This window comes from Spongiibacter sp., assembly GCF_984394615.1.
Window position 1 is genome coordinate 1 of sequence record NZ_CFHTQA010000018.1, and the last position, 57671, is coordinate 57671.

A 57671-nucleotide genomic window follows, 5' to 3' on the forward strand; every position below is an offset into this window, starting at 1 on the left:
ATATAACGCATCAGTATAGAAAAACCCGCCAGCGCTACAGCACAGTTTGCTAGCATCTGCGCATTTTTCGCTGCTCGTCAGTGTCTTACACGCCCAAGGTAGACTCGCTGTGACCCGTTTTATCTCTCGCGCCTGCGCTGCAGGCCTCGCTGCGGCTATTGCGCCCGGCCTCACTCACGCCGCTGATCGCGGCCTGAGCATTGAAGAAATTGTTGTCACCGCTCAGAAAAAGGAAGAGGGGGCCAACAGTATTCCTCTGGCCATCGCGACCTACACAGGCGAGGATCTCAGCGCATTGGGCATCACCGACACCCGCGACCTAGGGCGACTGCTGCCCGGCTTCTCCTACGCCGATGGCGGGTTCAACGTCCCCATTTACACCCTGCGCGGCGTCGGCTTCAACGAGAATAGCCAGACAGCCAGTGCCACCGTGGGCGTCTACGTCGACGAATTTAACCTGCCGTTTCCGGTAATGAGTAAGGGTAGCAACCTTGATCTGGCTCGGGTAGAGGTGCTCAAAGGGCCACAGGGCACGCTGTATGGCCGCAACACGACCGGCGGCGCCATTAACTACATCGCCAACAAGCCCGGCGAAGAATTGGAGTACGGCGCCGATATCAGCTACAGCCGCTTTGACACCACCTCGGTTGAGGGCTTTGTCTCCGGCTCGCTCACCGATACCCTGTTTGCCCGTCTGGCCTACACCACAACGCAATCCGGCGAAGGCTGGCAGCGCAGCCGCACCCGTTATGCGGGCAGCGATGCCTACAATGGCAAAACCGGTCGCGACCCCGGCAATGAGTACGAGCGCTTCGGCTACAGCCGTCTCGGCGAAGTCGACCGCGATGCCGCACGGCTGTTATTGCGCTGGGAAGGCGGCGAAGACTGGACGCTGAACCTGCATCTCAACGGCTGGCGCGACCGCTCCGAGCCTCAAGCCCTGCAGGTCATTGCCATCGAATCGCAGAATGCCATTCTCGGCGAATTCGCCCTGCACCCGGATGTGGCCAACTACCCGGTCAACGATCCCGACACGACCGACGCCCAAGCGGCCGACTGGCCCAATAATGGCCTTAATTTTCGGCTTAATGACCGCTTCGTCTCCGGAGGCATGCGCCTGGACTACCGGCTGGGTGAACGCAGTGACATGGTCCTGCTGCTATCAGCAGGTCAGTTTGAGTCCGATGGCAGCTTCATCCCACAGTCGGGCCTGGATACCGTTAATACCGAGCGCAATGTGTTTGCCACCACCGACTTCTATAATGCCGAACTGCGCTTTTCCGGCGATCTTGGCGACAGCGTTTTCTGGCAGCTCGGCCTGAACTACAGCGAGGATGAAGTCGAGGAATTTCAGCGCCTGCATCACGAGAATGTGAGCATCGTCTTTCCCGTTGGTCCGCTGGGCGGTCTGCTGGGCGATGGCTTTGCCCTGCTGGATAACCGCTCCGGTTTCGGGGGCACGCAAACGGCAGAGGTCGCTGCCATTTTCGCTCACACCGAATGGCGCTTCGCGGAAGCGTGGAAATTAACGCTGGGCGCTCGCTACACCGACGAGCTGCGCGACTTCAATGGCTGCTCAAGGGATGTGGATGTAGGCGACGATCCCGGCGCAGACCAGGAAGCACCCGGGGCTCAGGACCGCGGTATCGGCCTGGCCAACGCCATCAGCCTGATCAGCCTGTTGCAGGCACCCATGGCCGGCTACGCCCCCGGCACCGCCGAGCGCGGCGGCTGCTTTACGCTGGACAGCGAAACCCGCCGTCCCGGCCGCTTCTTCGGTGAATTGCACGAAGACAATATCTCCGGTCGCATCGCACTGGACTGGGAATTTGCCGCCGACAAGCTGTTGTTTGTGGGCCTGAGCCGGGGTTACAAATCTGGCAGTTTCCCGCTGATTAATATTTCCGACTCCGCCCAATACGCGCCCGCCACTCAGGAGCGTCTGGATGCCATCGAAGTCGGCGCCAAGCTCCGCCTGCTGGAACGTATCCAGTTCAACGCCTCGGTGTTTGATTACCGCTACCGAGACAAACAGCTTGTCACTAATTTCCGCGATCCGATTTTTGGTGCGCTGCCGGTACTGCGCAATGCGCCCAAATCCTCGGTACGCGGCGCTGAACTCGACCTGAAGATGAACCCAGTCACCGGTCTGTTTGTGGCGCTGCAAGCCTCCTACCTGGACACCGAGGTGGAAGAGTTTATCAGCGGCGACCGCAATGGCGACGAGTTCGACTTCAGCGGCAAACCCTTTAACTACAGCCCCCAGTGGGAATACTCGCTGATTGTCGATTACAGCCTGCCGCTGACTGATCGCTATCAGCTCAGTCTGGGCGGCGACCTCAGCTATCGCGGCGAAACCAATGCCTCGCTGCAAAAAGACCCGCGTTTCTTCATGGACGACTACACCATTATCAATGCCCGCATCGGCGTCTCGCCACTTGCCGGACCGTGGTCACTGCAGCTCTGGGGACGCAACATCACCGACGAGTATTACTACAACAACGTCACCAACCAGCTCGATACGATTGGCCGCTATACCGGCATGCCCGTGGTGTGGGGCGCGACATTCAGCTGGCGTTCCTGAGCACAGGCATTACCTCAACCGCACACTTCTTGTGATCTGACCCTGTGCAAAGCAGGGTCAGAAAGCATAGGCTGGTAGGCACAACTGATCTCTGCCCCTACCAATGCCGTAGAGCCCCAAAAAGGAGTGCGTCATGGACACGATTATTGCCGTTCTATGTATAGCGGTTTCCCTGCTGGCTGTTTTCAGCCTGCGTTTACCCCGGCGCCGCGGTGCCATCATTTTTGCCCTGAGCTGGCTGCTGGCAGGCAGCATCGAGGATGCGCTGCTGCATCCCGTCTGGTTGATCCTGCTGTTTGCCGCCCTCGCCGTTGTCCTGCACGATGGTTTGCGGCTGCGACTGGTCAGCGAACCGGTGCGGCGCACCCTCGCGAAAATGATGCCCGAAATGAGCGACACCGAGCGCGAGGCGCTGGAGGCCGGCACCACCTGGTGGGAGAAAGAGCTGTTTTCCGGTCGTCCGGACTGGCAGCAATTTGAGGATATTGAGCTGTCGACGCTCAGCCAGCGCGAGCAGGCCTTTATCGACAATGAAACCGAGCAGCTCTGCGCCATGCTTGATGAGTGGCAGATTCAGCACGAATTGAGAGACCTGCCGGAAGAGGTCTGGCAGTTCATTAAAGAAAAACGCTTCTTCAGTCTTATCATCCCCGAGGAATTCGGCGGTCTGCACTTCAGTCCCTACGCCCAGAGCCGGGTTGTCAGCAAAATTGCCAGCCGCTCCAGTGTGGCGGCTGTAACCGTGATGGTGCCCAACTCACTGGGGCCCGGCGAATTGCTGGCGAAGTACGGCACCCCGGAACAGCAGCAGTACTGGCTGCCGCGCCTGGCCAGCGGCGAGGAAATCCCCTGCTTCGGCCTGACCGGTCCCGACGCCGGTTCTGATGCCGGGGCGATTCCCGATTACGGCGAAGTCTGTAAGGGCGAGTATCGCGGAGAAGAGACCCTGGGTATCAAACTCAGCTTTTCCAAACGCTGGATCACCCTCGCCCCCATTGCCACGGTGATTGGCCTGGCGTTTCGCCTGCACGACCCCGACGGTCTGCTGGAAGGCGACAGCGACCTGGGTATCTGCTGCGCGCTGGTGCCGGCAGATTTACCGGGCATCGATATCGGCCGCCGCCACAACCCTGGCGCCGCCTTTATGAACGGCCCGCTTACCGGCCGCGATGTATTCATTCCTTTTGAGCTGCTGATCGGTGGCAAAGACTACATCGGCAAAGGCTGGCAAATGCTGGTGGAATGCCTGGGTGCCGGGCGGGGCATTTCCTTACCCGCGCTGTCGACTGCGGCTGGCGAAATGGCCTATCTCAGTGTCGGCGCGTATGTGCGCCTGCGCCGCCAGTTCGGCATCCCGGTGGGTAAATTCGAGGGCGTCCAGGAGGCCACTGCCGAAATCGCGGCCTCGGCGTACACCCTCGAAGCCTTCCGCGCCTTTGTCACCCGAGCATTGGCCGACGGCGCACCCTCCGTGCTGACTGCCATGGCGAAGTGTCACGCCACCGAAATGATGCGCACACTGGTCAACCACAGCATGGATGTCCTCGGCGGACGCGGCATTCAAATGGGGCCGCGCAATTTTATGGCCCTCACTTACCAGACCGTGCCCATCGCCATTACCGTCGAGGGAGCCAATATTCTCACGCGGTCGCTGATGATTTTCGGACAGGGCGCCATCCGCTGTCACCCTTTCCTTGCCGATGAAATGCTGTTGCTCAACGACGACAGTGCCGAGGCGCCCCAGCGCTTCGATGCCCTGTTCAGCGCTCACCTCGGCCACACCGCGAGCAATGTCAGTCGCGCTATGCTGCTGGGCTTCTCCGGCGGACGACTCAGTACAGCCGGGCAGGGAAAAACACTGCGCAGACACTATCGACAGATGGAGCGCTTCGCCGCGGCCTTTGCCGCCACTGCTGACGTGGTATTGGTCAGTCTGGGGGGCGATCTCAAGCGCCGGGAGATGCTGTCAGCACGGCTGGGCGACGTTCACAGCCAATTGGTGATCGCATCTGCATTGCTGAAGTTCCATCACAGCCAGCCCCACAGCGATGCGGCCATTGCACACGCCGACTACGCGCTGCAGCGTTGTTTTTCCGCAGCCCAGCAAGCCTTGAACGCCCTGTATGCCAACTTCCCGGTGCCGGGCCTCGGCCCCGTGCTGAAACGCCTGTTCTTCCCCTTTGGCGACGCCGCCAAAGCACCTGACGATCAGCAGATTCGCCAATTGGGCGAGCTGATCATGCAACCTCAGGCCGTACGCGAGCTGCTGGCAGACAAGGTTTACGTCAGCCACAACGCCGACGAATCGGTGGGACGAGTACTGGAAACCTATCGGCACCTGCTCGACATTGAGCCGCTCTACGAGCGCTTCCTGAAAGCGGAAAGCCGTCTGAGCGGCACCAACCGTGACGCCCGGGTCACCGCCGCAGTGGCTGAAGGTCTTATCACTGAGGAAGAAGCCGCGGTTCTCCGCGATTACGAGGCCATGCGCTACGACTGCATGCTGACCGATGCCTTCGACCACTCTCTGCAAAACCTCGATCTGCGCCCCTTGCGCCCCTGACTCTAGCGTGGCGGGCCGATACGCGGCCCGCCACAACATCTCCCATTGACCGAAATATCTGCTATAAGCCCTACAGCAGCCAATGCACGAGCCTTGGCCGCGCGCGACAATACATAGTTAAGTCGTTATTTGGGTCGCTCCCGAGTAAAGACCTCGTTGTATTTACGTCTTGCATCCATAACAAAAAGCGCACCCCTGGCCAGTAGCGGGTAGCGCAAGCGGTTCAGAGGGTCATCAATGAAAATTCGTATCCGCGCAGCTTCATCGCTGCTTCCCCTGCTTGTTTCCGGCGCAGCCGTTGCCGGCCCCGTTCTGGAAGAAGTCGTTGTTACGGCACAACTGCGCCAGCAAAGTCTGCAAGATGTGCCGGTCTCGGTGAGTGCCATCGGCGGTGAAAAGATGATGGAGGCGGGCATCGCCAAAATCGAAGACCTGCAAGCCTATGTGCCCAACTTCACCATGTCGGAGTCGGGCATTGGCACCGACATCTACATCCGCGGTATCGGCTCCGGTGAAAACCAGGGCTTTGAGCAATCCGTTGGTATGTATGTCGACGGCATCTACTACGGCCGCGCCCAGCTCGCCCGCGCGCCGTTTCTTGACCTGTCCCGAGTAGAGGTGCTGCGCGGTCCACAGAATATTCTGCTGGGCAAAAACAGTATTGCCGGAGCCATCAATATCAAGACCGCCGATCCCACCGAGGACTTCGAAGGCAATGTTCAGCTGACCTACGAGCCCGAGCTGAATGAGCGCATTGTCGACCTGGTATTAAGCGGCCCGATCAGCGACCGCTTCGGCTACCGTTTCGCCGCGCGTAAACGCGAAATGGATGGCTACATGGAGAACCTCGTACTGGACCGCGACGAAGCCCAGCGCGACGAGGAAACCCTGCGCTTTAAACTTTTGTGGGATGTCAGCGACGACGTTGTCGCCAATTTCAAAATTGAATCCGGCTCCTTCGATGTCATCGGCCGCACCTCTGAAATCATCACCAACGAGCCCTCCACCGACGACGTCTTCCTGTTTAATGGCCGCACCTACGGTGAGATTATGGACCGCACCGTCTTCCCCGATCTCGGCGGACTGGGCGGGCTGGTCGGTATCCTTCCGCAATTTCTGCTGGACGCCCTGCAGTTACAAGGCAGCGGCGCGCTGGTCGATATCGACTCCGACTCCGGCGTACTGAATAACACTGCCGATCGCAAACGCCACAGCAACGGCGACTTCAGTTACAACGACACCTACAATTTTACCGCCAACGTCGACTGGTACCGCGATGGCCACCAGTTCACCTCGATCACCGGCATCATGGGCTACGAATACGACGAGGACTGCGACTGCGACTTCACGGGCGCTCCGCTGTTCCAGGTCGAGTTCGAGGAAGAATACAAACAGTTCAGTCAGGAATTCCGCTGGATTTCGCCCGCTGGCGAAGAGTTTGAATTTATCGGCGGCCTGTACCTGCAGTACAGCGAGCTGGACTTCTTCGATTCACTGTACCTCCCCTCTGATATCGTGCCGCAACTGGTTAATGCTGCCGACCTGATCGAAGGCGGCGCTCGCGGCGACTATGATCCGCTGGCAGGTGCATCCAGCGCCTTCGAAATCGCCGGTATCGGCGACGCCGGCAACGCGCTGCGCGGCATCCGCACCCCCCGCACCTTCTACAGCGAGTCGAAAATTGCCTCAACCTTCCTGCAATCTACCTGGAATGTCAGCAGCGAGTTCCGCCTGACGCTGGGTGGCCGCCTGACATGGGAAAATAAGGAGGGCTCACGCGACTTCAACTTCACCTTCGAAGACGGCACCGTGCAGCCCGCCGGAGAAGTGGATACCGCCGCGGCCGTCAGCTTCGGCGCCGAGCGCCACAGCCTGAAAGGCGAGCGCGAAGAAGTGCAGTTTGCGCCGCTGATCAATATTCAGTGGGACGCCACCGACACGCTGATGGCCTACTTCTCAGCCAGCCGAGGCTACAAGTCTGGCGGCTTCGATGCGCGCTCCAACGCCTCCCCCAGCGCCGACCCCACGCCGGTCAACCCCAACGCCCTCACCACCAACCAACAGGTGCTGATCGGCAGCTTCGAATTTGAAGAAGAGGAAGCGCTGAGCTACGAGCTGGGCTTTAAAACGTCACTACTGGACGGCGCCGCCGAGCTGAACGCGGCCCTGTTCCGCACCGAATTCGACAATCTGCAAGTCAGCGTCTTCGATGGCACCCTCGGCTTTAACGTGGGCAACGCCGCCAGCGCGATCTCACAAGGTCTCGAGCTGGATGGCCGCCTGGCATTGACCGAGAACCTGATACTCGCCGGGGGCCTGGCCTTCCTCGACTTCGAGTTTCTCGACCATGCCTTCGGCACCTGTATTCAAGACCAGGTACCGGACAACCCCAATGGCGTGAACTGCGACTTCAGTGGCAAGACCAACCAGTACGTCGCCGACTATTCCGGCAATCTGCTGCTGTCTTACGAGCGTCCTCTGAGCGACTGGCTGATGTTCCGCGCCAATATCGATGCCATCTTCACCGACGAATACCACCCCTCGCCGAACATGGATAATCGCATCAAGCAGGAGGCCTATATCCAGTACAACGGCCGAGTCGCCGTATCAGCCATCGACGGCAGTTGGGAACTGGCCCTGCTCGGCAAGAACCTCAGTGATGAACTGGTGGTTCTGTACGGCGTAGACGCTCCCACCGCCAAAACGGTTACCGGCGCCACCACGCACCACGCGCTGATCAATGCGCCACGCACGGTTGCACTGCAAGCCAGCTACCGCTGGTAAGCCCGTCCCCGCTCTGGCGAAGTCGCTTGCCGCTTCGCCAGAGGCATGTAACAATCTTCTGCGGAGACTGCGGCATCTGCGTATACCAAAATTCTCGCGTTCGGATAACGTAATCACATTGGACAACTGTGGTTGATTTACCGAGCAGATTTTCAAGGTATACCGATATGACTCCCGGACTATTTTTACTCGCGTTCGCGGTAGTGCTGGTCGCCTGGCACTCACTGGTTCCCGCCCTCGGCACCAAACCTGCTGGCGGCGCAGAGAAACCAAGCCAACCGCACGATACGGAGTAACGCAATTCAGATGGATGCGTGATCGCACCGTTGCGTTTTTGGGACGGGTGACATCACTTTACGGGAAACTGCCGAAATGGGCGGCAGTGGACTAACACGATGACACCGATTTTATGGGGCCTTTCAGGCCCCTTTTTTATGTCTGCGACACGCCTCCAGAGATCATGACATCTGCCGCTGCAACCGCGACAATGGCTTTTTTTGACAAACAGCAGACTATGGCAGACACAGCATATCTCGGCGTCGACACCGGCGGCACTTTCACCGACTTTATTCTCGTCGATGGCAAGCACATTGCCTTGCACAAATGCCTGTCCACCCCGGCGCAGCCAGAGCAGGCCATACTGCAGGGCATTGCCGCCCTCGGGCTGAATGCCCGCGTGGCCGACGGCAGCCTGACCGTGGTCCACGGTTCCACCGTCGCCACCAACGCCGCGCTGGAAGGTAAAGGTGTGCGTACCGCGTATATTGGCAACCGCGGCTTCGCCGATCTCTTGAGCATAGGCCGCCAGACCCGGGAAAAGCTCTACGCACTTCGCCCCGCCGCAAAGGCTACACCTGTTCCGGCCGAGCTTTGCCTTGAAGCCGACTGCCGTGTCGATGCGCAGGGCCAGGTATTACAGCAAATCAGCGCGGAACAGCTGGCCGAGCTGCGCGCCGCCGTCGACGCGCTGGAGGTCGACGCTGTCGCCATTAATTTACTGTTCTCCTTTCTCAACGACGAGGACGAAAAGGCCATCGAAGCGGCCATGCCTGACGGTGTATTTTGTGCCCGTTCGTCGGCCATCCTGCCCGAGTACAAGGAGTACGAGCGCGGCATGGCAACCTGGCTGAACGCCTGGCTGGGCCCCAAAGTGCAGAGCTACCTTCAACGTCTGCAAGTGGCGCTGCGCAGTACGCCGCTGTCGATCATGCAATCCTCCGGCGGCACAACCGATGCCCACAATGCCGGTAACCGCGCGGTGAATCTGCTGCTATCCGGCCCCGCCGGGGGCTTGGCCGCCGCCCGACAACTTGGGCATAACATCGGCAAAAAACAGCTTATCACCTTCGATATGGGCGGAACGTCCAGCGATGTCGCGCTGATCAATGGCGATATTGCACTGACCAGCGAGGGCCGAATCGGGCCCTATCCCGTCGCCGTGCCCATGGTCGATATGCACACCATTGGCGCCGGTGGCGGCTCCATTGCCAGTCTCGATGACGGTGGACTGCTCAAGGTCGGCCCCGAATCCGCCGGGGCCGACCCCGGTCCCGCCGCCTATGGCAACGGCGGCACACAGGCAACGGTGACCGACGCCAATGTCGTACTCGGTCGCCTGCCTGCCAACGCGAAACTGGGCGGCAGCATGAGCTTGCGTTACGACGACGCCCACCGCGCTGTATCGGCGCTGGCCGGAGAGCTGGGTATGGCGACGGAAGAGGCCGCCGCCGGGATTATTGCGATTGCCAACGAGCACATGGTGCGCGCGCTGCGGCTGATATCCGTTCAGCGCGGCTTCGATCCGGAAGCCTTCAGCCTGTGCTGCTTCGGCGGCGCCGGCGGCCTGCACATTTGCGAGCTGGCGGAAGCCCTGGGCAGCAGGGAGGTGATCGTCCCCAACCACGGCGGCGTATTCTCGGCGCTGGGGATGTTGCTGGCCCCGCGAGAACGCCAGCTCTCGCGCACCCTCAGTCAACCGCTGGCAGCATTGACTTCAGCAGCACTGCAACGTCCCCTCGACGAGATGCTCAACGAAGGGCAAACCGCGCTGTTGGCCGAGGGCGTGACCGCGGAGCAAATCCACACACAATTATCGCTGGACCTGTGCTACCAAGGCCAATCCTACACGCTGAATATTCCCTATCAGGGCGACCTGAACGACTGCGCCGCCCAGTTTCACCGAGCCCACCAGCAGCGCTATGGCCACGACCTTGCCCTGCCGGTACAACTGGTCAATTTACGCATGGCACTGCGTGCCCCCGCCGCTGTCACAGCACTGCCGACACCTGAACCGCAGCCGACCGAACCACCCCGGTATCAGTCAGTGGCCTTTATCGATACGCCCGTACCCTGTTACAGCCGCCCGGCACTGGCGGTGGGGCAACAGATCGACGGTCCGGCACTGATCACCGAGGCCGTCGCCACAACCTGGCTGGCGCCGGGCTGGCGGGGCCGCGTCGATACGCAGGGCCACCTGCTCTTGCACCGCTCATGACAGCGAGCACGTGGCAGGCTACAGTGTAGACCTCAGGCTCAAGGTCAACAGTGATGCCAGGACGCGAGGCACTTTCCAAACTCTTCGACCGCGGAATCAATCCACACCGCATTGCCGAGCTGCGCGCCCGCTTCATGCAACTTAATACCGCCCGCCTGCAGCGCAATCGCACCGCACTGCAGGAACATCAACGCCTGCTCTTCGATCTGGTGCCGCTGCTGCTGCACGTCAACCATCCCGCACTGCCAGGCTACGTGAGCCGCCACACTCCCTGTGGTATCGACGGCTACCAGCCCAGTGAGCAGCTGCTCGGCCGCGCCCGACAATCATTGTCCAGCGGCTTCAGCTACCGCCCCCATGACGGCACGACCCACATCCACAGCCTGTTTGTGATGGGTTCCTGCGGCAGCATCGCTCAGGCCGAGGACTCCGATCTCGATATCTGGCTCTGCCACCGCAGCGACCTCGACCATAGCGCCCTGCAACAATTGCAGGACAAAGCCGATGCGCTGTCGGCATGGGCTGCGGGCCTCGGTCTGGACCTGCACTTCTTTCTGATGGACAGCGAGCAATTCCGCCGGGGAGAACGCGAGCGCCTGAGCGCTGACGGCACCGGCACCAGTCAGCATTATTTGCTGTTGGATGAGTTCTACCGCAGCGCCATTTTGCTGGCTGGCCGCTACCCGATCTGGTGGCTAGTGCCCCCCGATGAGGAGGCCAACTACCCGGAATATACCGCGCTGCTGCACGTGCAGAACTTTGTCGGTCCGGACGAAAGTATCGACTTCGGCGGGGTAGCGGCGATTCCCGCCGGGGAGTTTATCGGCGCAGGTGTCTGGCAGCTCTACAAGGCGATCGCCTCGCCGTACAAGGCCCTGCTGAAACTGCTGCTGACCGAAGCCTATGCCAGCGACTACCCCAATGTGCAGGCCATCTGCCTGACAATGAAAGCGCGAGTGCACGAGGGCGATACCAACCTCGACGAGTTGGACCCCTACATTATGGTTTACCGTCGCCTGGAGCAGCATCTCCGTCAGCGCGGTGAAAAGGATCGACTGGAGCTGGTACGCCGCGCTTTTTACTTCAAAACCGGCCTGCACCTCTCCCGCCCCGGGCTCAGTAAACAGGCAGACCGGCGAACACGACTGGAAGCGCTGGTAAAAGAGTGGCAATGGCCGTCTGAAACGCTGCTCAACCTCGACACCCGACACCGCTGGAAGCTGCGCCGAGTCCGCGACGAACACCGTTTTCTGGTGGCCGAGCTTACCCACAGCTACCGATTTCTGCAGGACTTTGCCGCGCGCAGTCAGCAGTCAGCGCTGATCAACTCTGAAGAAATGACCCTGCTGGGGCGAAAGCTCTATGCGGCCTTTGAACGCAAGCGCAACAAAATTGAATGGCTCAACCCCGGCATCTCTCCCGACCTTTCTGAGCAACAGTTGTACTTCTACACGATCGGCTTCGGCGATCGTCGGCGCTGGGTGGTTAGCAGCAGCCCCCGCAACGACTTCCACAGCGAAACAACGCTCAAGGAAGACGATCAGCTCTGCCGACTGCTCTGCTGGTGTCTGTGCAACGGACTGGTTCAGGAGAACAGCCGCTTGCGACTGGGCAGCCACAAGCTCGGTGTTACCGAATCCGACCTCAATCGCCTGGCCTGCTGGCTACAAAAAGCGCTGCCCGCCCGCCTGCCCGCCGCCGACCCCGACAAACACGAGGTTTTCAGCCGCCCCAAAGCACCGGAATACGTCCTGCTGTGTATCAACCTAGGACAGGACAGTCTGTCGCAGCTCAGCAGCCAGGGCGTCGGACAGCACCGCAGTTGTTACCCCGTCGCCAACGCCGAACTGGTCGTCGTCAACAGCTGGGGCGAAGTCTCCGCTACCGCAATCAGTGGCAGCGACACTCTGCTCAACAGTCTTCGCGCTTACCACCAGATCCGCATCGCGGCCGACCACGTCGGGGTTAGCCCCACTATCCAGATGCTCTGTTTCAACGATCCCGACGATCAACTCGTCAACCGCCTGCAACAGCTCACCACAAGCCTCGACAACTGCTTTCAACAGAATGCCAACAGTCGCTACATTCTCAAACTGGCCGACGGATTTCATATTGTCCGGCAGCGCAACAATGAACTGGATGTGGCAACACTCAGCAGCTACCCGGAATTGATCCAATGTCTGGAGCGGGGACAGGAGCAATTCAGTCCACTGCACCTGGATCCGTTTTGCGTACCTGATTCCGCACTCGCCGCCATCGTCGCCCACAGCCACAGCGACGACTGCCATCTTTTTCTTCACCAGCGTGAAGCCCTGGTCGACATTTTTGTCCGCGATGAACGTGGCTCACTGTGCTACCTCGCCAACGAAAGCCGCGACCCCGAAGGCCTGGTGCAGCAATTGCTGGGCTTTCTCCAACACTGCCGGCAGGAGCAGAACCGTCAGCACCGCGTACAGCTTCATTCTCTGCGGCGACAGGACGGCCGCTGGCAGGCTGTGGACTGTCCGCCACCACCCAGTCGCGCCCGCTCCGGACTCTATCTGGAAGCCATCGCCCACCCCAAGCCCGGCGCTAAACCGGTCTTCGACCTGCGCTGGAATAATCAGTTGCTGTGTCATGCCGATGAGGGCGACAGCGTCTTTCGACGACTCGCCAGCCAATTACGGGAACGCTTCCCCAACCAGCGGCGCTTCTATCTCGACCGGCTCAGTCTGGCAGATTCCCAGCCACAGCAGACCTCGGTCTATCTTCGCTACAAGCGCTATGTAGAAGAATTATTGCTTCAAGCGATCAACGAGACTTAAAGAAAACAACAAACTACTGCGGAGGCACGACCTCAACGATCACCTATACAGCAACAACAGGAAACACTGAGTTATGGAAGACAAAACATTAACTTACGGAAAATACTGGGCTGCTATTAAAGATGGAAAAGTCGTCAACTATCTTTCCATGCGCACGTCCAATGACATTGATTTCGAAGAGTTTCGCAGCCAAGCAATACGCACTCTCGAGCTTCTAGGGGAAGTGAAGTCCGGAGAGATTATTTCTCGTGGTGGCAAAAGGCTGTTCCTGCAACGACTTCCCCACACCAATCGCGGCAAATCACCAAGAGCGCCACGAGAATATCCACTACCTGCGCCAATCGTGTTGGAATAAATCAAATGAGACGCTGCCCGTCATCAACCCCGGTTTGGGGGCAGCGTCTTTATTCCCAAAAACGACGCGCCCACCAATAATCCACACTCAAATATCGTCCCGCGCCAGTAAAGAACAGCGACAGCAGCATGATGAAGTAGGTGGCCGCAAATTCGATACCGTTGTTAAGCACCACAAAGGGACCTGTTTCCGTCAGCCAGTTGTAGTGGCCATGCTCCTGCAGCAGGCCACGCGCGGCGTCCAGCCGTTTGCTGACTTCTTCGCTGTTTTGCAAACTGGCCTCGGCACCGGGAACGCCGATAGCGGCCAGCGGCTGCGACATGCTGGTGGCAGGGTCAGAGGGGGCGATCGCATACCAGCCGTTGTCCCAATGCACCGCGAACGCCGCCACCAGCATGGTCACCATCAACGGTACGGCGATATAGCGGGTAGCCAGACCCAGTAGCAGGAGGACACCCCCCAACAGCTCGGTGGCAACGGCGAGAAAGGCCATCAGCCAGGGCAGGGGCAGGCCCAGTCCCCAGTCGGCATTGCCAAACCATTCCACCGTGCTGTCGAAAGCCAGCAGCTTGTTCAAGCCCGCAGAAATAAACACCGGTGCGAGAAACAGGCGAAGCAGCAGCGGGGCGATAAAGTCGAGCTGACGACTGCCGTCAAGCCAGCCATGCACACGCTGCGGCAGGGATCGAATCATGATGAGTCTCCCGAAAGATTGGGGCGTTGAGAATTCAATAAACCGGATTCACGGCCTTTGCATCGTCCCGAGAATCAGGCCACGCGCCTGAAAATCGGTCAGCATATCGGCGCCAAAATGCAAAACCTGCTCCACCGGAATCTGCGGCAACTGCGTCGCAAGTCGTTGCAAATGCTCTCGGCCTGACAACTCGGGCATGCTGTTGAGCTGCTCAACGAACGCGGCGGTGATGCCGTTGATCTCCATAAACCGCACGACGTCACCGGCATCGCGGTACAGCAGCACCAGCATTGGCGTGCTCAATGGCGCATCGGGCTCACAGTTCACCGCAATCTGGCTGACCGGCCAGTGGTATTGCGCCAGTTGATAAACGGGGTTCAGTACCGGCACGTCATCTAACAAATCGCCCTGTGTAGCGGGCGGTACAAGCTTGGTGTCTTCGGCAATTTCCAGCACCAGTTCCAGCCACTCGTAGTGCGCCAGCTCAGGCAGATAGGGTGGCAGGGGGAGCGCCACCTCGTCAGCCAGATAGGCCACAAAGCGCTCGGGCAATTCCGTAAAATAGGGGCTGTCGCAGCGGGCATTGGTGTAAAAATCGCGGACCAATACATGCCACTGATCCCGGTCATCAAGTATCTCCCGAATCACCGGAAAGCTTTTGGCAAGCAGGCCCTCCACCGTGTTGTAGAACAGCTCGCGATAGACCTTGAGTCGCCGTTCTTCGATATTTGCTGGCGGCATCGTATTCTCGGGGTCGCGCATATAGGCGCTGAACTGCCGCTGCACATCACGGAAAGATTCGCTCATCGCAGTGCCCTCGCCGGTATCTCAACACCGGCCTGTAACTGGCGAATCTGTTCCACTTCCACCATCAAGTCCGCCAGCGGCGGAAAGTTGAAATCCCGCTCCAACAAGGTAGGCAGGGCACCGACACGCTGATAGGTCTGCGACAGTAAGCCCCATACCGGGTCGATGACATCCGCGCCATGGGTGTCGATTTTCAAGTCGTCCGCTTCATCGTAATGCCCGGCCACATGGATGTAGCAGACGCGTTCCAGCGGCAGTGCCTGCAAATAGGCAAGCGGATCGTAGCCATGGTTGATGCTGTTCACGTAAATGTTGTTCACATCGAGCAGCAGCTCGCAGTCAGCTTCATTCAGCACGGCGTTAACAAAGTCGATTTCCGACATATCGGCGCCAGGCGCCGCGTAGTAACTGACGTTTTCAATGCCGATACGCTCGCCGAGAAAATCCTGCACGGCTGCGATACGTCCGGCAACATGGCGCACGGCTTCCTCGGTAAACGGGATCGGCGCCAGGTCGTACAAGTGGCCATTGTCACTGCAATAGCTCAGGTGTTCGGTGTATTTCTGTACACGGTGCTTGCGAAGGAAGTCGCGCACTTCGCCAAGAAACGCCCAGTCGACGGGGTCGGTGCTGCCCAGCGACAGCGACAGGCCGTGACAAAGCAGCGGCCGTCGCTCAGCAAGTGCAGCGAAGCGGCGGCCAAAACGACCGCCCACCCGTATCCAGTTTTCCGGTGCAACCTCCAGAAAGTCCGGCCACGCTGCTTCCTCGTTCTCCAGCGGGTCCATCAGTGCCCGGCGCAGGCCGAGACCAGCGCCGGACACCTTGCCAAAGTCAGTGGAAAACATGGCCTTACTTCCTATCAGTTGTGCGTCAAATTAACCGCCGCACTTACCTTCGCCACATTTACCTTCCTGGCTTTTCATCGATTTCTTCTCTCCGCACTTGGCTTCCCCACACTTGCCTTCATGCTGTTTGGCAGCTTTCTGCTCGCCACATTTCGCCTCGCCACATTTACCTTCCATGTCCTTGGCGGGCTTGCGTTCGCCACACTTGGCTTCGCCGCATTTGCCTTCCATATCCTTGCTCGCCAGCTGGTAACCGCTGCCCAGATCTTTCGCGAGAAAGGGGTTTTCGCCCGCTGACGCCTGCGCTGAAACTGCCAGCCCCGTGGACATCAGCGCCAGACCGACCGCACTTTTTACCGCATTGATGGATTTGCTACGCATGGTGAACTCCTGATTATTAACAATGTGTTGGTGCTACGTAGATGCGACAGACCGTCAGCTTGTTACAGTCTTTCGCAAAAAACTATTCGCCACCGTCCCGATGCTCATCTGCCGACCTGAGACCCCGCATCACCCGCTCGACTTCCTCGTCACTGGCCGGTTTGTGCATAAAGGGGATCGCGCCGAGCAATGCCCGCAACTGACTGAGATAACGGCGGCAATGCTTACAGATAAACCAGTGCAGGCGCATCGACAGACGCTGACGAACCGTCAGTTCGCCCTCTACCAGCGCATCAGCGGTATCGACAAACTCCCGACATTTCAGCATTCCCCGGTCTCCTCGTAGTGATCCACCAGTTTCACTAACTGGCTGCGGGCACGGTGCAAAATCACCCGGGCATTGGATGCAGAAATCGACAGTTCGTTACAGATTTCCTCGAAGGCAATGCCAGCCGTATCGCGCAGCTCAAGCACCGCGCGCTGTGTTGTGGGCATTGCTTCCAGTATCCGATCGAGACAATCGGACAGGTCATCGCGCATCAGCAGACTGTCGGGGCTCTCCAGATCCCACTGCACCAATGGCGACTGCCAGTGACCGCGACGATCGAAGCGGCCCTCCAGAACGTCCGCTGCCAGCGCATCCGGGAACATATCCGTCAGGCAAGCTTCGCGGCCGCCCTTGCGGAGCAGCATCTTGGCTTCATTGAGGGCGATACGACCCAGCCAGGTGCGAAGACTGGAGCGCCCCTCAAAACCCGGCAGCGCACGATGGGCCTTAATCCAGGCATTCTGCACCGCCTCCTCCGCGTCGCTGTGGCCGACCAGCGGCACCACCAACGCGAGCAAGGCGCGATGATGCTCTCGCACTACGTCAGCAAACAGCGCCTCGTCTCCGGCCTTGAGTTTCTCCAGCTTTGTCTCGTCCACCACACTTTCCGTTATCACCAGCCGATGCCTACAACGCTACACCGATTTCACAACGGAAAACATCTCGCTGGCGACAACTCAATCACGATTGCCGCAGATCAACCCGCCGTCTGTCCGCCATCAATCGCAAACGCTACGCCGGTAACGAAACGCGCCTCGGGAGAAGACAGGTAGGCAACGGCTGCCGCAACTTCGTCGGGCTTACTCATCTCCAGCAGCGGAAACATACGTCCCAGCAGCGCCGGATCCGCCCCTTCCGGCATTTCAAACGCCGAGCTGAGCGGCGTCTCCACCGCACCGGGACAAATCGCATTCACCCTCACGCCCTTGCCGGAAAACTCCAGCGCCAGCGATTTGCTGAACATCACCACCGCCGCTTTGGTCGCGCAGTAGGCCGCATTGTAGGCCAGGCCTTCCAGCCCAGCGGTAGACGCCATATTGACAACATTTCCCCGAGTCTCGACCAGTCGTGGCATGGCAGCCTGACACATGAAAAACACGCCATTGAGATTGATGGCCACAATGCGCTGCCACTCGTCAGCCGTGATATCCGCCAAGTGCCGACAGAGGGATATGCCGGCAATATTGCACAGCACATCCAGCCGCCCGAAATCCCGAATACACTGTTCAACTGCCTGCTGGCAGCTATCCTGTTGCGTCACGTCAAGTTCAACGCACTGCGCTGCTGTCGACGCAGGCAGCAAGGCGCGAGTCGCCTCCAGCCCCTCCCGATTGACATCCGCCAACATGACGCTGGCGCCCTCTTCGGCCAGCCTGACCGCGGTGGCGCGCCCAATACCTGAAGCCGCGCCGGTAATCAGCGCGACATGTCCCCTGTGCCTTTGCATAGTCATCCTCCCATCAATGACTCGCATTTTTGCAGCAGCACAGGCTGGACGCCCTCATCAGAATGGGCGACAGACAGGCACTCAGAAACACGGCACTTGGCAAAAGAGAAAGAGAGGGCTGAGGGAGTACGGAGGGGAAGCAAGGAGTCAGCGGAAGAGACAAGGCCCTTCCGCTGACTGGGGTTTACAGCTGATTAACGTCTCGTACCGCGCCCTTGTCGGCACTGGTCGCCATTTTGGCGTAGGCCTTCAACGCCGCAGAGACTTTGCGAGGGCGCTGTTTGACCGGCTGCCAGGCGCTGTCACCTTTGGCATCCATGGCCTTGCGGCGCTTGGCCAGTTCGGCGTCGTCGATCAGCACGTTGATGGTCCGTGCAGGAATATCGATGCGGATGATATCGCCCTTTTCCACCAGACCAATCGCGCCACCTGATGCCGCTTCCGGCGATACGTGACCGATAGACAGCCCCGAAGTCCCCCCGGAGAAACGCCCGTCAGTCAGCAGTGCACAGGCTTTTCCAAGCCCCTTGGATTTGATGTAACTGGTGGGGTAAAGCATTTCCTGCATGCCGGGGCCACCTTTCGGGCCCTCGTAACGCACAATTACCACATCGCCCGCTTTCACGCGGTCGTTGAGAATATCGTCAACGGCATCTTCCTGGCTCTCGCAAATGTGCGCCGGGCCTTCGAAGACCAGAATGCTTTCATCCACGCCCGAGGTTTTCACCACACAGCCATCTTCCGCAATATTGCCGTGCAGCACCGCCAGACCACCTTCCAGAGAAAAGGCATTTTCCAGCGAACGGATACAGCCATTCTCGCGATCGGCGTCCAGCGACGGCCAACGCGTATCCTGACTGAAGGCCGTCTGGGTAGGAATACCCGCCGGGCCGGCTTTATAAAAGGTTTTCACCGCATCGTTGTCGGTGACCATGATGTCCCAGGTCTGCAGCGCAGAGGCCAGGCTGCTGGCGTGTACCGTCGGCAAACCGGTGTTGAGGAGATCGGCGCGAGCCAGTTCGGCAAGAATGCCCATCACCCCACCCGCGCGATGCACGTCTTCCATATGGTACAGCGGCGTATTCGGAGCCACCTTGCACAACTGGGGAACACGGCGCGACAGCTCGTCGATATCCTTCATGCCGAAGTCCAGCTCCGCTTCCTGTGCCGCGGCCAGCAGGTGAAGAATGGTGTTGGTAGAGCCGCCCATGGCGATATCCAACGCCATCGCGTTGTTAAAGGCATCGCGATTGGCAATATTGCGCGGCAGGACACTGTCGTCGTCCTCTTCGTAATAGCGCTTGGCCAGCTCGACAATGCGACGACCCGCTTCCAAAAACAGCTTTTCACGATCGGCATGCGTCGCCAGCAAGGAGCCGTTACCCGGCAGTGACAGACCCAGCGCCTCGGTCAGGCAGTTCATGGAGTTGGCAGTAAACATCCCCGAGCAGCTGCCGCACGTTGGGCAGGCTGAGCGCTCATATTCGGCAACAGTTTCATCATCGGCGCTGTCATCCACGGCGATCACCATGGCATCGACGAGATCGAGCTTGTTTTCAGACAGCTTGGTTTTACCGGCTTCCATCGGGCCACCGGAAACAAAAATGACCGGCACGTTCAGCCGCATCGCCGCCATCAACATTCCCGGTGTGATCTTGTCACAGTTGGAAATACACACGATGGCATCGGCGCAGTGCGCATTCACCATGTACTCAACGGAATCGGCAATAATGTCGCGGCTGGGCAGGCTGTAGAGCATGCCGTCGTGGCCCATGGCGATGCCGTCGTCCACGGCGATGGTGTTGAATTCTTTGGCAACGCCACCCGCTTTTTCAATTTCACGCGCAACCAGCTGCCCCATGTCCTTCAGGTGGACGTGACCGGGTACAAACTGGGTAAACGAGTTAGCGACCGCAATGATCGGCTTGTTGAAATCGTCGTCTTTCATGCCCGTGGCGCGCCACAGGGCACGAGCACCCGCCATATTGCGGCCGGCGGTGGAAGTTTTGGAACGGTATGCAGGCATGTGGACCTCTGTAGTTCAGCTCTCCGTTTGTAGCCGCACAGTCTACCACAGGGCCGTCGCGTCACTGAATGCGTTTGGTGGTCAACCGCCTGCGCCGCTACACTGAGCAAAAACGCATTTGGAGCGGGAATGGAAGAGACACTGACATCGCTGCCGTCGACCCTGGCCAGCGCCCTGTTGCCCTGGTTGCCGACCGCGATCGTAATGGGCGCACTGGTGATTGTCTGGCTGGTGGTTCGCCGGGTGTTCGCCGCGCAGAAAGCCCACGGGGCCGATATTCGCTACCGCGAGCAGGGCAGCCGTCTGGCAATGCGCCTGCTGGGCATTGTGCTGATTGTCGCGACAATCCCGGTGGACAATGATCTGCGCGGCCAGTTGTTCTCACTCATCGGCTTGCTGGCCAGTGCCGCTATCGCACTGTCTTCCACCTCGGTGATGGGCAACCTGATGGCGGGGTTTATGCTCAGAACGGTGAACAGCTTTCGCGCCGGGGACTATATTGAGTTTCGCAACGAGCTCGGTCGGGTCAGCCAGCGCGGCCTGCTCCATGTGGAAATTCAGAACGAAACCAGCGAACTGGTCACCGTGCCGAACCTGCTGCTGGTTCAGGAACCCTACAACGTCGTGCGCGCATCGGGCACGGTGGTCTCTGCCGAGGTCTCGCTGGGTTACGACGTCGACCGACGCGATGCCGAAGCCGCGCTGCTGCGCGCCATTGAAAATACCGAGCTGGGCAACGGCTTTGTGCAGATTCGCGAACTGGGTGATTTCTCTGTGCTTTATCGGGCCAGCGGCTGGCTGGAGGAAGCCGGACTGCTGGTCAGCACCCGCTCCAAGCTGCGCGGTAAAATGCTCGACGCCCTGCACGACGCGGGCATTGAGATCGTATCGCCCAACTTCATGAACCAGCGTGTGCTCGATCCTGCCGAAGCCATCATTCCGCTGAAGCGGCGCTTTGTACCAGAACGGGACGAAACCGGCCACGCCGAGGAGGTGTTGTTCAACAAGGCGGAAATGACCAGCGCTGTAGAAGCGCTGGAGAGCAAAATCAAAAGTCTGAAAGCCCAACTGAATGCCGAACCGGAGGAGGGCGCCGAGGAAGTCGACCGCGACGCGGTGAAAGCCGAGCTGTCCAAACTCACCGAGGAGCTGGAAGCCGCCCGCCTGCTGGCCAAAAACGAGGCGGAGAAAGACCGTCTTGCCAGCAAGGAAGAGGAGTAGGCGCCCTCAGGGCGCCGAATTTAACAGGGCCTCATCTGTTCTGCGGTGCCGCTGGCGCCGGTTGCGGCCGTCCTGCACCACCAGCAAAATTTTGGGGTAGCCCGCCAACGCTGAGGTGCGATATCCAGACCTTCCACATCGGCCATCAGGTGGCTCTGCTCGCCGCGTTCCTGATCACGGTCCGCGCGAGCCGGCCCTAAATAAGGGGCATTATTTATCAGGACGTGCTGGTCGAGCTGCTGAATAATGCCTCGGTGAAGGCTATTTCAGAACGGCCGCATTTTCACGACAGCAGCAACTTCCACCGCGCCTTCAAGCGCTGGAACAGCATCGCGGCTCAAGCCGGACTTCCGCTAGTTTCATACTTAAGCCAGCCTTAAGAATTCCACTCTATGCTCCTGATGTAACTTTACGGCTGAAGGCAGGTGTGCCGCTTCTCAGTCCTATTACATTTACCGGCGGACACGGCGTTAATGACCCTCTTTTCCCTGAACAGGCCCTGGCAGCGACTGTTACTGGCGGCGGTATTTATTACCGCCACCATGAATATCCATTTCTTTTCCGCCAGCATGGCACTGTATCCACCCTCGGCATACCCGGTATTTTTCGGCTCGCTGCTGCTGTTCAGCTTTGCGGTGCAACTGTTTACCGTAGCACTGCTGGCGCTGTTGTTGCCGCTGTCAGCGGCACTAATATTGGCGCTGCTGGTTGGCGCCACCAGCAGTTATTTTTCCGACACTTACGGCACGGTGATCGACACCGAGATGCTGCGCAATGTGCTGGAATCCAACGCCGCCGAAAGCCTGGACCTGCTGTCACCGGCGCTGCTGATGCGCCTCGCTTTGCTCTCAGCACTCCCCATACTGCTGGTACTACGCTATCCAGCAAAAAATGTCAGCGCCTGGACATCACGTCGCGACGCGCTGCTCTGCGGTAGTGGCGCGCTGTTATTGCTACTGGGCGTCATTCTCAGCCAAAGCGATCAATACGCCAGCTTTCTGCGCGAACATAAACAGGTCCGCTACTACCTGAATCCCGGCTATCCGGTATATTCCGCGCTGCGCTTTGGCGGCTCGCTGATCAGCTCCTCCGAGCCTCATATGTTCAATCAACTCAACGCCGGAGCCGCCCTGCCGGAGGGAGACGACGACCGGGAGCTGGTCATTATGGTGGTGGGAGAAACCGCCCGCGCCGACCACTTCGCACTCAACGGGTACAGCCGAGACACCACACCGCTGCTTTCGCAACAACGGCGACTAATCAGCTACCGGAATATTGAATCCTGTGGCACCTCAACGGCGATTTCCGTGCCCTGTATGTTTTCCTATCTCACCCATGAAGATATGGACGTGGAGGAGGCTCGCGCCTCGGAAAACATCCTCGATGTCCTCTCACAGGCAGGCGTGACGGTGCTTTGGCGGGATAATAACTCCGATTCCAAGGGCGTTGCGGCGCGCCTTCCTTTTGAGGATTTCCGCAAGCCCGACAACAATCCCGCCTGCGACGAGGAGTGCCGCGACATCGGCTTGCTCAGCGGTCTTCAGGACTATATCGACAGCCACGATGGCGACTTGCTGATCGTGCTTCACCAGATGGGCAGTCACGGCCCGGCCTATGCCAAGCGCTATCCATCGGCGTTCGAGCACTTCACCCCGGCTTGTCATTCACCGGAGCTGTCTACCTGTACCCAACAGGCGGTCATCAACGCCTACGACAACAGCATTCGCTACACCGATTATTTTTTGAACGCGGTGATTACCCTGCTTCAGCAGAATACTCCCCGCTTCGAGACCGCCATGCTCTACGTCAGTGATCACGGCGAATCGCTGGGCGAAAATCACCTGTACCTGCACGGCATGCCCTACGCACTGGCGCCAGAAGCGCAGACCCACGTGCCGGTGCTCGTGTGGGCGGGAGAGAGCTCCGATATCGATCTGCGCCAGAGCCAGGCGCTGTCGGCAGCGACCAATTCCCACGACGTGGTCTTCGACACCCTGCTGAAACTGTTTGAAGTGGAATCGCAGCTCAAGCCTAAGGCAGACATGCCCTTACTGATTTTGCAGGACAGCCATTAATGCGACATGAAAGCCGCCAGCTTGTTCTGAGTGCGCTGACGCTAGGCGCCGTACTGCTGGTTTTTGAAATCTGGCCGCTGGACCTGTGGTTGCAGGACGCTCTGTTCAATACCCAGCAGCAAACATGGTTGCTGGATCGCCACGACGCACGGCTGAGAGCCTTGTTTTACACCGGCCCCAAAATCCTGCTCTGGCTGATTTTTTTCGGCTTCGTAGTCGCGCTGCTACGCGGTCGGCGCAGCACGGCCTTGTGTGTGCAACGGCGGGGACAGTGGATTGTAGTGATGTCGCTGCTGCTGGTGCCGGGCATCATCACAGGAATGAAAAGCCTGACGAATGTGGCCTGCCCCGCCGACCTGCAGCGCTACGGCGGCGACCTGCCCGTGGTCGGCTTGTTCGACGCCTACCCCATCACACAGCGCCCCGCCAAACGCCAGCGCTGTTTTCCCGCCGGTCACGCCAGCGGCGGCTACGCCTTGCTGTCATTGTATTATCTGGGAAGCGACCGCCGTCGGCGCCGCCAGTATTTACTGTTGGGTCTGACAGCGGGAACGGCAATGGGGGCGTACAAGATGCTAATCGGTCATCACTTTCTTAGCCACACACTGAGCAGCGCCCTGCTGAGCTGGCTGATCATCAACCTTATTGCCCGGACAGTGACGGACACGACACCACTCAGCAGACCCGAGATTTCAGCCAGTCGTTAATCGCCAGCCCGGTGCCCATATCCCAGCCCTTTAGCTGGTCCACCGGAACGATTTTGTAGTCATCCAGCTCGTCGTTAAGCTTGATATCCCCCGCCGCTTTTACGTGGTAGGCGATAATGACCTGATTCTGATGCGGGAAAGGGTAGGCACCGACCAACTCGGTCTCCAGTGCATGGAGGTTCAGCTCTTCCATGGTCTCGCGGCGGGCACACTCCACGGGGTCCTCTCCCTCTTCCAAAAAGCCCGTGATAATGGAGTAGAACTTTTTCGGCCAGCTCACATTGTGCGCCAGCACCACGCCACCCTCGACTTCAACAATCATCGCCACCACCGGCACCGGATTGTTGAAGTGGATAAAACCGCAGGCGCGATCCGGGCAGCCGCTGCGAATTTCATCGTCGACCAGCACCTCGGCAAGCGGACTGGCACACTGGGGGCAGTAGTTCATTATTGTTTCCTTGTCATAAATTGGCACGGATGCCGCCGGTCTGAATCGGGCATACTAAACAAACGCCCGCAGCAAACTCGTCGGAGAGTGCTGCAGATTTTGCTATAAATGACTTTTTCTCGCCACGAAAAAACCGCTGCGGAGACCCAACTCATGGACCTGCAACTCAGTGACAAAACTGCCTTAATCAGCGGCAGCCACCGCGGAACCGGTGCCGTGATAGCACGCGCACTGAGCGCCGAGGGGGCAAGCGTCATTCTGCACAGCGATATTGAGGGCGCCTGTGACGCACTCGCCGAGGAACTGGATGCTGACGCGGTGTGGGGCAATCTGAGCAGCGACGAGGGCTGCGATCTGGTGCTGCAACAGCTGCACCGCATCGGCGAGGTGGATATCCTCATCAACAATCGCGGCGGCAGCGATGGCGGCGATTGGTCGGATGATACCGAACAGTGGCTGGCGGCCTATCAACACAATGTTTTGTCGGCGGTGCGGCTCTGCCAAGCGCTGGCGCCAGACATGCAAACCCGGGGCTGGGGCCGCATTGTGCAACTGGGCACGATCGGCAGCCGCCAGCCCCGCGCCGCCATGCCACACTATTACGCCGCCAAGGCGGCTCTGGCCAACACCACGGTAAGCCTGTGCCGGGAGCTGGCGGGCAGCGGCGTCACGGTGAATACCGTGTCGCCGGGCTATGTGCGCACCCCTGAGGTAGAAGCGTGGGTGCGGCGCTGGGCGCGCAAGCGCGGACTGGAGGGCGACTGGGGCGATATCGTCGCCGCCTTCTGCGAAGCGGAATATCCCAACCCCTGCGGACGCATTGGCGAGTGCGAGGAAATTGCCGATCTGGTCTGCTTTTTATGCAGCGAGCGGGCGGGGTTTATCAACGGCCAAAACCTGATGATTGATGGCGGCGCGCTGGCCAGTTGCTGAGCCAACCGCACTCTTGCCGCCCTCAAGCGGGTAATTTATATCGGCAAACGCCCTGGCTGAACGGTGTTAGTCGAGGAACGTCGAGGGTCCCCAGCTCTTGATAATATCCTTGGCATAGCCACCCAGAACATCACTGCCCAAGCCTGTGCGATCCCCCAGAAACACTTCTGCGGCGCTCTGATCAAAATCCACTTTGGTCAACAGCTCTAGCGCTTTGTCTTCCGCTTCGGCGCGGCCCGCGCCAAAAAACGGATGCTGAAATTCAGCATAGACCACACGATGCTCGTAGTCCGGTTCACGCAACAGCCACTGGAAAAACTGCTTCGGCGTCCATAGCTGACGGGGCTGGTGAAAGCCCATTACCACGACCCGCAGCTTCTGCCAGTCCTGATCCGGGAAGTCAGCTTTGTAACGCTGCATCTGCGCACGGAACTGCCGCAACTGTTCCAGTGCCGCGAGCTGGAAATTGGCGCTGAACAGTGGGCGAAGCGGTGTCACAAAGGCAAGGAATTCCGCCTCGGAGACCGTTCCTGCCGCACTAATGGTATCGATAAAGTCGCGAGAGCGTTCGAGTATGGTCAGCAAGCGTTGTTCAACCACAGCGCTCAGCCCGATATCACTCAGACCTTCCAGCGACGCAAGGATGGCCGCGCGGTAATCGGCCAATTGCGCCTGTTGCGCTGCAGACAGCTCCCCATACCCCTGCATGGCAATAATGGAATAGATGCCATAGGGCGGATGGCTGTTATTGGCCAAGGCGAAATAGACCGTTTTATCTATTTCATAGCGCAGCCGCTGGCCGTCGCTGGTGATCAGCGTCATACCCAGAAAGTCCTGAATCACCACAGGACTGGCGAGGATAACAGCTGCGCGGTGCTGTTCTATGGCACCATCGTAAGCGCGGCGAAATTCATTGCGCAGACTGGGACTGGGCGCCGCTGGTGCCGCGATATCGCTGGCAGGCAGCGCCGCACAGCCACTGAGCAGCGCCAACAGCAAAACGGTATTGAGACGGCAAAGTCCCGAGCGCGACAAGAAAAAAGTAGAGAAAAGTAAAAACATGATTTACCTAAAAGTCAGTGTGAAAACACAATAGTTATGATGAGGCAGGCCAAGGATAGGGCTCCGCACCTTCGTCCAACGGCAGCTCACCCAGGCGCTGCATATCGTCTACCTGACTGTCGGTATACTCCTTCAGCACTATGATTCTGCCGTCGCGCAACTCACCCACCGCCGTGGTCCCCATCGCGGTGCGTTTGCCCGAGGCCTTGCTGGTGGTGGCAAACTGGTACTCCACCGCGAAACGGTTGCCATCTACCAGAATCTGATGCACATACACTTTGGTGTTTTTGAACTTGTCTTTCCACATACGGAACACAGCCAGCGCGCCAGCGTTGTCGGTGCGCTTGCCCGGATAGGCAAAGATCAGTTGAGGATGGGCTGTTTCTGTAAAATCGGCCTCGTTGAGCGTTTCCCATGACATGAGAGATCGCATCACAACAGCGCGCACTTCATCGGCACTCGGCGCGGCCGCCAGCCCTGTTTTCGAAAGCAGAGCGGCGGCCAGTAACAACCACAAGTATCGGGACATTGGGTAGCTCCAAATAAAAACGGCGGCGATCGCCGCCACAGGCTTAGAAGCGGTAGCTGACATTCACGCCATACCAACTGGGCTTGCCGTAAACATCCGTGGAGAATCCCAGGAAGGCCAAGTCGAAGGAGAAGGTCCGGTATTCCTCATCAGTGATGTTTTCGCCAAACATCATCACCCGCCATTTTTCGTCGTCGCTGAGCCAGCTTAGATTGGCGTTAACCAATGTGTAGCTGTCTTCGTAGTGACTGGGGCTGTTGAAGCTGTCGAAGTACTGATCGTCGAACCAACTTACATCAGCCTGCGCAACCAGCATACCGCCCCAGGGCGCTGCCCATTGGTAGCGGGAAATCACATTGGCCTGCCATTCCGGCGTCAGTGGCATCTGGGTATCCACCACTTGTAGGCCATACAGGGTGACATCCTTCAGGGTAGCGTCGGTATAGGCGACGTTGGCCATCAGATCCAGTCCTGCGATTGGCGAGAAGGCAACTTCCAGCTCCGCGCCCTGAACCTCGGCATCGGAGTTGAAGGCCTGTGAACTCAGCGTGGTGCCGTCAAACTGGAAGGCCTGTGAGTCCTGGTAGTCGTAGTAATAGAACGAGCCATTCACACGTGTTGCGCCGCCCATCAGGGTTTGCTTGAAACCCACTTCGTAGGAGGTCAGCGTCTCACCACCTACCGGAATGCCATCTTGACCGCTGGCACCTGTAGTGAAGCCGAGGTTGAACAGTCCGGCCTTGTGAGCGCGCGCAACACCACCGTAGATCAGCGTGTCTTCAGCGGGCGTCCAGTTCAGGCGCGCATTGAAGTCCACGTCGTTGTCATCAATCTCGGCCTTATCACCAACAGTGCTGGTATTGAACACCAAACCATTGTCTGTGTTGTTCAGATCAAACTCTTTCTTCTCGTTGCTGAAACGCACCCCAAGTGTGGTGCTCAGGGTCTCCGTCAGCCGGTAATCCAGATTGCCGAACACAGCATAGGACTGAGTATCCAGCGAATACAGTACCGGCGGGCGATTACTGTCGCAGCCCGACGGAGCACAACGGGACTGGGAGCCATCAATATCGTAGTCGAGGTAGAACAGGCCCAACATCCAGTCGCTGCGCTCAGTACTGCCCGACAGCCTGAATTCCTGTGAAAACTGCTTGCCGTCCGGATGCACTTCGGTGCCGCGCTCAAAGGGTGTGCCATCACTATCGAAAGTGGCGTCCTTAGAACTGGTTTCAGCACCGGTAATCGACACCACATCCAGATCATTAACGCGCCAGTCCACCCGTGCGATAGCGGTGGTTTGCTGGGTTTCGAGGTAAATATCCCGGTCAGAATGGGTATCACGCGGATTGTTAGGGGTTTCTTCTATGTAGCCGTTGTAGCCCGGTTGACCTGGGTTAGGCTGAGCAAGATAGGTCGGTGCCGGGTCGTCGGCACTGACATGCTGAAACATGTTGCCCGCGTCATTGTCGTTCCAGCTGTGCTGCAACATCAGGCTGATATGCAGATCATCATCGGGCGTAAACAGCAGCTGGCCTCGCAGCGAGTTGGCGTCCAACGCATTGCCATCCTCGGCTCCAGGGTAGGTGTTTTCAACCCAGCCATCGTACTCGTGGTGCAGCACAGAAATCCGGCCGCTGAGGGTATTGGTAAGCGCGCCGCCAACCGCCCCCTCCAGCTTGAATTTGTTGTACTCGCCGTAGGTGGCGTCCACATAACCTTCCGTTTCACTCGACGGTTTCACCGTAATGTAGTGGATCAACCCGCCGGTGGCATTTCGGCCATAAAGTGTACCCTGCGGCCCGCGAAGAACCTCAACACGCTCGATATCGAAGACCTGCTGGTCCAGCCCCACGAGATTGGCCTTGTAGAACTCATCGATGTAGACCGCGGAAGGGCTTTCATTAATATCTGAGAAGTCCCGCTGGGATACCCCTCGAATCGAAATAAACGGAAAGTCGCCATCGCCGGAGTTTTGCCCTATGGTCAGGCCCGGGGTATAGAGGGCCAGGTCAAGGGTACTCTCAATACCCAGTTCCTTGATCTGGTCGCCCGAGAAGGCGCTGACGCTGATGGGAACATCTTGTAAAGACTGCTGACGCTTTTGCGCGGTAACCAGAATTTCTTCGGTCACCTGAGCATGCACCGTGTATGCGGCAAGCAAGCTGCCACACAGCAGTGCTTTCGAAAGTGTGTCGTTGCGTTTCATTGTGTTTCTCCAGAAAGCTTAAAGGCACGAACCAACCCACTCTCAATTCCTTCAACCTTATGGGTGGTGTTGCGACTGAACACGTCCCACACCCGTCTGGCGCCGGTGCGGTAGTACTCAGTGTTGGTATGCCCACCACGCCGATGACGAGTGTGCATTGGAATGTTGTGTTGCGACGCCCGCCCAAGGGCAAAATATGAACAAATGGTCGCTATACGAACCACAAAGCAAGTTCGATGCCAACGGGTGGGGCAGGATTTCCTGCAGATGGGAGGGGATAGTTGGGCAAATTTAATGCAAAGCGCACAATAGCGCCCCAAAATAACGCAAACGCGTTAAGCCGCTATTCCGGCAGGAATGTGGTCAACACACTGTCCAACAGTTCGGCACCTCTAGCCGTACAGCGGTAATCTTCACCACACTGCTCAATCAAACCCGTTGACTGCAGTTTCTGGACTTGGGAAGAAATGCTCGACCAACTCAGGCCGCTGCGCTCACAGAACAGGGCTTCGCTAAAACCTTCCTGCAGGCGCAGGGCGTTCATCAGAAACTCAAAGGGACGGTCACTCACATCAATGCTGCCGAGCCTGGCGGTACGGGAAGGCTGTCTGGCGAGATAATCGTCAGGTTTACGGGTTTTCTGATAACGAAAAATATCGCTGTCAGAGCAGGTAATTTTGCCGTGAGCACCAGCGCCCAGTGCCAGATAGTCGCCGAACTGCCAGTAGTTCAGGTTGTGGCGTGCCTGCCGACCGGGACGCGCAAAGGCCGAGACTTCATAGCGCTGAAAACCCGCCGCGCTCAGCCGCGCAAAGCCCGCCTCCTGAATTGCTGCCAGCTCGCCCTCGGGAGGCAAGGTCGGCGGCCGCCGATAGAACTCAGTATTGGGTTCGATAGTGAGCTGATACCAGCTGATATGACTGGCACCGCTCTCTATCGCCGCGTCGAGGTCGCGCAGGGCGTCAATGCGGTGCTGGCCGCTGAGGCCGTGCATCAGGTCCACGTTGAAGTTGTCGAAACCGGCTTCCTGGGCACTGGCAATCGCCCGGCGGGCGTCGTCGCCGCTGTGAATCCGACCGAGCTGCTGCAACTGCAGCGGGTCAAAACTCTGCACACCAATCGACAGGCGGTTGATGCCCAGCTCGCGGTAGGCGGCAAACCGCCCCTGCTCCAGCGTACCGGGGTTGGCTTCAAGGGTTATTTCCACATCTTCGGCAAAACGCAGCCGCTGGCGCAGGCCGCCGAAGAGCTGGCGATAGGCATCGGCGGAAAACAGACTGGGGGTGCCGCCACCGATAAATACGCTCTGGATTGCCCGGTCAGAAACGTAGCCGATGTCCTGATCCAGGTCTTCCAACATGGCTGCGACATAGTCGGCTTCGGGCAGCTCACCCTGCTGAGCGTGAGAGTTAAAGTCGCAGTAGGGGCACTTGCGGACGCACCAGGGAATATGGATGTACAGCGCCAGCGGCGGCAGCACGGCGGTCGTCATCAGAGGCCGAGATCCGACCAGATCTCATCCACGCGGCGCACGACGTCCGGGTCTTTCTCAATAGGGCGGCCCCATTCACGCTCGGTTTCACCCGGCCACTTGTTGGTGGCGTCCATTCCCATCTTCGAGCCGAGGCCCGACACCGGCGAGGCAAAGTCGAGGTAGTCGATAGGGGTGTTCTCCACCAGCACGGTGTCGCGCTGCGGGTCCATGCGGGTGGTGATCGCCCAGATCACATCGTTCCAGTCGCGCGCGTTGACGTCGTCGTCGCAGACAATCACAAACTTGGTGTACATGAACTGGCGCAGGAAGGACCAGACACCAAACATGACCCGTTTGGCGTGACCGGGGTACTGTTTCTTGATCGTCACCACTGCCATGCGATAGGAACAGCCCTCGGGCGGCAGATAGAAGTCGATAATTTCCGGAAACTGACGGCGCAGCAGCGGTACCAGCACTTCATTCAGGGCCACCCCGAGCACGGCGGGTTCATCGGGCGGACGGCCGGTGTAGGTGCTGTGGTAGATCGGCTGCTTGCGGTGGCTGATATGCGTCACCGTAAACACCGGAAAGCGGTCCACCTCATTGTAATAGCCGGTGTGATCGCCGTAAGGGCCTTCGTCGGCCATTTCCTCGGGGTCGATATACCCCTCAAGAATATATTCGCTGTTGGCGGGCACCTGTAAGTCATTGCTCAGGCTGGTGACCAACTCCGTTTTTTCACCCCGCAGCAGCCCGGCAAAGGCATATTCACTGAGAGTGTCCGGCACGGGCGTGACCGCGCCCAGCGTAGTCGCCGGGTCAGCACCCAATGCCACCGAGACGGGGAATTTTTCGCCGGGGTGGGCGGCTTTGAATTCCTGAAAATCCAGTGCGCCACCACGGTGGGACAACCAGCGCATAATCAGCTTGTTTTTGCCGATCAACTGCATCCGGTAAATGCCGAGATTCTGGCGTTCTTTATTCGGCCCGCGGGTAATGACCAGCGGCCAGGTAATCAGCGGCGCGGCGTCGCCGGGCCAGCAGGTTTGAATGGGAAGGCGGTGCAGATCGACGGCCTCGCCCTCAATCACGCATTCCTGACATACCGCCTTGTTGACCAGCTTGGGCCCCATATTGAGCACCTGCTTGAACACCGGCAGTTTGCTCCAGGCATCGCGCAGGCCCTTGGGCGGATCGGGCTGACGCAGAAAGGCGAGCAATTCGCCCACCTCGTGCAGCGCGTCGATATCTTTCTGCCCCATCCCCATCGCCACACGCTTTTCGGTGCCAAACAGGTTGGCCAGTACCGGCACGTCGTAGCCTGTGGGGTTTTCAAACAGCAGCGCAGGACCGCCCGCGCGCAGCACGCGGTCGCAGATTTCAGTCATTTCCAGATGGGGATCAACAGGGTGCTTGATGCGTTTCAGCTCACCCTGTTTTTCCAGATAGCGAAGAAAATCGCGCAGGTCTTTGTGCTTCATAGTCCGAGGTCTGCTGTCCGTATCCGGCGCCGCACCCGACTCCCGGATACCGGATTACTTGCGTTTCATCGAATCGAAGAATTCGGCGTTGGTCTTGGTGTCCTTGAGCTTGTCGATCAGGAACTCAATCGCCGGGGTGTCTTCCATGCCGTGCAGCAGCTTACGCAGAATCCACATGCGTTGCAGCTCTTCTTCACCGGTCAGCAATTCTTCGCGACGGGTGCCGGAGCGGCGGATATTGATCGCCGGGTAAACGCGCTTCTCAGCGATCTTGCGATCCAGGTGCAGCTCGTTGTTACCCGTCCCTTTGAATTCTTCGTAAATGACTTCGTCCATTTTCGAGCCGGTGTCGATCAGCGCGGTAGCAATAATCGACAGGCTGCCGCCTTCTTCCACGTTACGCGCGGCACCAAAGAAACGCTTGGGGCGTTCCAGGGCGTGGGCATCCACACCACCGGTCAGCACCTTGCCGGAACTGGGCACGATGGTGTTGTAGGCACGGGCCAGACGGGTAATGGAGTCGAGCAGCACCACCACGTCGCGCTTATGCTCTACGAGGCGCTTGGCCTTCTCGATGACCATTTCCGCCACCTGTACGTGACGCGCCGGGGGTTCGTCGAAGGTCGAAGCCACCACTTCCGCACCGCGTGCCCCCACCGAGCGCTGCATCTCCGTCACCTCTTCGGGACGTTCGTCAATCAGCAGGACGATGACATAACACTCGGGGTTGTTGCGGATGATGCTCTGCGCGATGTTCTGCAGCATCAGGGTTTTACCGGCTTTCGGCGGCGCAACAATCAGGCCGCGTTGGCCTTTGCCGATGGGCGCCACCAGATCGATGATACGGCCGGTGAGGTCTTCGGTAGAGCCGTTACCCAATTCCAGCGTCAGGCGCTCGTTGGGGAACAGCGGCGTGAGGTTTTCAAACAGGACCTTGTTCTTGGACTGCTCAGGTTTGGTGAAGTTGACCTGATCGACCTTGAGCAGCGCGAAGTAGCGCTCGCCTTCTTTGGGCGGGCGAATCTTACCGGCAATGCTGTCACCGGTGCGCAGATTGAAGCGGCGGATCTGGCTGGGCGACACATAGATGTCATCGGGGCCAGCGAGGTATGAGCAGTCTGCGCTGCGCAGGAAGCCAAAGCCATCCTGCAGGATTTCCAGTACGCCATCGCCGTGAATATCTTCGCCGCTTTTGGCGTGGCGCTTCAGGATGGAAAAGATGATGTCTTGTTTGCGCGAGCGGGCGATGTTGTCGAGGCCAATTTCTTTGGCGATGTCCAGCAGTTCCTGGGCAGACTTGGTTTTCAGATCAGTAAGATTCATAGGTTCAGGGTTGTTGGTTTATATGAGATGCGGCTAGAACGAGACGCAGAAACGGCAGGGACGCGGCCGAAACGTACTCGACGTATTAGCGGAAGCGAAAATAAAAAGGTGTTATTTGAATAGTTTTGGGATTGATTGACCGAACTCTATCACCGAATGGTGATGCCGTAAAGCCTTTAAAAACAGGCCCCAAGCGGGCGCGCAGGGCCTTGGTATTACAGTGCGCTGTCGATGAAATCGCAGAGTTGCGTTTTGGACAGGGCGCCGACCTTGGTCGCTTCGGCATTGCCGCCTTTGAAGATCATCAGCGTGGGAATGCCACGTACGCTGAACTTCGCCGGGGTTTCTGAGTTGGCGTCAACGTCGATCTTGCAGATCTTGATCTTGCCGGCGTAGTCGCCAGAGATCTCGTCGAGCACCGGGGCGATCATCTTACAGGGGCCACACCACTCCGCCCAGAAATCTACCAGTACCGGCAGCTCGGACTTCAGCACTTCTTCTTCGAAGCTGCTGTCAGTGACGTGAACGATGTTGTCACTCATCTTGGGTCTCCAAGTTGAAATCGTGAAAGTCGGAAAGCGCGATCATAGCACAGCTGACTCGCGGATGTGCAAGGCGTCCACATGGCCTGCGCTGGTCAGCATCGCCCCCGACCGCTATGCTAGCCGCCGAACTGTTATCTGCCGAATCGCCATGCCGCGCCTTTTTTACAGCCTGCTCCTCTACTTACTTGTGCCGCTGATTCTGCTGCGCCTGCTTTATCGTGCCATGCGGGCGCCGGATTACCGACGCCGCGTTGCCGAGCGCTTTGGTTTTTTCAAACCACCGGCCGCCACCGGCGGCCTGTGGGTGCACGCGGTGTCGGTAGGCGAGAGCATTGCCGCTGCGCCGCTGATCCGCCACTTTCTGGAAAAGCACCCCGAATTGCCGGTCGTGGTCAGCTGCATGACCCCCACCGGCTCCGAGCGCATTCGCGAGCTGTTTGGCGACCGCGTATTCCACGTTTATGCCCCCTACGATCTGCCCGATGCGGTGTCGCGCTTCCTGGACCGGATCCAGCCCCGCGCAGCCGTCATTATGGAAACCGAAATCTGGCCGAACATGGTCTGCCAGACCAGCGCCCGCGGCATTCCGGTGCTGCTGGCCAATGCGCGGCTGTCGGAGCGCTCAGCCCGCGGCTATCAGCGGCTCAGCGGCCTCAGTCGGCCAGTGATGCGGGCCATGCACCGCATCGTTGCCCAGGGACGGGCCGATGCGGAGCGCTTTGCCGCCTTGGGGGTGAGCCCGGACGCGCTGTGCGTATCCGGCAGTATCAAATTCGATGTCAGCATTCCTGACGCCCTGCGCCAACAGGCCCTTGCATTGCGCGAGGCAATGGGCACGCGCCCCACTTGGATTGCCGCCAGCACCCACGACGGTGAAGACGGCATTCTGCTGGACGCGCATCGACAACTCCTGACGCAGTTTCCCGACGCGCTGCTGATTCTTGTACCCCGCCACCCGGAACGCTTTGACGGCGTTGCCCGGCAAATTGAGCAGGCGGAATTGCGCTATACGCGACGCAGCCTTGAGGGAACCGCCGCCCGCGACAGCCAGGTACTGCTGGGCGACACCATGGGCGAGCTGTTGCTGTTGTTGGGCACCGCGGATATCGCCTTTATTGGCGGCAGCCTCATTCCGCGAGGCGGCCACAACAGCCTTGAGGCGGCAGCCTGGGGACTGCCCGTTCTGACAGGGCCAAGCGATTTCAATTTCGCGGAGATCAGCCGTCTGCTGCAGGACGCCGGCGCACAGCGCATCGTCGACAGTGCACAGAGCCTGTTCGACGCTCTGCAACGCTTGTTTGCTGACGCCGAACAGCGCCAGCAGCAGGGCCGTCATGCACTCAGCGTGGTCGATGCTAATCGGGGGGCATTGCAGGCCCTGATCAACGAGGTCGAGGCAGCGCTGCAGCAGCAAAGCTGAACCGGGCTAAGCACAAGATAAGAAAGGAAGAAAAAGAAAAGGGCACCGCAGTGCCCTTCAGGTTTTAGCTCTGAGATTTCAGACTGGCCGCCGGGGCATCTTTCAGCCATTTGTTCAGCTGATGGATATCTGCCGGGCTCAAGGTGCCAGCATTCTGCTTCAACTGCAGCATATCCAGCACGTAATCGTAGCGCGCATTGCTGTAGTCACGAATGGCCGCGTACAGCGCACGCTGGGCATTCAGCACATCCACCACGTTGCGGGTACCCACTTCGTAACCGGCTTCGGTCGCGTCCAACGCGCTTCGCGCCGACACAATATTCAGCTTGCGGGCTTTCACGGTCTGCACATCGGTGCTCACCGCAATGTGCTGAGCGCGCGTCGCCGACACCACCTGACGCTGGGTCAGTTGGGCATTGTGGCGCGCCGCATTGTATTGCTCGTAGGCCTGACGGCGCCCGGCGCTGATACCACCCCCGGCAAACAGCGGGACTTCGAGGGTAATACGCAAGGCTTCGGTTTCGAAGGAGCTATCCGGCGGAACGGCAAAGGTGCTGACAGGATTGAATGTACGACTGCCGTCCATGTCCTCTTTGGAATAGCTGAAGCTGCCGCTGATGGTTGGCAGGTGCTCCATTTTCTTCGCCCGGGCCGTTTGGTAGGCGGAGTCCGAGGACGCCTGCGTAACTTTGAGCTGGTAGTTATTCTTCAGCGCGAAATCCACCCAGGAAGCACGATCAGCGGGTACTGGCGGCTCGATGGGGAAATCTTCGCTGAGCGGCCACAGCTTGCCGTGCTCGGCACCCGTCAGCGTTGTGAGGTTCTCGCGCGCAATCGCCAGTGACCCCTCGAAGCCCAGACGCTGGGCCACGGCGCTGTCGTAAACGGCGCGCGATTCGTGGACATCGGTAATGGCAATCAGGCCGACATCAAAGCGCTGCTGGGTTTGCTCCAGTTGGCGCTTGGCGGCACGCTCTTCGGCCATCGAGGCATCGAGGTTTTCCCGCGCCTTCAACACTTCGAAGTAGGCCTCGGCAACACGCACAATCAGCGCCTGCTGGTCGAAAGCCAGTTGGGCTTCGGCCCGCTCGGTGACCTTTTTACCGGCCTTGAAGCTGAACCAGGCAGGCAGATCAAAAATGGCCTGATTCAGACTGACTGAGTAGTGCTCGGTTTCCGAGTCAGTGGTAGAGGCTTGGTCGATAATCGTGACGTTCGAACCACCAAATGGTCCGGAAGTGATGTTAGTGCTCTTCGACTCAGCGTCCGTTTCCGAATCCTGATAGTAGGCCTGGCCCACCACCTGCGGCAGCAGCGCAGAGCGGCTCAGCTTTTCCGTTTCCAGATCGGCGCGATAAGTGGCTTCCGCCGCTTTTAACTGGGGATCGTTTTTTAAAGCAAGTTCGTAGACGTCGAGCAAGGTGTCCGCACTGGTGGCGGAAGCACCCGTAGCAAGCGCCAGTGCAACACTAAGTAAGTGACGTTTGGCAATCATAAAGGTAACCTGTTCTGCTAACGGAGGAGCTGCGTCAGCCGCTCAGTGTATCAGAATCACTCTTCTCAAGAATGATTATTAACGAATGTTATTAAAATCTACCGTGCAAATTTCAATGCGGCGGGACACGTGAAGACATCGCGCTATCAAATCAATCTCAACGCCCATCTCGCCGACTGTGAGATGAATTACCTGCGCTTGAGCAAACTGCTTCCCGAGCCGTTGGCGGCGGGTCAGACGCTGACGATCGGCCTGGGCGCTCACGCCCTGAATATCGATATTCGCGAATGCGCCCCCTACACCACGTTTTTAGAAATGCGCCTCGCACAGGCCAGCCAGCAACCCTGGTCATCGATCTGCCTGAAGGTACGTATGTATCACGACGCAGCAATGGCCGAAGTCTCGGGGGCAGAAGGCGTACACAGTCTGCGCCAGCGCTACGACTACCCCAACAGCAAGATGTTTCAGCAGGATGAAAAGGCGCAGCTCAACCGATTCCTCGGCGAGTGGCTCAGCCTGTGCCTGCGCCACGGCCATCACAGCAACATCGCGGTAGCCGATATTTTGGGCGAAACGGACAAGCCCTGAGCCCGCCGGAGGCAGCCGCAAAGGGACCATGTTCGCAAATTTTCTGTCCGCAGCAGTGAGCATTAGAAACCGTCGCCGGGTCACTGGATTTGTCTGAAGGCATCCCGTATAACAGCTCAGATACGTCACGAGGCCGGCCGTGAAGCACACTCATTCAGATTCAGACAACGCTACTGACCTCTGCGTCGTGCAGGTCAGCGATTGCCATCTCGGCCGGGAGCCGGGAGAGCGCCTGTTGGGCATGGATACCGACCATAGCCTTGATGAAGTGCTGAAACTGGTGCGCCACAACCACAGCCACATCGACCTGCTGGTCATGTCCGGCGACCTGTCTGCCGACGGCGACGCCAGTGCCTATCAGCGCCTGCTGCCCAAACTGGAAGGCCTGGCGGCACAAACGGTCTGGCTGCCGGGCAATCACGATGACGTCCCTACGATGCAGCGCTGCGTCGACACAGCGCAAATGCCCTCGCAAATCACGCTGGGCGACTGGCAGTTTCGTTTCCTCAATTCGGCGGTGCCCGATGAAGTGGGCGGCCACCTCGCTGACAGCGAGCTGAATGCCGTGAAATCGCTCAACAGCGAGCAGCCTGCAATGATTTTTTTGCACCACCATCTGCGCCCGCTCGGCGCCGCGTGGCTCGATGAACAGCGCGTTGATAACGCCGATGACCTGTTTGCACTTCTCGATGAACAGCCCAGCGTCGCCGCCGTCGTATCCGGCCATGTTCATCAGCAATCCGACACACGCCATGGCAATCAGCGCTTGCTGACCACGCCCTCCACCTGTATACAATTCGCGCCGGGCAGCCACGATTTTGCCCTGGACGACCTCAATCCCGGCTACCGCTGGTTTACCCTCAGCGCCAATGGCGACTGGCAAACCGGCGTAGAGCGGGTGAGCGGTGTGACGTTTACAGTAGACAGGACAGCAAACGGCTACGCATGAGCGCGACAGTAATTTATATCCACGGTTTTCTTTCTTCTCCTCAATCCCACAAAGCGCAACTGGCCGCTGACTACTTCAAACGCCACCATCCCGACATTCGCTTTCTGGTGCCGGATATGCCCAATCATCCGGCGGGCGCCTTTGCCCGGCTCGATCAACTGGTGAAAGACGAACTCGCCCGTCAACCCGACAAACTGGTGCTGATGGGCAGCTCACTCGGCGGCTTTTTCTCCACCGTGCTGGCCGAGCGCTACGATTTGAAAGCCGTCGTTGTGAACCCTGCCGTACGTCCCCACGAGCGCGGCGAGCAGTTTCTGGGCGATTACCACAACCCCTACACCCACGAGCCATTTTCGGTCACCCAGAACGATATTGACTGTCTGGCCGAGCTGGCCCCTGCGCAGATCACGCCGCAGCGCTACTGGTTGATGGTGCAGGAGGGCGACGAAACGCTGGATTATCGTCTGGCGGTGGACGCCTACGCAGGCAGCAAGCAGCTGGTTGAGCCCGGCGGCGACCACAGCTTTGTAGGCTTTGAGCGGCATTTGCCCGCAATAGTGGAATTTCTCGGCGTAGCTGGTTAACAATAGCCGCCATTCTGTTTCATTCAGCGTGCGGCCACCGGCCGCCACTGCACTTGGTAGACCATGTCTCAATACACCTCACAATCTATTGAAGTTCTTACCGGTCTGGAGCCGGTGCGCAAGCGCCCCGGCATGTACACCGATACGGCCAGACCCAACCACTTGGCCCAGGAAATCATCGATAACAGTGTCGATGAGGCCCTCGCCGGACACGCCAGCCAGATCGTTGTCACCCTGCACAACGACGGCTCGCTGAGCTGCGGCGACGACGGTCGCGGCATGCCCGTGGATATCCACCCCGAAATGAGCCTGCCGGGCGTCGAGGTGATTCTCTCCACGCTGCACGCAGGGGGTAAATTCTCCAACGACAACTACCAGTTCTCCGGCGGTTTGCACGGCGTGGGGGTATCGGTGGTGAACGCCCTGTCCACCCTGCTGGAAGTGACCATCAAGCGCGACGGGCAGGTGCATCAGATGCGCTTTGCCAACGGCGAAAAGGCCTCAGATCTCGAAGTCATCGACAGCTGCGGCAAGCGCAATACCGGCACGCTGCTGCGCTTCTGGCCCGATCCGCAATACTTCGACAGCGCCAAGTTTTCAGTGCGCCGCCTCAAGCATGTGCTGCGTGCCAAAGCGGTACTATGCCCCGGCCTGCATGTGCGCTTTATTGACGAAACCGGCGAGGAAAGCGAAGAGTGGCACTACGAAGACGGCCTGCCCGACTATCTGGCCAGTCACACCCGCGACTATGAAACCCTGCCCGCGCAACCCTTTGTGGGCCATTTCAGCGGCAATACCGAGGGCGTGGACTGGGCCGTGCAGTGGCTGCCGGAAGGCGGCGAGCCGCTGACCGAATCCTACGTCAACCTGATTCCGACTGCTCAGGGCGGCACCCACGTGAACGGCCTGCGCAGCGGCCTGCTGGACGCCATGCGCGAGTTCTGTGAATTCCGCAATCTGCTGCCCCGTGGTGTCAAACTCAGCCCCGATGACATTTGGGACCGCTGCAGCTACGTGCTGTCGTCCAAACTGGCCGACCCGCAGTTCTCCGGCCAGACCAAGGAACGCCTCAGCTCCCGCGAAGCGTCCGCCTTTGTCTCCGGCGTGGCGAAAGACGCCTTCAGCCTGTGGCTGAACCAGCACACCGAAGAAGCTGAAAAGCTGGCCGAGCTGTGCATCAGCAACGCCCAGAGCCGCCTGCGCAAAGCCAAAAAAGTAGTCCGCAAGAAGGTGTCTGCCGGCCCGGCATTGCCCGGCAAGCTGGCCGACTGTTCCGGCGTGGAAAGCGAGCGCTCAGAGCTGTTTCTGGTGGAAGGGGATTCGGCGGGCGGCTCGGCCAAGCAAGCACGGGACCGTCAGTATCAAGCCATTCTGCCGCTGCGCGGTAAAATCCTGAACACCTGGGAAGTCGACTCCCAGCAGATTCTCGCCTCGCAGGAAGTCCACGATATTTCCGTGGCACTGGGCGTCGACCCCGACTCCAGCGACCTGAGCGGCCTGCGCTACGGCAAAATCTGCATCCTCGCCGACGCCGACTCCGACGGTGCCCACATCGCCACACTGCTGTGCGCGCTGTTTTTGCGGCACTTCCGTCCACTGGTAGAGCAGGGCCACGTGTTTATCGCCATGCCCCCGCTGTACCGTGTCGATGTGGGCAAAGAGGTGTTCTACGCACTGGATAACGACGAAAAGCAGGGCATCGTCGACCGGATTGAAGCCGAAAAAATCCGCGGCAAAGTCTCGGTTACCCGCTTCAAAGGCTTGGGTGAGATGAACCCGCTGCAACTGCGCGAGACGGTTATGGACCCGGACACCCGCCGGCTGGTGCGTCTGGGCATCGAGCCCGACGACGATACCGACAGCCTGATGGACATGCTGCTGGGCAAGAAGCGCGCCGCCGACCGCAAAGAGTGGCTGGAACGCAACGGCGATGAAGCCGAAGTACTGATGTAAGGCCTGTCACCAATAGACAGTAAAAGCGTCGCCTAAAAGCATTTCTAAAATTGCGCCACCGACTACTATCGTTTGGCACAGTAACAATAAAAAAAGGAATGCTTCATGGAACAACGCGAGCCGATCCCCGGCTGGGCGCGGTTTTTTCTCGCCTTTGCCGATCTCACCATCTGGAAAGCCCCCGGCGCGCCGCGCATTCGCGTGGCCTGGGCGGTGGATCTCCACAAGATCATCACCCTGTTTATCATTTACGGGATGATGCAGTACTACAACAACTTCAGCACCGCGACCTGGGTCTACCTCGGCCTGCACGGCATTTACGGCTACTGCTGGCTGATCAAAGATTTTGGTTTCCGCGACCATCAGCTCAACCAGAAACTCAGCCTGCTGGGGGCGATCAATCTCTATGTTTTCCTGATCGGCTGGTACTGGCTCACGCCGTGGCTGATGATCTCCCGCTTTATAGAACCCAGCGGCCCCATGCTGTTTGCCGCCATCGCCGTCCACACACTCGGCGTGGTGCTGATGGTTGCCGCCGATGGTCAGCGTCACTGGGTGCTCAAGTATCGCCAGCAGTCCGGGCTGATTACTGACGGCGTCTATCGCTACACCCGCAACCCCAATTATCTGGGCGAGCTGATGCTCTACGCCGCCTACCCGCTGCTGGCCCAGCACTGGATCGCCTGGGTGATTTACGGCTACATGGCGGTGTACTTCCTGGCGCGGATGAAAAACAAAGACCACGCCATCTCACGCCATCCCGGCTGGCAGGACTACAAACGCCAGACCGGCCTGCTGATTCCCTGGCGCCTGCTGACGGGCGGCGCACTGGCTGACCGTCTCAAAGAGCACAATCAGGGCAGCGGGGAGGCCAGCGCCAATGCAAAATGAGCAAAACTGGAAGCGCTTCTACCGCTTCGCCGCCATCTTCAACTTTGCCGCGGCGGCCATGCTGTTGTTTGCCACCGAGCAGTTCTTCGCCATCCTGCAAATGCAGAGCATCTACACCCCCGAACTGCTGCCCTGGGCGCATCAGTTCGGGGCGCTGGTGCTGGTATTCGGATTGGGGTACTGGCGCATCGGCAGCAGTCCTCGCGACCACAAAGACATCATCTGGATGGGCTGCGTCGGCAAAACCCTGGTATTCATCACCGCCTGGGTCGACACTCTCAGCTTTGGCGCGCTGATGCCCTTTGCCATCTTTGTGTTTGCCGACCTCGCCTTTGCGGCGATCTACGCCGTTTACCTGCTCAACAACGCCAAACACGACGCGCAGCAGCTACTGCGCTGACCACCCGGGAATGCCCACCTCTTGTGAAAGGCCGAACTATGGCCTTTCACTTTTTTTATTTCGACGCCAGCGCCTCCCGCGCACATTGGATCGACGCCACGCGCTCGGCAATCGTCGTCTCCTCATAACAGGCAAGTTGCTCAAAGGAATCGATACCGACCTCCTCAAAGCGCGTTATGACCGTCGGCCCCACGCCCTTCACGGCCAGCAACGCCTGTTTCTCGTCATGACTGAATGCCACGATGTAACTCCCTGCCGCCTTGCAACAAGGCAGAAATAAAAACGCCTGCACACACGGCAGGCGTCGTCGCTAAAAAGATAAAGACTGACTCAGCGATCAGCGCGGATGATGACTCGCCTGATGCGCGGCAAACTCGTCCTTGCTCACAGTACCATTACCATCTGCATCAATATCGGCAAACGACGGCATGTTTCCCATATTCTTCATCGCATAGCCCTGCTGAGCGCGCTCACTGACACGCTGGGCGCGAGCCTTATTGAACTCTGACTCCGTCACAATTAATCAGATGTTCCTTAATACAGATGTTTTTTCTTGTATAGATCATCTTCCTTAACCCAATGTGGCACGGACCAAACTCCCCTCAGCACTGCCGAGCACGGCGCGGTCAGCGCGGGAATTGCGCGAGGACTGTCTGAGCCGACAGGCGAGTTCCGCAGCGCCCGAGCTGACCGCGCCGCGCGCAGGGGATCGGCGGCGACAAGCCGACGACAGTGATGCGGGGTGCCCGTTACTCGGCATTACATGCCTCGCCCTTCGGGTCGCCGACAGGCGGCGCTCAATGCGAAGAGCGCATTGTCTCTTTGCTTACTTTCTCTTTGGGCACACAAAGAGAAAGTAAGTCGCCCAGCAGGGCGAAACAAAATCTATCCGCTAGTAGCAAGAATTAGATCGAAAAATCAGGCAGCAATCATCAAGATCGCTAAATTCCTATCGCGGTTAAAATCGTTCCCAGGAATGATTTATTCTCGCAAACCATGGAAGAACCACCTTAGACCGATGGCCAGTTCCGTAGCGCCCAAGCGGGGTGCCCTTTACTCGGCATTACATGCCCGCCGACATGTAACACTCAATGCGAAGAGCGCATTGTCTTTGCCTACTTATTTTTTCGCGCAAAAATAAGTAGGTCGCCCAGCAAGGGCGAAACCAACACACACTCAACCACAAGCAATCAGGAACACGTCCAGCAAAAGGACAGCAAATAGCAAAACCAATGCCATCAACATTGAATAAAAAAGAGTTGGAAAAAACGAAAAGCAGGGAGCGACCCTAGACAATGCACTGACAATATAAAGTGCGGAAACACCCACCGGGGCCGACAGTGGGCATTTCCTATCCCTGGAGGGGAGTTCTTACCGGGCGGTGTAACCACCATCCATCACCAGCTCCGAGCCGGTCATATACCGCGACGCATCAGACAGCAGAAAAACAATGCCACTGGCAATTTCTTCCGGCTGGGCCATGCGTCCCAAGGGAATACTCGCCACCACACGCGAGGCAAACGCAGCGGCATCGTCATCCGGCAGTTGCGCGAGCGCGCCACTGACCAGCGGCGTTTCGACATAGCCGGGGTGCAGGGAGTTAACACGGATGCCGTACTGACGGTCGGCGCAATACAGGGCCAATGACTTGGTCAGCGCCCGCACCGCGCCCTTGCTGGCGTTGTAGGCGGGCAGCATGGGGTCGCCGACAATACCCTCGATGGAAGACACATTGACTATCGATCCGCCCTGCGACTTCATGGCCTGAATGGCCGCCCGACTGCCGAGGAACACGGCGTCGCTGTTGATGCGCTGGGTGCGACGCCAGCCGTCCAGGCTCTCGTCTTCCGGGCCGCAGATCACTGCAATACCCGCGTTATTCACTACTCCATCGATCCGACCATAACTAGCCACGACCATTTCCAGGCAGGACTGCCATTGCTGTTCGTCGCAGACATCCAGCGCAAAGAACTCGGCATCCGCGCCGCTGCTGCGCAGTGCTTCACACAGCTCGCGACCGGCGGCAGCGTCGATATCGCTGACCGCCACTTTGGCACCGGCGTCTGCCAGCGCCCGGCAGGCGGCCGCACCAATGCCCTTGGCAGCACCGGTGATCAGCACCACCTTGTCTTTACAATCGATACTCATCACACACCTCTTATGCGGCAGTAAAGCCGCCATCCACGGTCAGTTCCGCGCCGCTGATATAGGCGCTGGCGTCGCTGGCGAGGAACAGGGCCGCATTGGCGATATCTTCAGCAGTGCCGAGGCGCCCCATGGGGATCATCTGCTGTTCAAGCACAGCCGTGGCTTCCTCGCGGCTTTGGGTAAGCCCCACATCCACGAAGTCATCGTAGACCTGCTGCGCCATCGCCGTGTCGATCAAACCGGGGTGCAGGGAGTTAACGCGAATGCCGTAACCAAAGCGGGCAAATTCCACCGCCGAATGTTTGCTGATCGAGCGCACCGAGCCTTTGGTAGCCCCGTAAATGCTGTGGCCGGGTACACCGATCAAGCCAGCAATGGATGACAGGTTAATCACGCTGCCACCCTTGCCGAAGCAGCCACCGGGCTGCATGGTTTCTGCCGCGTAGCGCAGGCCGAGGAATACTGACTGCACATTCACTTCGTGGATGCGGGTCATCTCTTCGATGCTGTTGTCTTCCAAACGACCGCCAATATAAATTCCGGCATTGTTGACCAGAATATCCCAGCGGTTGTGCCACTGCTTCAGTTCGCTAACGAGGGCGTTCCAGTCTTCCTCCAGAACGACATCCTGCTGAATGGCTCTGGCGTCGTAGCCTTGTTCGTTTAATTCTTCCGCGAGGCGTTGGCAGCTCGCACCGTCGATATCACTGAGCAATACCGAGGCACCGGAATACGCCATGCGCTCTGCACATGCGCGTCCAATGCCTGCGGCCGCCCCGGTCACCACCGCCACTTTGCCTTGTAGCGAGAAAGGATCTTTATTTTTCATTGTTATATTCCGTTTTTATTTGTCGTTATGATGCAGCGATATTCACGACAGCGCGACCGCGAATCTGGCCCTGCAGAATCTGCCCCGCTGCCTCGGGCAATTTATCAAAGTCGATCTCGACCGCCATGGCTTCCAGTTTGGCAAGGTCTACCGATTCCGCCAGACGCTGCCAGGCCTGCTCACGCAGCGCCATAGGCGCGTGCACCGAGTCGACGCCCAGCAGTGCCACATTGCGCAGGGCAAAGGGCATCATATTACCGGGCAGATCCAGGCCCTGCGCCAGCCCACAGGCCGCCACCGCGCCGTTGTAGTGAAGCTGTGCAAGCACGTTAGCCAAGGTGTGGCTGCCGCAGGAATCGACGGCCGCCGCCCAGCGGGTTGCCTGCATCATCTCGCCCGGTTCGGACAACTCACGGCGATCAATCACCGTATTGGCGCCCAGACTTTTCAGATAATCACTCTCCTCAAGCCGACCCGTAGACGCCGCCACGGTGTAGCCGAGCCCGGCCAGCAACATGATAGATACACTGCCCACGCCGCCCGAGGCGCCAGTGACCAGCACTTCGCCCGAGTCGGGCGTAATGCCCAGCTGCTCCAGACGCAGCAGTGACAGCATGGCGGTATAGCCCGCGGTGCCCAGCAGCATGGCGTGACGCGTGGTAAACGCCGAGGGGACTTTCAACAGGTAATCACTGGAGATACGCAGACGTTGGGTATAACCGCCGTTGTGGGTTTCGGAGGCGCCGTAACCGTTCATCAGCACTTTGTCGCCGACCTTGAAGCGGCTGCAATCCGACTTCACAACAGTGCCGGCCATATCGATGCCGAGGATGAGCGAGGGCTTCTGCACAATGGGAATTGCATCACTCATTGCCAGACCGTCTTTGTAGTTGACGGTAGAGTACTCAACCGCCACTTCCACATCACCGTCGCCGATTTGCTCACTGCTGAGCTGCTGGAATTCCACGCGATAACCGCTTTCATCGCGGACGCCCACCAGGGCTTTGTAGCTTTCTGTCATGATGATACCTCTAGTTGTCAGTTACCCAGACGGCGCAGCGCACCGTTGGTCAGATAGCGGTTATAAATTTCGTGGTCGTTGACCAGCATGCGGTGGCCGCCGGAGATCTCGGCGAGCTGTTCGATGCGGGTCATTTTGCCGGTCTGTACGTCGAAGGCGTGGACATGGCACCAGGACCAGTAGGGATGATCGCCGTCCATGACCTTGCGGTCGCCGTCGTCGTACAGGCCATAGGCGCCATCGAAGGAGCGGAACATATCGCCGCGACGGTCGAAGGTGACCATGCCCAACGGCAGTTGCGTGCGGGCATCAAACCACACGCGCTTGACGCCCACCGGCGCTCGGGGGAAGCCGGTGGGCTCGGCGTCCACGGCTATCGCCTCCGGCACCAGTTCTACTTCGGTATCCCAGAAGGTTTCGCCTTTGGGGCCGCCATGGGTATTGTGCGACCAGTCTTCGCTTTGCGATGCCCAGCCGCCGCTGACCGCCGCCAGCATCGGGCCACGACCGACGATGCGGTAGTTGCCCCAGGTGTGCAGCGGATCGCCCGCCGCCCAGGCGTCGGACAAGTACAGGCTGGACCCCGGCACCAGCGGTTCAAAACGCTGATCGGTGGGGAAGCGACGAATGCGTTTGAAGTCGGGGATGTAGCCGTAAAGCTCGGGGAATTTGTTCTGGTCGTAGTGCCAGATATTCAAGAACGAGGTGCCCCGTACGCTGTCCGGCGCGGTGAAGAACACGCTCTGATAGCGCAGCTTGTCTTCGTGCCCTTTCCAGTAGGGGCCGGGCAGCACAACGCGTCCGGTGGGCGCATACTCTGCCCAGCCGTTTTCGTAGCCGTAGCTCACCTTGCCGTCGCGGTTGAGATCGTATTCGCGAATCGCATAGAACGAGGCGTCGTGACGCCCCCAACTCAGAGTGAGCCCGGCGAAGAGTTCAACGCCGGTTTTGGCATCGGGGAAGGGCAGACCGCCGATCCAGGGTTTGCCATCGGCCGTGACGACATTGCCGTCGGCGTCGAACTTCGCCTGGCCGCGATGGCGGAAGCTGGCCTCGAGGTATTCCCAGGGGCTCAGCTTCATAATATCGGTCGTGGTGGCGCGCAGCTTCAGGCGTCGCCCCATCTCTTTGACCTGCATATAGGTCACCGGCCCGAGCAGCTCTTTAACCAGCTCGACATTACCGGCATCGATGAAATCACCGGCTTTCAACTTGCCGCCGGTGTAATCCTCAATTGAGCGCAATTCTTCCGGGTAAGCCGCATTGGCCTCGCCGTGTTTTTCCATTGCCGCCCAGACGGGCATCAGCAAACCGGCACCAACAAAGCCGCTGCCAATGCGCAAAAATTCTCGCCGCGAAAATTGACGGTCAAAACGTCGGATGTGAAAAGTCATGCAGCGTCCTCGCGGAAAAAAGCCGGCGACAGAGCCGCCGGCAAGGTCCCATTACTTCCTGAGGGTGGGTATGTGAATACTCAGAACTGGTAGGCCACGCGCAGACCGAATTCGTCGGTCCAGTCGATGGTCTGAATAATGTTCTCGTTCTCGTCACCGCCCAGCTCGCCATCGGTGTAGTTGTAGAACATTTCAATGTTCCAGTTACCCGAAGGCTTCCACTTCAGTGCGGGCTGAACAAAGACACCGCCGCGTGTGTCGTACAGCACCGACAGGTCGGCACGCCACACCAGACCGGGGAAGGGCTGTTGCAGTGCCAGTACCAAGCCGTTCCAACCGTCTACACCTTTGGGCGCATTGTTGACGGTGCCGCCCATACCACTGAGGTGACGCCCGAACAGGTCAGATTCGCTGCGGTGCATCCACTGGAAGACCATATACGTTGCCGGGAAGGCCTGGCTGAAGCGTTGGTATTTCTCCAGCACCAGAGCAGTAACGTACTCGTCTTCAACGATGTACTCCTGACCCAGGTCGATGGGCGTAAAGGTTTTATCCGGGGTATAAGACACCTCGAAGTTCAGGATCAACTGATCGGTCCAGCTACCCGGTTCGCCGCTGAATACATAGCTGAAACCCGTGCCAAAGACATCTTCACGATGATAGGTGCGCTCGATATGGCCGCGCAGACCGCCGTTGCCATCGCCTGTCAGCACGCTGCCAACACCACCGGTCAAGATGAAGAACAGATCCAGTTCTTCTTTCGCTGCATCGATATTCGGCACCGGGCGCGCGAGCAACAACTGCGACGCAGGGAAGTCGGTAATCAGCTTGTTCAAACCTTCAACACCATCCAGTCGTGCCATACCCGCGTAGGTGAACCATTCCTCGGCACTCCATACACCAGTAGGATCGATCTCGAGTGGCGTCTGCGCCAGAATCGCGCCGGTACCCGGCAGCCCCGGAACATCGCGATTCACACCGGATGCCGTCCAGCGCAGTGCGCCATCGGGGTTGTAGCGATTGGTGTACATAAACTGCAGGCCGAAGTCGCCGATAAAGCCTTTCAGGCGGAAGCCACTGTTGATCTTTTCGTCGTACTGCTCGTAGCGATCATGCACCGTAAACTGCGAGGGAATGACGTTGTACGGAGTATTCGGGTTCGCATAAATACTGGGCTGGAACTGCTGCGCGAACATGTCCAGCTCCCAGTTGGAGTTCAACTGGTAAGACACCCGCACCGCCGGTGAGGAAATCCGCTCATCCGCATATTCTTCCGACGCGAAATCGAGGATCAGGTGACGGCGAAGATCGAGGCCGTTCGCCACGTCGAACACGCGGAAGAACAGTGCCTGCCCCCAGGCGATTTGCTGGTTACCGGCACGAACCAGCAGCGGGCCATTCTGGTAATCCACATACAGCGAGGGGAAGTCGACCATGTAATTGTCGCCGGCAACTTCGAGGCGGTTTTGCTCGCCACCGGTATAGAAGTCATCGTACTCAAAATAGTTGGGCTCACCGTAGAGGTAGCCATCAGCATTACTGCCCACCTGATCGGGGTCAAACTCATCGTAGGCAGTGGCATCGAAGATCGCCCGCAGCTTAGCGGTCGCCGACCAGTTGTCGGAGAAGCGCAACTGCAGCGTGCTCTCAAGACGCGCCTGCGTGTGATTGAAATCGTTGCTGGCTGGCTCGACGGAACGGGTCGCCGAGTCGGTAATCGGTATTGAGACCGGCAGCGGCAAATTCAATCCCAGCAGCGTCCCGGCATTAATGCCGCCGTTACGCTCAACCGTTTTACCGTTAAACAGGTTTCCCCGCTGGTTATAGGGGTTTTCTTCATCCGTCGTTTTCGCGGCGACTTCTACTCGCAGCAAACCACTTAGGCTGTAATCAACACCCAACAGCTCGCCACTGAGTGACCAGGCCGGGCTGCTGAATGCCACCGCCGCGGCAGTAAGCGCCGCAGCATGTGTTTTATTATTTTTCATTTCAGTTCTCCACTCGGTATCTACTGCTCAATTTCTACAGCGAAATTTTGACGACGCGCGCAAACTGTCCGACGGCGTAAAACTCATTGCCGAGAACAGCGACGTCGCTGTACCAGTTTTCAAGGAACAGATCGTGATGCAGGTTTTCGGCGCGGTTCGCCTCCGGTGCGATGCTGATCGCCTGACGGATGCCGGTCGCCACCGCCTTGCCGTCGGGACGAATCGCGACGTCCATCAGAATGGCTTCATTACCGCTGTCGATGGCCGCCCAGCTATCACCGCCATCGCGGCTGCGCAGCACGGTGCCACTCTGGCCAACCGCGTAAGCGAGACCGCTGTCGGACAACGCAAAACCAAACAGTGAGGCGTCACCCTGGTGCAGCGATGTCCAGCTCTGGCCGCCATCATCGGAGCGGGCGATCAAGCCAAACTCGCCGACAATAAACACCCGGCCGCGCGCATCGAAGCTGACGTTATAGACGTGAGGCTGGTAGTCCTGACCGATCAGCGCAGGCCAGTCGATCTCGGCCTGCGTCCAGCTGGCGCCGCCATCTTTGGAATAGAGAACGGTGCCAAACGCGCCGGTCGCCACGGCCCGCCCCATTTCGCCTTGCGCAACGGCAAAGAGACGATCGCGGGTGGGGGCGTCCACTTCCTGCCAGCCTTCACCGGCATTGCGGAAAATTTCGCCTTCCTGACCGACGGCCAGCAGCCGTCCCTGACGCTCGGAAACATCAAACAACGACGTTCCCGGCGCGGTGGCGGCCTGGATTGTCCAGGCTTTGCCGTCAGCACTGCGACGCAGCTCACCGCCGGTACCGACGGCAATCAGGCCGTCGCTGCCGCGACTGATGCCGAACAGAACGTCATGGGGGTGCTCCTGATGCACTTGCTCGCTGCTGGCGGCGAGCGCGGGCAGCGCTCCCCCCAGCAACAGCGCACAGCCTGCCGCCGTTAATGTGCGTTTTAGTGGTTTCACATTAACCCCCGAGGCGCTGCATAGCCTGCACAGTCAGGAACTTGTTATAAACGTCAACATCCCCAGGGTTGTAGTTTGTCTTGTAGCCTCCGGTTACTGTTTTAACTTGTTGGAAACGACTCATTCGATTCGATTGCACATCGTGACTGTGAACACTGGACCAGGACCACGCGGGATGCGCGCCATCCATATTGGTCAGCTTGTCGTTGGTCTGCAGCGCATAGTGCGGCTCGAACGATTTCCAGATTTCACCGCGACGGTCGTAGGTCACGTAGGCCACGTACATCTGGTTACGCACGTCGATCCACACACGGCGCTTGCCGACAGGGGCACGGGCATAGCCGGTAGGCTCGGACTCAAGCACGATACATTCGGGCACCAGCTCCATGTAGGTATCGAAGAAGGTCTGGTCTTTCGGGCCACCGTGCGTCGGTTTTTCCCAGTTGTCGTCGTAGCCACCGTGGAAGTTACGGGGACCGATACAACCCAGCATGGGCTTGCGGCCAACGATCTTGTAGTTACCCCAGGTCAGCAGCGGGTCACCGGCAGCCCATGCGTCGGACAGGAACAGAGTGATCCCCGGTACCAGCGGCTCGAAGCGCTGGTTAGTGGGGAACTGACGTACCCGGCGGAACGCAGGAATGTAACCGTGCAGTTCGGGGAACTTGCGCTGGTCATAGTCCCAGATGTTCAGGAAGGACGTACCGGCACTGTCGTTGGGCGCGGTGAAGAACACCGACTGGTAACGCAGCAGATCTTTCTTGTCTTTCCACACCTGACCGTCGGCGCGGGCGGTGGTGTTCAGCTCACTCCAGACGAAATCGTATTGGTAAGACAGGTCGCCATCTTTATCGATATCCCAGTCGCGCACAGCGTACTGCGACCAGTCGTGACGACCCCAGCTCAAGGTCAGATTGTATTGCGCTTCCACACCGTTTTTCGGCTCCGGGAAGGGGTTACCGCCATTCCAGGGCTTGCCGTCTTTCGTCCAGACATTGCCGTCTTTATCGAGTACCGCCTGGCCTTTGTTGCGCAGGGTCGCTTCCAGGTATTTCGCCGGGAACAGTTGGCTGGCGTCTTTCACCGGCTCAACAATATGAATGCGGCGACCCATGGTTTTCACGTGCATGTAGGCGACGGGGTCGAGCAGGTCTTTAACGTGCTCAACGTTGTCGGCAGTGATGACATCGCCGGGCTTAACCTTGCCTTTGGTGTACATCTCGATGGACAACAGCTCATCGGGATAGGCTTTGCTCATATCCGCACCGTTGGCAATCAGCGGCCAGAGTGGCGCGATGACCCCTGCGGTACCAATACCTTTGACGGTTTTTTCAAGGAAACTGCGACGGCTAAAATCAGGTCCGTATTTTTTAATGTGCATCATTCACCTCCGGGTTAAACCCTCAATTATTGTTAGGTACTGTCACCGCTTAGACTTCGGTGACAGCCTCAGCACGAAATGACGGCTTATTACTGCTGCCAGCACTCATGCCGTCTTCTTCCAGTATTTTGCTGATATCCATACCTTCACCCAGCACCAGAATGTCTTTACTCGCCACAAACTTCGGCTTCATTACCCACACCAGCAGCGGCAATACCACCAGTGCGATAACCATGTTGATCAGCATTACCAGCACCAGCAGCAGCCCCATGTCGGCCAGGAACTTCAGACCCGACAGGAAGTACCAGGGCAGGATGCCGAGCAACATGATGCTGGCGGTGAACATGATCGCCTTACCGGTTGTGGTTAGCGCCGAGGTAATGGCGACACCGTAATCTTCACACTCGTGGAATTCTTCGCAGATACGGCTCAGCAGATAGATGCCGTAGTCGATACCAACACCCACCCCGATGGCGGCTACCATCAGCGAGTTGATGTCGAGACCAATCCCCATAAAGGACATGCTGGTCGTGAGGATCATGTTCGACAGGTTGACCGGAATCAGCAGCACAATACCGGCGACAATCGAGCGGTAGGCATAACTGGCGACCGCCAGAATGACCAGGTTCAGCAGACCCATAATCAGCCAGTGATAACGCTCAACCACGTGGTTAATCGCCTGTTGAATCGCGATGGTGCCGCTGCCCAGTCGCACGGTGAACGCGTCGTGATCTGCGTTGACCTGAGCGACAGCATCGCGCGCCGCAGCCAGGGCGTTATCAACCGTGTCCTGTTTGTTGTCGGCGTACCAGAACGACACCGTGGAGTTCTGCAGCTCAAAGTCCACCACGTTTGAGAAGGCCTTGGGGCTGGTCCCCATCAGCACCGCCGAAGCCGCCGCATTAACCGCGCGGTCATTGCTATCGAGCGGCAGCCACTTGGTATGCCCGCCGGAAATCAGCCGGTTGGCGTCCATCAGGTAATCGGCGAACGACAGCGTCGCACGCGGTGCGTGCTCACCGGCTTCCATAATGGATTGCAGCTGCAACATGGTCGCCACCGCGTCGGCTTGCTTGGCAACACGGTCGCTGCCGCTGTCGCCCTTGGCTTCAAGAATCACTTCCAGCGTATTCACGCCGGGGAAGTGGTCATTGATCTTCGCCACCGACACGTTGAACTCAGAGTCTTCCCACAGCAGGTTACTGCCTTCCACCGGATTACCAATCTGAATCTTCATGGAGTGGTAGAAAGAGAACGCACCGATGAGCAGAGTGATGATCAAGGTGTAAGGGGCCACACGTCCCTGCGACAGGCGGGAAATTGATGCAAGTGCACCTTTAACCTTGCCGTGGAAACCACCCGAGTGATCACTGACGATCTTGTCGAGATTGCGCGGCTCGGGCAGCACAGACAGCAACAGCGGCGCCAGGAAGACACCTGTCGGCGCCAGCATCATCGCCCAGAACCCGCAGAACAGCGCAAAGCGTTCCATCGCTGGAATCGGCGCGATGGAGATCAGGAAGATACCGGCGGCGTCAGTGATAATGCCGAGAATCGACGGCGCCATCATCACGCTGGTGGTCAGACCGGCGGCTTTCACCTTGTCACCGAGCTGAGCAAAGATTTCGTAGAAGCGCTCGGTAAACTGCACACAGTGACTGAACGAGCGCGCAATGAGCAGCAGCGGCACGATCATCAACAGGGGCTCGATGGGCATCTTCATCCAGCCTGCAAAACCAAAGCCCCAGATGGCCGCCACGATACTGGCGAAGATCGGCGTCACCACACCGGCAATATTCTGGGTATAAAACACCAGTGCCAGAATCAATGCGCTGAGCGTGATGGCAAAGATGCCAATCATCTGGTGCTGGTATTCATACACCCAGCCGGTCAGTGCAGGCTGGCCCGCCATGTACACATCGTGATGTTCGTCGCGAGCGTCATCGGCCAGCTTTTTCACGTAGGCAAAGGCTTCACCGTAATCGAGACGCTGCTCAATAAAGGTGGCGGTAATCAGCGTAGCGGTTTCATCTTCAGAGATCAGAAAGCGTCGCGCATTGGGCGACTTGCGAACATTGTCTTTAAAGAGCTGCACTTCTTCAGCGGTGGCCGGAACCGTATCGCCCATCAGCGGCTGTGCATCGATACCAAAGGGCGTCGCTTCTGCGTAGCGGGCTTTCTCGGAGGCAATAGAAAGAATCTGGTCGTGGTCAACGCCGGGTGACAAGTCGATGTCACGCGTCAGGTCCCACACTTTTGCCAGGGTTTCCGGGTTATAAATATCGCCGTTTTTATTTTTCACCATCAGGGTGAATGTCAGCGGATTACCGAAATTCGGATGGTCTTTAAAAACGTGAATAAACGGATCATCTTTCGGCAGCAGATCAGAAAAGATCGTTTCCAATCTGACGTTCTTCAGACCTGCGGCAAAGAACAGGGTTACTGCCAGGAATAACAGCGACGCAATAACGCGATGCTGTAATACGGCCATGGCAATTCGGCCTCGAATATTATTCATTTCGCCAGTCCTTCAACACCGTAAAGCAGGCAATGCTCTACGTATTATTTTTTTAGTTCATGCAAACCGGATGCATTCAGATTAGTCACTTCTTCACAAGTCGGTAATGCGCGTTCCCGACCCTTTTCCTGTTAATTTACGACAGGCCAAAAAGTGCTTATGAAATAAATGCTTGTGATGATTTTCACGCCGATTCTCTTCTTATATTTGTTATTCTTTTTAATCATTTTCGGGGCATTCTCCAGCCACCAAAAACCCACAGCAAAGCCGCCGTTTTGGAAAATAGAGAAGTCCTTTTCGAAAAAAAAGTATGCGCCGCCTCAAGCGGAGCTAACACTACCCGTTAGGGTAGTCGTCAACTCTGCTCGACGTTCGCCGTCAGGAGGCGAAGTCATACACGTGGTTTTTCTGCTCTTTAAATAATTCAAAGCAAAAACGTGCCTGGGGCTTTTCCGATGCCGTTTTGGGAATTTCCGACAGCACCTGAATAAAGCTTGGCAACTCGGTGCGCCCCAACGACTGGCGACAGTGCTGCAGCAGCTTTTCCGGCTGGAAAAGGCAGGCATCAACCGGCACCACCGCGGCAATCACATCTTTCTCACCCGGCACACCGCTCAGTGCGGGAATACCGTAGACAAAGACATCGGCCACATCGTCGTACTCGGCAATGGTTTTTTCGATTTTCGCGGTATCGATAAACTCGCCATTGCGACGAATTTCATCGCCTTTACGGCTATCGAAATAGAACCAGCCATCTTGATCACGATGACCGATATCGCCCGTGAAAAATACACCGCTTTGCACTTTTTTGGCAGAGGCTTCAGGGTTTTTGAAGTAGGTCACGGCCAGCTCGGGCAAGCCAGGAGCCGCTTCAAAAACAATTTCGCCGCGCTCGCCCGGCGCACATTCACGGCCATCCTCGTCAATCACCCGTGCAATCAGGTTTGCCGGTGGCTTACCGATACTGCCGACCGGGCCGCCCGGAGGATTGAAAATCATGCCGCCTTCGGCAGCGCCGTAGAACTCGAACAGCTCAACATCGAAGCGCTTTTTGAAATCTTCCCAGATCGCTGCGGGCATACCCGCGCTAAGGATATAGCGCACCGGGTTGTCTGCATCATCGGGACGTCGCGGCTCACTGTAAATGGCCGTGGTCATACCGCCCAGCAGATTGAACATGGTGCAGCCATAGTGACGACAGATATCCCACAGTCGCGACTTGGAGAAACGACGGCTGATAACCCCGCGCATTTCCATTTTCAGTACGTTGCCCAAGGTAATGAGCTGCGCATTGGCGTGGGTCAGCGACAGGCCCGTGTAGGGACGGTCATCCTCACGCATATCAATCATCGGACCGATGGAGGCCACATTGTCGAAGCGCAGATACGGAGCGCGAATGGCTTTCGGATCGCCCGTCGTCCCCGAGGTGTAGAGCATCTGCATGACTTCTTCCGGGCTGTCTACCCGACATTCACGCTCGGTGTAGTCACCGGCAATCACCTGCTCGTAGGCTTCAACGCGAGGGTCGCTGGGCAGCGTCACTTTTTCGCCGGTATCCATGACCCAGATCCAACGGATCTGCGGCATGTTTTTGCACACCTCGTACACGCGGTTAAAGCAGTAGTCGGCACAGAACACGCCGGAACATTCTGCCCAGTCGAGCATGTAGTGAAGACGATCCCCGCCGGTGTGCGGATCGATGGGAACGAATACCGTGCCCGCCAGTGAGCTACCTACCATGGCGTCGATAAACTCGGGGTGGTTCTGCATTACCAGCGCAAAACTGCTGCCTTTTTCCATGTCGCGCTCGAGCAGCGCCTGATTGATTCGCTGCCCTTGCTCCCACAACTGGCGATAGCTGCGGATTTCGTCTTCGAAATCACCGGCGGGATTGATATTGACGAAGGTCAATACATCCAGGTCCGGGTTTTTCTGCATCTTGGCTTCAATTAAGTTCGCCAGAATCGCTTGATCTTTCATTGCTTCCCCCCGCTTTTATTCTTTTGACAGAACGCTCAACACCAGCGCGGCGGCATCACTGCCGATATAACCACCGCCGTTCTCTGCCAGCGCATGTCGAGCACCCTCGACCTGACGGTCTCCGGCCTCACCGCGCAATTGGGTGACCAGTTCAACAATCTGTGCCGCGCCGGTGGCACCAATCGGGTGCCCTTTGCGCATCAGGCCACCGGAGGTATTTACCGGCACCTTGCCGCCCAGCGTGGAATCTCCGCGAGCAACGAAATCGCCGCCCTCGCCATCGCCGCACAGGCCCAGATACTCGTAATATTTGATTTCAGAAATAGCGGAAGCGTCGTGCAGCTCCACGCAGTCAATATCGTCGGCGCCGACACCCGCCTGCTCGTAGATCGCGGCAGCGGCTTGCGGCACCATTTCATCTTCGCCTTCGGCACGGTCCCAGCCGCTGTGCAGGCTAGATGCCTTAACACGCACGCAACGCGACATGCCCAATTCTTTGGCTTTCTTCTCACTGACCAGCACAACCGCCGCCGCGCCATCGCCGATGGGCGCGCACATGGGCAAGGTCAGTGGCGAGACAATTTCCCGCGCCGCCAGTACCTGCTCAATTGAGACGCGATCACGGAATTGCGACAGGGGGTTGAGGCTGCCGTGGAAGGAGTTTTTGGCAGAAACCGCCGCCAACTGCTCGGGGCTGGTGCCGTAGCGGTGCATATGCTCCCGCGCCCAAGTGGCATAGATATCGATAAAGATGGAGCGCGTGATGCCTGCCTGACTCATGTCCAGTTCAGCACCAATCGCCTCGTTGCGGGTTTTCAAACCCGCTTTGATGGCGTCGATCTGGTCGACATCAATCGCACCGGTAAACACCGAGAACGTCTTTTCTTTATCTTTGTGGTACAGCTTTTCATAGCCGCACACCAGCACCACGTCGTACACCCCGAGGGTGACCATCGTAGCCGCCTGTTGAAAGGCCGTTGCCGACGTGGCGCAGGCGTTTTCCACATTGATGACGGGAATACGGCCAATGCCCA

46 protein-coding genes (1 of these 46 running past the window's edge) are annotated in these 57671 nt (G+C 58.4%); 17 read left to right on the plus strand and 29 right to left on the minus strand.

From position 1 onward, the window contains the following. The first annotated feature begins 109 nt into the window (after window positions 1-109). The 6 genes from AC5DB9_RS08625 to AC5DB9_RS08650 all read left to right on the plus strand — a co-directional run bounded on the left by AC5DB9_RS08625 (window position 110) and on the right by AC5DB9_RS08650 (window position 13584). Window positions 110-2584 (plus strand): TonB-dependent receptor, encoded by a 2475-nt coding sequence (locus tag AC5DB9_RS08625; protein WP_272991469.1) that lies wholly within the window; start codon window positions 110-112, stop codon window positions 2582-2584. A 133-nt stretch (window positions 2585-2717) separates the two neighbouring features. Beyond that, on the plus strand, window positions 2718-5147 hold the full coding sequence (locus tag AC5DB9_RS08630) for an acyl-CoA dehydrogenase (RefSeq protein WP_272991470.1): 2430 nt from the start codon (window positions 2718-2720) through the stop codon (window positions 5145-5147). A 237-nt stretch (window positions 5148-5384) separates the two neighbouring features. Next, window positions 5385-7931: a TonB-dependent receptor gene (locus AC5DB9_RS08635; RefSeq protein WP_022958764.1), complete on the plus strand. Its 2547-nt coding sequence runs from the start codon at window positions 5385-5387 to the stop codon at window positions 7929-7931. Between the two features lie 514 nt (window positions 7932-8445). After that, window positions 8446-10425 carry a hydantoinase/oxoprolinase family protein gene (locus AC5DB9_RS08640; RefSeq protein WP_272991472.1) on the plus strand — a complete coding sequence of 660 codons (1980 nt, stop codon included), beginning with the start codon at window positions 8446-8448 and terminating at the stop codon, window positions 10423-10425. A gap of 53 nt (window positions 10426-10478) precedes the next feature. Next, window positions 10479-13229: a class I adenylate cyclase gene (locus AC5DB9_RS08645; protein ID WP_272991473.1), complete on the plus strand. Its 2751-nt coding sequence runs from the start codon at window positions 10479-10481 to the stop codon at window positions 13227-13229. A 73-nt stretch (window positions 13230-13302) separates the two neighbouring features. Next, complete coding sequence (locus AC5DB9_RS08650; RefSeq protein ID WP_272991474.1) at window positions 13303-13584, plus strand: hypothetical protein; 282 nt, start codon at window positions 13303-13305, stop codon at window positions 13582-13584. Window positions 13585-13633: 49 nt separating this feature from the next. Here the strand turns inward: AC5DB9_RS08650 and AC5DB9_RS08655 are convergent, their stop codons facing one another. From AC5DB9_RS08655 to ilvD, 8 genes are all read right to left on the minus strand, one after another. Continuing rightward, on the minus strand, window positions 13634-14278 hold the full coding sequence (locus AC5DB9_RS08655) for an HvfX family Cu-binding RiPP maturation protein (RefSeq protein WP_272991475.1): 645 nt from the start codon (window positions 14276-14278) through the stop codon (window positions 13634-13636). Between the two features lie 48 nt (window positions 14279-14326). Further along, window positions 14327-15085, minus strand: a complete 759-nt coding sequence (locus AC5DB9_RS08660; protein ID WP_272991476.1) for an HvfC family RiPP maturation protein — start codon at window positions 15083-15085, stop codon at window positions 14327-14329. After that, window positions 15082-15933, minus strand: coding sequence for an HvfB family MNIO-type RiPP peptide maturase (locus AC5DB9_RS08665; protein ID WP_272991477.1), 852 nt, complete (start codon window positions 15931-15933; stop codon window positions 15082-15084). Before AC5DB9_RS08665 ends, AC5DB9_RS08660 begins: the two co-directional genes overlap by 4 nt. A gap of 30 nt (window positions 15934-15963) precedes the next feature. Next, window positions 15964-16314 (minus strand): HvfA family oxazolone/thioamide-modified RiPP metallophore, encoded by a 351-nt coding sequence (locus AC5DB9_RS08670; RefSeq protein ID WP_272991479.1) that lies wholly within the window; start codon window positions 16312-16314, stop codon window positions 15964-15966. Between the two features lie 82 nt (window positions 16315-16396). Next, the gene (locus AC5DB9_RS08675) at window positions 16397-16642 is read right to left on the minus strand and encodes an anti-sigma factor family protein (protein ID WP_272991481.1); all 246 of its coding nucleotides are present in this window, start codon (window positions 16640-16642) and stop codon (window positions 16397-16399) included. Further along, window positions 16636-17241, minus strand: a complete 606-nt coding sequence (locus tag AC5DB9_RS08680; protein WP_272991483.1) for an RNA polymerase sigma factor — start codon at window positions 17239-17241, stop codon at window positions 16636-16638. The genes AC5DB9_RS08675 and AC5DB9_RS08680 overlap by 7 nt, the downstream gene beginning before the upstream one ends. Window positions 17242-17339: 98 nt before the next feature. Continuing rightward, window positions 17340-18089, minus strand: coding sequence for an SDR family NAD(P)-dependent oxidoreductase (locus tag AC5DB9_RS08685; protein WP_272991485.1), 750 nt, complete (start codon window positions 18087-18089; stop codon window positions 17340-17342). Window positions 18090-18273: 184 nt separating this feature from the next. Continuing rightward, complete coding sequence (ilvD, locus tag AC5DB9_RS08690) at window positions 18274-20115, minus strand: dihydroxy-acid dehydratase (RefSeq protein WP_022958775.1); 1842 nt, start codon at window positions 20113-20115, stop codon at window positions 18274-18276. 129 nt (window positions 20116-20244) lie between these two features. Here ilvD and AC5DB9_RS08695 point away from each other — a divergent pair, with 129 nt between their 5' ends. From AC5DB9_RS08695 to AC5DB9_RS08705, 3 genes are all read left to right on the plus strand, one after another. Beyond that, entirely contained in the window at window positions 20245-21336 is a 1092-nt protein-coding gene (locus tag AC5DB9_RS08695; protein ID WP_272991489.1) for a mechanosensitive ion channel family protein, read from the plus strand. A 473-nt stretch (window positions 21337-21809) separates the two neighbouring features. Then, complete coding sequence (locus AC5DB9_RS08700; RefSeq protein ID WP_272991491.1) at window positions 21810-23411, plus strand: phosphoethanolamine transferase; 1602 nt, start codon at window positions 21810-21812, stop codon at window positions 23409-23411. Further along, entirely contained in the window at window positions 23411-24118 is a 708-nt protein-coding gene (locus tag AC5DB9_RS08705; protein ID WP_273009664.1) for a phosphatase PAP2 family protein, read from the plus strand. Before AC5DB9_RS08700 ends, AC5DB9_RS08705 begins: the two co-directional genes overlap by 1 nt. Here AC5DB9_RS08705 and AC5DB9_RS08710 read toward each other — a convergent pair. After that, window positions 24087-24566: an NUDIX domain-containing protein gene (locus AC5DB9_RS08710; RefSeq protein WP_272991494.1), complete on the minus strand. Its 480-nt coding sequence runs from the start codon at window positions 24564-24566 to the stop codon at window positions 24087-24089. The two genes, AC5DB9_RS08705 and AC5DB9_RS08710, sit on opposite strands and share 32 nt — an antisense overlap. A gap of 108 nt (window positions 24567-24674) precedes the next feature. Between AC5DB9_RS08710 and AC5DB9_RS08715 the strand changes: the two genes are divergently transcribed. After that, entirely contained in the window at window positions 24675-25499 is an 825-nt protein-coding gene (locus tag AC5DB9_RS08715) for an SDR family NAD(P)-dependent oxidoreductase (protein WP_272991496.1), read from the plus strand. 66 nt (window positions 25500-25565) lie between these two features. Here AC5DB9_RS08715 and AC5DB9_RS08720 read toward each other — a convergent pair whose 3' ends face one another. From AC5DB9_RS08720 to trxA, 7 genes are all read right to left on the minus strand, one after another. Beyond that, the gene (locus AC5DB9_RS08720) at window positions 25566-26561 is read right to left on the minus strand and encodes a hypothetical protein (protein WP_272991498.1); all 996 of its coding nucleotides are present in this window, start codon (window positions 26559-26561) and stop codon (window positions 25566-25568) included. A gap of 34 nt (window positions 26562-26595) precedes the next feature. Continuing rightward, window positions 26596-27090, minus strand: coding sequence for a nuclear transport factor 2 family protein (locus AC5DB9_RS08725; RefSeq protein WP_272991499.1), 495 nt, complete (start codon window positions 27088-27090; stop codon window positions 26596-26598). Between the two features lie 43 nt (window positions 27091-27133). Beyond that, a complete protein-coding gene (locus AC5DB9_RS08730) occupies window positions 27134-29296 on the minus strand; it encodes a TonB-dependent receptor (RefSeq protein ID WP_272991500.1) in 2163 nt (720 codons plus the stop codon). A 343-nt stretch (window positions 29297-29639) separates the two neighbouring features. Beyond that, on the minus strand, window positions 29640-30788 hold the full coding sequence (gene hemW / locus AC5DB9_RS08735; RefSeq protein WP_272991501.1) for a radical SAM family heme chaperone HemW: 1149 nt from the start codon (window positions 30786-30788) through the stop codon (window positions 29640-29642). Next, window positions 30788-32251, minus strand: coding sequence for a 4-hydroxy-3-polyprenylbenzoate decarboxylase (ubiD, locus tag AC5DB9_RS08740; protein ID WP_272991503.1), 1464 nt, complete (start codon window positions 32249-32251; stop codon window positions 30788-30790). The genes hemW and ubiD overlap by 1 nt, the downstream gene beginning before the upstream one ends. A 54-nt stretch (window positions 32252-32305) precedes the next feature. Then, a complete protein-coding gene (gene rho, locus AC5DB9_RS08745) occupies window positions 32306-33574 on the minus strand; it encodes a transcription termination factor Rho (RefSeq protein ID WP_022958785.1) in 1269 nt (422 codons plus the stop codon). Between the two features lie 215 nt (window positions 33575-33789). Further along, on the minus strand, window positions 33790-34116 hold the full coding sequence (gene trxA, locus AC5DB9_RS08750; protein WP_022958786.1) for a thioredoxin TrxA: 327 nt from the start codon (window positions 34114-34116) through the stop codon (window positions 33790-33792). Between the two features lie 151 nt (window positions 34117-34267). On the opposite strand from trxA, the gene waaA reads away from it, so the two are divergent. After that, window positions 34268-35539 (plus strand): lipid IV(A) 3-deoxy-D-manno-octulosonic acid transferase, encoded by a 1272-nt coding sequence (waaA, locus tag AC5DB9_RS08755; protein WP_272991504.1) that lies wholly within the window; start codon window positions 34268-34270, stop codon window positions 35537-35539. Window positions 35540-35603: 64 nt separating this feature from the next. Here waaA and AC5DB9_RS08760 read toward each other — a convergent pair whose 3' ends face one another. Further along, on the minus strand, window positions 35604-37034 hold the full coding sequence (locus AC5DB9_RS08760) for a TolC family outer membrane protein (protein ID WP_272991505.1): 1431 nt from the start codon (window positions 37032-37034) through the stop codon (window positions 35604-35606). Between the two features lie 129 nt (window positions 37035-37163). On the opposite strand from AC5DB9_RS08760, the gene AC5DB9_RS08765 reads away from it, so the two are divergent. The 6 genes from AC5DB9_RS08765 to AC5DB9_RS08790 all read left to right on the plus strand — a co-directional run bounded on the left by AC5DB9_RS08765 (window position 37164) and on the right by AC5DB9_RS08790 (window position 42399). Beyond that, window positions 37164-37622 carry a DUF1249 domain-containing protein gene (locus AC5DB9_RS08765; protein ID WP_272991506.1) on the plus strand — a complete coding sequence of 153 codons (459 nt, stop codon included), beginning with the start codon at window positions 37164-37166 and terminating at the stop codon, window positions 37620-37622. A 139-nt stretch (window positions 37623-37761) separates the two neighbouring features. Further along, the gene (locus AC5DB9_RS08770) at window positions 37762-38571 is read left to right on the plus strand and encodes a phosphodiesterase (RefSeq protein WP_272991507.1); all 810 of its coding nucleotides are present in this window, start codon (window positions 37762-37764) and stop codon (window positions 38569-38571) included. After that, a complete protein-coding gene (locus tag AC5DB9_RS08775) occupies window positions 38568-39155 on the plus strand; it encodes a YqiA/YcfP family alpha/beta fold hydrolase (RefSeq protein ID WP_272991508.1) in 588 nt (195 codons plus the stop codon). The genes AC5DB9_RS08770 and AC5DB9_RS08775 overlap by 4 nt, the downstream gene beginning before the upstream one ends. Before the next feature lie 63 nt (window positions 39156-39218). Further along, window positions 39219-41108 (plus strand): DNA topoisomerase IV subunit B, encoded by a 1890-nt coding sequence (gene parE, locus AC5DB9_RS08780; RefSeq protein ID WP_272991509.1) that lies wholly within the window; start codon window positions 39219-39221, stop codon window positions 41106-41108. Between the two features lie 105 nt (window positions 41109-41213). Further along, window positions 41214-41999, plus strand: coding sequence for a methyltransferase family protein (locus tag AC5DB9_RS08785; RefSeq protein WP_272991510.1), 786 nt, complete (start codon window positions 41214-41216; stop codon window positions 41997-41999). Next, window positions 41989-42399: a hypothetical protein gene (locus tag AC5DB9_RS08790; RefSeq protein ID WP_272991511.1), complete on the plus strand. Its 411-nt coding sequence runs from the start codon at window positions 41989-41991 to the stop codon at window positions 42397-42399. The genes AC5DB9_RS08785 and AC5DB9_RS08790 overlap by 11 nt, the downstream gene beginning before the upstream one ends. Window positions 42400-42454: 55 nt before the next feature. On the opposite strand, the gene AC5DB9_RS08795 is transcribed toward AC5DB9_RS08790, so the two are convergent. The 12 genes from AC5DB9_RS08795 to AC5DB9_RS08850 all read right to left on the minus strand — a co-directional run. Further along, window positions 42455-42640 (minus strand): hypothetical protein, encoded by a 186-nt coding sequence (locus AC5DB9_RS08795; protein ID WP_272991512.1) that lies wholly within the window; start codon window positions 42638-42640, stop codon window positions 42455-42457. 96 nt (window positions 42641-42736) lie between these two features. Continuing rightward, complete coding sequence (locus AC5DB9_RS08800; protein WP_272991513.1) at window positions 42737-42916, minus strand: hypothetical protein; 180 nt, start codon at window positions 42914-42916, stop codon at window positions 42737-42739. An 854-nt stretch (window positions 42917-43770) separates the two neighbouring features. Continuing rightward, entirely contained in the window at window positions 43771-44547 is a 777-nt protein-coding gene (locus AC5DB9_RS08805) for a glucose 1-dehydrogenase (protein ID WP_272991514.1), read from the minus strand. A gap of 10 nt (window positions 44548-44557) precedes the next feature. Further along, complete coding sequence (locus AC5DB9_RS08810; RefSeq protein WP_022958802.1) at window positions 44558-45376, minus strand: SDR family NAD(P)-dependent oxidoreductase; 819 nt, start codon at window positions 45374-45376, stop codon at window positions 44558-44560. 25 nt (window positions 45377-45401) lie between these two features. After that, window positions 45402-46397 (minus strand): MDR family oxidoreductase, encoded by a 996-nt coding sequence (locus AC5DB9_RS08815; protein WP_272991516.1) that lies wholly within the window; start codon window positions 46395-46397, stop codon window positions 45402-45404. Between the two features lie 17 nt (window positions 46398-46414). Continuing rightward, entirely contained in the window at window positions 46415-47791 is a 1377-nt protein-coding gene (locus AC5DB9_RS08820) for a DUF1329 domain-containing protein (RefSeq protein ID WP_272991517.1), read from the minus strand. A gap of 80 nt (window positions 47792-47871) precedes the next feature. Further along, entirely contained in the window at window positions 47872-49779 is a 1908-nt protein-coding gene (locus tag AC5DB9_RS08825) for a DUF1302 family protein (protein ID WP_272991518.1), read from the minus strand. Window positions 49780-49813: 34 nt separating this feature from the next. Beyond that, complete coding sequence (locus tag AC5DB9_RS08830; protein ID WP_272991519.1) at window positions 49814-50758, minus strand: YCF48-related protein; 945 nt, start codon at window positions 50756-50758, stop codon at window positions 49814-49816. 1 nt (window position 50759) lies between these two features. Further along, complete coding sequence (locus AC5DB9_RS08835; protein WP_337924572.1) at window positions 50760-52142, minus strand: DUF1329 domain-containing protein; 1383 nt, start codon at window positions 52140-52142, stop codon at window positions 50760-50762. Window positions 52143-52188: 46 nt separating this feature from the next. Further along, window positions 52189-54657: an efflux RND transporter permease subunit gene (locus AC5DB9_RS08840; protein WP_272991520.1), complete on the minus strand. Its 2469-nt coding sequence runs from the start codon at window positions 54655-54657 to the stop codon at window positions 52189-52191. Between the two features lie 378 nt (window positions 54658-55035). Beyond that, window positions 55036-56637, minus strand: coding sequence for an AMP-binding protein (locus AC5DB9_RS08845; protein ID WP_272991521.1), 1602 nt, complete (start codon window positions 56635-56637; stop codon window positions 55036-55038). A 15-nt stretch (window positions 56638-56652) separates the two neighbouring features. Next, on the minus strand, window positions 56653-57671 hold the 3' portion of the coding sequence (locus AC5DB9_RS08850) for a thiolase family protein (protein WP_272991522.1). It continues 217 nt past the right edge of the window; only the last 1019 of its 1236 coding nucleotides appear in the window; its start codon lies off the right edge, out of view; the stop codon is at window positions 56653-56655.

What these genes read in the sequence shown, in the direction of transcription:
- AC5DB9_RS08635 (WP_022958764.1), top strand. Translation starts at nt 5,385, where the DNA reads ATGAAAATTCGTATCCGCGCAGCTTCATCGCTGCTTCCCCTGCTTGTT.
- AC5DB9_RS08685 (WP_272991485.1), bottom strand. Translation starts at nt 18,089, where the DNA reads ATGCAAAGGCACAGGGGACATGTCGCGCTGATTACCGGCGCGGCTTCA.
- AC5DB9_RS08710 (WP_272991494.1), bottom strand. Translation starts at nt 24,566, where the DNA reads ATGAACTACTGCCCCCAGTGTGCCAGTCCGCTTGCCGAGGTGCTGGTC.
- AC5DB9_RS08665 (WP_272991477.1), bottom strand. Translation starts at nt 15,933, where the DNA reads ATGTTTTCCACTGACTTTGGCAAGGTGTCCGGCGCTGGTCTCGGCCTG.
- trxA (WP_022958786.1), bottom strand. Translation starts at nt 34,116, where the DNA reads ATGAGTGACAACATCGTTCACGTCACTGACAGCAGCTTCGAAGAAGAA.
- AC5DB9_RS08630 (WP_272991470.1), top strand. Translation starts at nt 2,718, where the DNA reads ATGGACACGATTATTGCCGTTCTATGTATAGCGGTTTCCCTGCTGGCT.
- AC5DB9_RS08840 (WP_272991520.1), bottom strand. Translation starts at nt 54,657, where the DNA reads ATGAATAATATTCGAGGCCGAATTGCCATGGCCGTATTACAGCATCGC.
- AC5DB9_RS08645 (WP_272991473.1), top strand. Translation starts at nt 10,479, where the DNA reads ATGCCAGGACGCGAGGCACTTTCCAAACTCTTCGACCGCGGAATCAAT.
- AC5DB9_RS08715 (WP_272991496.1), top strand. Translation starts at nt 24,675, where the DNA reads ATGACTTTTTCTCGCCACGAAAAAACCGCTGCGGAGACCCAACTCATG.
- AC5DB9_RS08760 (WP_272991505.1), bottom strand. Translation starts at nt 37,034, where the DNA reads ATGATTGCCAAACGTCACTTACTTAGTGTTGCACTGGCGCTTGCTACG.
- AC5DB9_RS08705 (WP_273009664.1), top strand. Translation starts at nt 23,411, where the DNA reads ATGCGACATGAAAGCCGCCAGCTTGTTCTGAGTGCGCTGACGCTAGGC.
- AC5DB9_RS08640 (WP_272991472.1), top strand. Translation starts at nt 8,446, where the DNA reads ATGGCAGACACAGCATATCTCGGCGTCGACACCGGCGGCACTTTCACC.
- rho (WP_022958785.1), bottom strand. Translation starts at nt 33,574, where the DNA reads ATGAATCTTACTGATCTGAAAACCAAGTCTGCCCAGGAACTGCTGGAC.
- hemW (WP_272991501.1), bottom strand. Translation starts at nt 30,788, where the DNA reads ATGACGACCGCCGTGCTGCCGCCGCTGGCGCTGTACATCCATATTCCC.
- AC5DB9_RS08810 (WP_022958802.1), bottom strand. Translation starts at nt 45,376, where the DNA reads ATGAAAAATAAAGATCCTTTCTCGCTACAAGGCAAAGTGGCGGTGGTG.
- AC5DB9_RS08775 (WP_272991508.1), top strand. Translation starts at nt 38,568, where the DNA reads ATGAGCGCGACAGTAATTTATATCCACGGTTTTCTTTCTTCTCCTCAA.
- AC5DB9_RS08805 (WP_272991514.1), bottom strand. Translation starts at nt 44,547, where the DNA reads ATGAGTATCGATTGTAAAGACAAGGTGGTGCTGATCACCGGTGCTGCC.
- AC5DB9_RS08695 (WP_272991489.1), top strand. Translation starts at nt 20,245, where the DNA reads ATGGAAGAGACACTGACATCGCTGCCGTCGACCCTGGCCAGCGCCCTG.
- parE (WP_272991509.1), top strand. Translation starts at nt 39,219, where the DNA reads ATGTCTCAATACACCTCACAATCTATTGAAGTTCTTACCGGTCTGGAG.
- ubiD (WP_272991503.1), bottom strand. Translation starts at nt 32,251, where the DNA reads ATGAAGCACAAAGACCTGCGCGATTTTCTTCGCTATCTGGAAAAACAG.
- AC5DB9_RS08700 (WP_272991491.1), top strand. Translation starts at nt 21,810, where the DNA reads ATGACCCTCTTTTCCCTGAACAGGCCCTGGCAGCGACTGTTACTGGCG.
- AC5DB9_RS08655 (WP_272991475.1), bottom strand. Translation starts at nt 14,278, where the DNA reads ATGATTCGATCCCTGCCGCAGCGTGTGCATGGCTGGCTTGACGGCAGT.
- AC5DB9_RS08845 (WP_272991521.1), bottom strand. Translation starts at nt 56,637, where the DNA reads ATGAAAGATCAAGCGATTCTGGCGAACTTAATTGAAGCCAAGATGCAG.
- AC5DB9_RS08675 (WP_272991481.1), bottom strand. Translation starts at nt 16,642, where the DNA reads ATGCTGAAATGTCGGGAGTTTGTCGATACCGCTGATGCGCTGGTAGAG.
- AC5DB9_RS08720 (WP_272991498.1), bottom strand. Translation starts at nt 26,561, where the DNA reads ATGTTTTTACTTTTCTCTACTTTTTTCTTGTCGCGCTCGGGACTTTGC.
- AC5DB9_RS08825 (WP_272991518.1), bottom strand. Translation starts at nt 49,779, where the DNA reads ATGAAAAATAATAAAACACATGCTGCGGCGCTTACTGCCGCGGCGGTG.
- AC5DB9_RS08820 (WP_272991517.1), bottom strand. Translation starts at nt 47,791, where the DNA reads ATGACTTTTCACATCCGACGTTTTGACCGTCAATTTTCGCGGCGAGAA.
- AC5DB9_RS08660 (WP_272991476.1), bottom strand. Translation starts at nt 15,085, where the DNA reads ATGAGCGAATCTTTCCGTGATGTGCAGCGGCAGTTCAGCGCCTATATG.
- AC5DB9_RS08815 (WP_272991516.1), bottom strand. Translation starts at nt 46,397, where the DNA reads ATGACAGAAAGCTACAAAGCCCTGGTGGGCGTCCGCGATGAAAGCGGT.
- ilvD (WP_022958775.1), bottom strand. Translation starts at nt 20,115, where the DNA reads ATGCCTGCATACCGTTCCAAAACTTCCACCGCCGGCCGCAATATGGCG.
- AC5DB9_RS08790 (WP_272991511.1), top strand. Translation starts at nt 41,989, where the DNA reads ATGCAAAATGAGCAAAACTGGAAGCGCTTCTACCGCTTCGCCGCCATC.
- AC5DB9_RS08650 (WP_272991474.1), top strand. Translation starts at nt 13,303, where the DNA reads ATGGAAGACAAAACATTAACTTACGGAAAATACTGGGCTGCTATTAAA.
- AC5DB9_RS08730 (WP_272991500.1), bottom strand. Translation starts at nt 29,296, where the DNA reads ATGAAACGCAACGACACACTTTCGAAAGCACTGCTGTGTGGCAGCTTG.
- AC5DB9_RS08835 (WP_337924572.1), bottom strand. Translation starts at nt 52,142, where the DNA reads ATGATGCACATTAAAAAATACGGACCTGATTTTAGCCGTCGCAGTTTC.
- waaA (WP_272991504.1), top strand. Translation starts at nt 34,268, where the DNA reads ATGCCGCGCCTTTTTTACAGCCTGCTCCTCTACTTACTTGTGCCGCTG.
- AC5DB9_RS08785 (WP_272991510.1), top strand. Translation starts at nt 41,214, where the DNA reads ATGGAACAACGCGAGCCGATCCCCGGCTGGGCGCGGTTTTTTCTCGCC.
- AC5DB9_RS08725 (WP_272991499.1), bottom strand. Translation starts at nt 27,090, where the DNA reads ATGTCCCGATACTTGTGGTTGTTACTGGCCGCCGCTCTGCTTTCGAAA.
- AC5DB9_RS08670 (WP_272991479.1), bottom strand. Translation starts at nt 16,314, where the DNA reads ATGCGTAGCAAATCCATCAATGCGGTAAAAAGTGCGGTCGGTCTGGCG.